Genomic DNA, 57,671 nt, shown 5'->3' with positions numbered 1-57,671 from the left:
GCATTCCAGATACTAAAACTAAAGAATGGGAATAATGAGGTTGGTGAAGTGCTCTATGTACAATTACAGAACATATTGCACCGCATCAGCATGAATCCGTTCATCGGACAAACAACAGAAGTAGAAAATATACGCTACATCATTCCTCACCCGGGATATACACTTTTCTATCGACATAGCCTCAAGAAGATAGAAGTTGTTGTACTATGGGACAACCGACTAAAGATGGGGGAACTGAAAGTAATCTCCAAAAAGGAATGAGATATAAAAAAGTAAATAAGTAGCAAATTATGATTGAACAAATTCCATAGCATGCCATGCATACCACTTTTGTGTGAATTCATCACCCAAGTTGTATTGACTGGCAACATTACGTACTGTCTCCAAATTCAAATTATCAGGTAAACGGAGAAGTGCGTTTGCAGCACAGAGTTTTTTGTATTCTTCATCAAGAATAATCCTTTTACGAAGAGACAGGTTATCATCTCCGATATAAGTCCTGTGACTTATCATGCGTTCTGACACCAGTCTGCCAATCATGACACCTTGCTCTGATATAAAATAATATGAATTATCAGGTTGCCTGACATAAAGAGTATTATTATTTTTCAAGCTAAAATACTCAAATGTATTATAATTACCAGTTTCCAGATTATAATATCTAAGGTAACGCTCTCTGTATCTCTGCATAAAATGTGAAGTATACTCAATAACAAGAGGATGTCTATAGCTCGACAATGCAATATATCCGTAAGTTTCCTGACCGGTTATCGGAGCGTAAATAAGAAGTGAAAAACTTTCATTGAGAGCAAGAAAGGCAATGGTCCAAGAATTATTCCGCTTTGTCGTGACTACCATTCTTTTAGTAAATCTTCCGATAAAGTGTTCTTGCCTGTAGCGCTTTCCACAACGATCCATAAATAAATCGATTTTGGTCTGCAATATTGAAAAATCTTTCATTGCTTCAGCATATAACTCTTCGGACGACATTGATGATACAAACATGTTTTTATCTTGTTTATGGTTAATGCGAACCAGAAATTGAATAAATGCCTTTCTTACAGGTTATGAATAAAGTGTGATAATGTGGTAGGGTGATAAAGTGATAGCGGGATAACGCTCTGTGATATATAGTGCAGCTACTTTATCACCTTATCACCCTACCACTTTATCACTCTTTTATTTTTATTCCTTGTTCGCAATATTAATGAATATGGGTACAAAGGTATAAAAAAAACAATCCAACATAGTTAGCAGAGGCCTTTTTTCATGTTATAATATTATCCTTGAGTAGCTGCTGATTTTTTGGATGGTCTGAATCCCTCGAACGCATCATATATTTCATGCAAACAGATGATGCGTTTGCCACAAGTAGATGGTGTGTTTCCCACAGTTGAATAAGACAAGTGCCACACTCTAACGGATAATTAGTGTGGCATTTACCCCGTTAGAGTGTGGCATTTCAGATGGGATAAAAAAGAGAGGAGAAGCAATGCCCCTCCTCTTATGCTAATTTAAACTTGAATCTGAGTTAAAATTACGGTTACAAATATACTATATTGAAACACCAAAGTCAAGCTTTCGGGTCTTTATTTCTTTCTGCTTAAAGAAATTCCGCTCCTTATAGCGACAACAGATAACTTTTAAAATCAGCAAATTCCTTTGTCATCGACAGACTTTGCTTTTCACCTTGCATAAAAGCTTTCAGTTTTGCAGGCATCTCTACGCTTTCGCCGATAATACCTTCCACGGTATCGAGGAATTTTGCCGGATGTGCCGTCTCCAGGAAAACGCCAGTTTCACCTGGTTTCAATCCTTCTTTCAGAGCACGGAAACCACAGGCACCATGCGGATCAAGCAGGTAATGACATTCCTTCCACGTCTCACGCATCGTTTCAGCAATCTGTTCATTAGTATAAGTAGTACCACTGATTTCAGCAGAAATGGCCGCATGACTGCCTCCATAAAGATCGAGCACACGCGCAAAGTTACTCGGATCGCCCACATCCATAGCATTAGCAATGGTAGCGATAGAAGGACGTGGAGTATAAACTCCGGTTTGCAAATATTGATAGAAGATATCGTTACGGTTGTTGGCAGCAATGAAACGCTTCACAGGCAATCCCATACGTTTACCAAACAATCCGGCAGTGATATTTCCAAAGTTACCGCTCGGAACACAGATAACGGCATCGTTCGCTTTGCCTAACTTCTTCAGTTGAGCATAAGCATAGAAGTAATAGAAAGCCTGCGGTAAGAAGCGTGCTACATTAATGGAATTGGCACTGGTAAGTTGCAGATGCTCATTCAGTTCCTTATCCATAAAAGCAGACTTCACCAACGCCTGGCAATCATCGAATGTACCGTCTATCTCAAGGGCTGTGATATTCTGTCCGAGAGTCGTAAATTGTTTCTCCTGTATTTCGCTGACTTTCCCTTTAGGATAAAGCACATATACATGAATACCCTCCACACCGAGGAAACCATTAGCTACCGCACTTCCCGTATCACCAGAGGTAGCAACCAACACATTGACTTGTTTCTTACCTTCTTTTCTGATGAAGTATCCTAAAAGACGGGCCATGAAACGTCCGCCCACATCTTTGAAAGCAAGCGTCGGGCCATGGAAAAGTTCGAGTGAATAAATATCTTCCGTCACCTTCACCAAAGGAACATCAAAATTCAATGTATCGTAAACGATTTGTTTCAATGTTTCGGCAGGTACATCTTCCCCAAAGAAAGCATCGGCTACGCGATAGGCAATCTCCTGAAAAGAAAGAGTATCAATACTATCATAAAAATCTTGTGGCAAAGGTTTAATGCTATATGGCATGAAAAGTCCTTTGTCGGCAGCAAGTCCCTTCACTACGGCTTCTTCTAGGCTGGCATCGGGAGCTTGTTTATTGGTAGAATAATATTTCATATTAAATTAAAAATTAAAGAATTAAAAATTAAAGGCTGCGCAAGGCTCTGATGAAATCCGCATTACTTTGCGGTGGGACTCATAAATTCATTGATAAATTCGTCTTCTTTCATCAAACCGTAACAGCCTTCGCAAACAGACGCTTCATCAAAGGTCTGTACACTATCCGGTTCGATACCCGGATACCAGATGAAGAAAGGGATCGGTTCATTGGTATGTGTGCGAAGCTCACATGGAGTAGGATGATCGGGCAATACGGCAATAGCTACCGGTTCTTCCCAATCTTTCACGGCTTCATATATAGGACCTACAGCACGGCTATCCAGATTCTCGATCGTCAGAAGTTTTAAATCCACATTCCCTTCATGTCCGGCCTCATCGCTGGCCTCGATATGTAGATAGACGAAATCATCCGTCTTCAGGGCTTCCAGTGCAGCAGCCACTTTATTTTCATAATTGGTATCATACAGGCCCGTTGCACCTTCCACTGTCAGGCGACGCAAGTCCGCATAATATCCGATACCATTGATCAGATCTACAGCAGAAATCACTGCCCCCCGTTTCACTTGTGGGAACTTATCAGACAAACGTTCCATCTTAGGACGATATCCGGGACTCCAGGGCCAAATACTGTTAGCCGGGTCTTTCCCTTCCGCCATCCGCTTCTGATTCAACGGATGATTTTCCAAAAGCTCCTGCGAACGCAGGATAAGATCATTAATCAAATCAGCGGTTTGTTGCGGAGTCAGTTCTGCACCGCCTTTGGGAACTGTTATATTCTCCGTACCCGGCATCGGTTTCACCAGTAACGGACGGAAAGGTTTCAACGGCACATCGTGCGGTGGCGTACAATCAATACGTTTATCTCCACCTTTGATCACCAATAAATGACGATATTGCACGCCTGTATAGAAACACACCCGCTCATTACCCAGATGTTCCTGCAAGTACTTCACCAATACATCGGCTTCTTCCGTTGTGATGTGTCCGGCAGAATGGTTTTTAATATGATCGCCTTCAATGCAAATGATGTTACAACGCATTGCCATCTCGCCCGGTTTCAAATCTACACCGATGCTGGCAGCTTCCAGAGGTCCTCGTCCTTCATAAACTTTCGGCAGGTCATAGCCCAGAACGGACATATTCGCTACCTCACTACCGGGATGAAAACCGTCGGCAACAGTCTTCAACCGTCCCGTACGCCCCATGCTCGCCAGTTTATCCATATAAGGCGTCTTGGCATATTGCATCAGCGTCTTACCGCCCAATGACTCCACAGGCCAATCCGCCATTCCATCGCCTAATATGATTATATGTTTCATTTTATTAAACATTTGCAATACTCATGATATCCGCAAATACACCTGCCGCCGTCACTCCGGCACCGGCACCGTATCCCTGTATCATCATCGGATATTCTTTATAACGTTCCGTAGTCAACAGAATAATATTGTTACTACCTTCCAGACCATAGAACGGATGATTTACACCCACTTCCTGCAGGCCGACCGATGCTTTGCCATTCTCCAGTTTAGCAACAAAACGCCAGTGCTTATTCTCAGCTTCCAGTACCTTGCGACGGGCTTCGAAGTCCGCATCCAGACTCGGCACTTTCTTCCAGAAATCATCCAGCGAACCTTCAAAGAAATCATCGGGCACAAACAGGTTCTTTTCTACATCCGACTGTTCCAGCCTGTAACCGGCTTCACGTGCCAAGATCACCAATTTACGGATAACATCCTTACCACTCAGGTCGATACGCGGATCCGGTTCGGAGTAACGCTCTTCCTGCGCCATCTTGATGGTCTTGCTGAAAGGAATATCCGCACTGATCTTATTAAAGATATAGTTCAGCGTGCCACTCAGCACTGCTTCAATCTTCAATATCTTGTCACCACTATGGATAAGGTCATTGATCGTATTGATAATCGGAAGTCCCGCACCCACATTCGTTTCAAAGAGGTACTTCACACCACGCTGACGGGCAATCTGTTTCAATTCACGGTAGTTCTCATATTCCGAGGAAGCGGCAATTTTATTGGCTGCCACTACGGAAACGTTGTGTAACAACAGGTCTTTGTACAAGGAAGCAACTGCCGCACTTGCCGTACAGTCTACAAATACCGAGTTGAAGATATTCATACCGATAATCTCATCACGCAAAGTTTCCAACGTACTCGGTTTGCCTTTTTCTGCCAATTCTGCACGGAAATCCGTCAGATCGAAGCCTTCACGGCTAAACATAGCCCGGTCAGCATCAGCGATACCTACAATATGCAGTTTCAATCCATTCTCCATCATAAGCTTCTGCTGTTGACAACGAATCTGTTCTACTAAGCTGCCACCTACCGTACCGATACCGCAAATAAAGAGGTTCAGTACCTGGTATTCCGACAGGAAGAATGAATCGTGGATAACGTTCAATGATTTACGCAATGATTTGGAATCCACTACAAATGAGATATTTGTTTCCGAAGCACCCTGAGCACAAGCTATCACATTGATACCGTTACGTCCCAACGTACCGAACAGCTTTCCGGCAATACCCGGCGTATGCTTCATATTTTCACCTACGATAGCTACCGTAGCCAGGTTCTTCTCCGCCTGTATCGGAGAAATCTCTCCCATTTCAATCTCTTTGGCAAACTCCTCGTTCAGTACTTCACATGCCAGATCGGCATCCGCATTACGCACACCGATAGACGTAGAGTTCTCCGAAGATGCCTGAGATACAAGGAACACACTGATGCCATTCTTTGCCAGTGCCTTAAAGATGCGGTAGTTCACACCAATCACACCTACCATACCCAGACCCTGCACAGTAATCAGACTGGTATCATTGATAGAAGAAATACCCTTAATCGCTTTCGTACGCGGATCAGATACTTCCTGTCTGATAATCGTTCCTTTTCCTTCGGGATTGAATGTATTCTTTATTAAAATAGGAATATTCTTGTGGCAAACCGGATAAATAGTCGGCGGATATACTACCTTGGCACCGAAATTACAAAGCTCCGTTGCCTCTACATAACTCAGTTCGTTAATGGTATAAGCGGTAGAAATCACACGCGGATCTGCAGTCATGAAACCATCCACATCCGTCCAGATTTCCAATTGATCGGCATCCAATGCCGCCGCAATAACCGAAGCTGTATAATCGGAACCACCACGTCCCAGATTCGTAACATCTCCTGTCGCCTTATCAGTAGAGATAAAACCCGGTACCAGCGCACGCTTCGGCAAAGTGCTGAATGTTTCACGAATCAATTGATTCGTCAACTCGGTATCCAGTACATACTTAGAGTGCTTCTTTTCTGTTTTGATAAACTTGCGTGAATCAAACCATTTGGCTCCTGTCAACTCTGCAACGATAATGGACGATAAACGCTCGCCATAGCTGACAATCGTATCGGAAGTCTTTTGTGAAAGGTCCTTTATCAGATAAATACCCTGGAAAATGTCTTTCAGTTCATTGAGCAGTTCACCAATCTGGCGTTGCAGTTCCACTTGCCCCTCACCTGCAGGAATCACTTCTTTAATCATTTCCACATGGCGGTAAACAATTTCGCGGAACTCATTTTCGTAAGCAGCATCACCGGCAGCCGCCATTTTCGACGTGTTTATCAGCTTATCTGTGATGCCCCCCAGTGCGGAAACCACCACAATTACCGGTTCTTCTACTGCTTCTACAATTCTCTTTACGCTCAAAATACTGTTCGCGGAACCTACGGACGTTCCGCCGAATTTTATTACTTTCATATCCTTTATTACTATTGATAAGGTTGATACAATGTGTCGGAAACAGGACGTATATGCCTGTATTGACTTGAATTAAATAAGAAAAACTGCTGAAAAATAGTGTAACACGTAGAAACACAAATACTATCCATTAACCCCTAAGGGTCATGGTCATGCACATGGATGTGACTGTATGTTGATAGTACTTGTTCATACTCTCTGTTTCTTTCATTATTGATAAGTGTCGCAAAAGTAATAATAAAAACATTCAATCTATCACATTTTGTGGTTTTTTTGTAATAAAAATATAGAAAGGCCTCAAAAGAGGCAGAAATATGCAAAAGTACGAAGTGTCATTTTCACACATTAACACACAAAAATCCAGTACCAATGGCACAGTTTTATAACATTTTGATATTAAATCCAAGATATATCATTATATTTGCACTAAATTATCGTAAGAGAATGCGTATGAGTCCAAATATAACTTCCATTTTGCTAATCTATACCGGTGGAACCATCGGAATGATAGAAAACCCCGAAACAGGCGCTTTAGAGAATTTCAATCTCGAGCAACTGAAAAAGCACGTACCGGAGCTGCAAAATTTCACATTCCATATCGATACTTATCAGTTCGATCCTCCGATGGACTCTTCGGATATGGACCCGGAAGCCTGGCGCAAACTGGTGCACATCATCAGTGACCATTACGATAGATACACAGGTTTTGTAATTCTGCACGGCACGGATACGATGGCATATACAGCATCCGCCCTTAGCTTTATGTTAGAAGGATTGAGTAAGCCTGTCATCCTCACCGGCTCACAACTCCCTATCGGAGTACTCCGCACGGACGGAAAAGAAAACCTTCTTACCAGTCTTGAAATAGCCAGTGCACGTGATGCAAAAGGCAATCCGCTTGTACCTGAGGTCTGCATCTTTTTTGAGAATCACCTGATGCGCGGCAATCGTACCATCAAGATGAACGCAGAGAACTTCAATGCATTCCGTTCATTCAACTATCCCGTATTGGCAGAAGCAGGTATTCATATTAAATATAATAATGTGCAAATCCGCTTTAAGGAAGTTGAACGGGAACTGAAGCCACATTATCTATTAGATACCAATGTCGCTGTCCTAAAACTCTTTCCGGGTATTCAGGAGAATGTAGTATCGAGTATACTGGGCATTGAGGGATTGAAGGCTGTCGTGCTCGAAACTTACGGTTCGGGAAATGCTCCCCGCAAAGAGTGGTTCATACGCCGCTTGCGGAATGCTTGCGAGCAAGGGATAGTCATCGTCAACGTCACCCAGTGCAGTGCCGGAACCGTAGAGATGGAACGTTATGAAACGGGCTATCAGCTAATGCAGGCGGGAGTAGTTTGCGGATATGACAGCACAACGGAGTCTGCCGTTACTAAACTGATGTTTCTACTGGGCCACGGTTATACGCCTGATGAGGTACGAAAAAGAATGCGCACTCCAATGGCGGGAGAAATTACTACCATTTAAAAAAGTAACCCATTAGTGGCAAACAAGGCTTTATCCTTGTGCCCGAAAGGGGGCAAGACCGTAGTTGAAACATAGCTGAACCGTAGCAACTCCGTACTATCTCCCTATAGAGGTACCCCTATGCGGGAAAGGTACGGAGCAACTAAGGGTTTGATAAGCCCTTAGTATGACCTAAATGCGGCAAGAATTCTTACCAATCCATATACATTACCTGAATAAATCCCTTCTAAATCGGACAAGCGAACAGCTAAAGTTGTATCTTTGACCAATCATTCAGCAAGTAAATTCCCTTATGGCAAAAGAAAAAACGGTTTATGTGTGTAATAACTGCGGGCAAGAGTCTCCGAAATGGGTAGGCAAATGTCCATCGTGTGGAGAATGGAACACGTATGTGGAAGAAGTGATACGAAAGGAAATCGTCAACAAACGTCCGGTCTCCGGAATAGAAACAGAAAAGCCAAAACCTATTGTTCTTAGTGAAATAGAGGCGGATGACGAACCACGTATCGACCTGCACGATGAAGAGCTAAACCGGGTATTAGGAGGTGGCCTAGTTCCGGGATCTCTGGTACTGATTGGCGGTGAACCGGGAATTGGTAAATCAACTTTGGTGCTACAAACTGTACTCCATATACCCGAAAAGCGCGTTCTCTACGTATCGGGTGAAGAAAGTGCCCGCCAATTAAAATTGCGTGCCGACCGGTTATCGCACAATTCCAGCGATTGCCTTATTGTTTGCGAAACATCATTAGAGCAGATATTCGTACATATCAAAAACACCCGTCCGGAACTGGTAATCATCGACTCTATACAGACTATCTCTACAGAGAGCATTGAATCATCGCCGGGAAGCATTGCACAAGTACGCGAATGCTCAGCAAGCATCCTGCGCTTTGCCAAAGAAACGCATACACCGGTATTGCTCATCGGACATATTAATAAGGAAGGCAGCATTGCCGGACCAAAAGTCCTGGAACATATAGTAGACACGGTATTACAGTTTGAGGGCGATCAGCATTATATGTATCGCATCCTGCGTAGTATCAAGAATCGTTTTGGCAGCACGGCCGAACTGGGTATTTATGAAATGCGACAGGATGGTTTACGCCAAGTCAGCAATCCGTCGGAATTATTATTAAGTCAGGATCACGAAGGTATGAGCGGTATAGCTATAGCTTCAGCCATAGAGGGGATACGTCCGTTCCTGATTGAAACTCAAGCATTAGTGAGCAGTGCGGTATATGGTAATCCGCAACGTTCGGCCACAGGATTCGATATCCGAAGAATGAATATGCTATTGGCAGTACTGGAAAAACGGGTAGGCTTCAAACTGGCTCAAAAGGATGTGTTCCTTAATATTGCCGGAGGATTGAAAGTTAATGATCCGGCGATAGACTTGGCTGTCATCAGTGCCATACTGTCCAGCAATATGGATACGGCTATCGAACCGGAAGTCTGTATGGCAGGGGAAATAGGTTTGTCCGGCGAAATCCGTCCGGTGAACCGAATTGAGCAAAGAATCGGTGAGGCGGAGAAGCTGGGATTCAGACGGTTTGTACTGCCGAAATACAATTTACAAGGAATTGATACGAAGAAACTCAAAATAGAACTAATACCGGTAAGAAAGGTAGAGGAAGCATTCAGAGCACTATTCGGATAAAGAGAAATAGAAACAATCAATAATACTACTATGAAAGAACAATTACATTATCTATCACTTTTAATCCTGCTGTCGCTCTGCAGCTGCGAGGTAACATTGCACGACAACTACGTGGAAACGGAACCGCTGCCACTGGAAACCCCTATAGAAATAAAGCTGGACGCAGAGCAAAACAGCAGTGGAGAACTTCTATTAATAGAAGGCCTTAAAGTAGGATTTCAGATAAACACACCGGAATCCCGGCTGATCTCTGCCTCTTTTTACATTGGTAATAATCTGGTCTGCGAAACGAACAGCCCACAAGGCAGTTTTGATGTCTACAATAATAACTTGACGGGAAACAATCAGGTGAAATGCGAGATTATCACAAAATCACTAAAGCAAGGCGAAAGCATACGTGATCAAGCCTATGGAGGACAAACATATATGGGTGAAATGAGTTGGCCGGCACGCTTCACCACTCCCCAATTAACAGTTTATCAAATTCCCGAAGAAAGTTCTTTGGAGAATGTTATCATTCATTGGACGTTCAACTTGGAGAACTTCTACTTTAAAGTTATAGACAAAGGAGAAGTTGTAGTTGCAAAGACTAAAGAAACCAGTATCACTTTGCCAGCTCCCAGCTTTGGTAAACAGAACTATATAGAAGTACGGATAGTAGATGAAGTCGGCAATGAACCTTTCCATTCCATAACAGGAGGATACACGTATTCGGGACCTGGCGTCTCATTAAAAGGAAGCCAGATGAGAAGTCTATACAATTCTTACTCTAATACATTATATGCCAGTTCATACAATGAGGTGACTTCTTATGCTATTCCGTCACTTACCACAATCAGTGAATATAAAAATGGCAAAGGCTATGGAACCCCTATTGCCGCAGCACTCAATTCAGACAAGATAGCGGTGGATTATTCTGACGAAATATGTATCTTCTCCGGAAAAGAATTAAAACTTATTGCCACAATAAACTATCCAGAAGTGACTTATGCTCCCAAAGATATACTATTTACATCAGATCATAAATTAGTACTATACTATAATCACCTCTCCAAGGTCTATATTTATAATACAGATAACGGACAACTTGAGAAGAGTATATTTCTGCCGGAAACCGATTTCCCAGAAGAACACTCTGCGGCAACCTGGTATTATCAGATAAGCGAGAACTACCTGTGCGAGCCTGTGCAACATTACGGTTTCTACCTTACCCCTTTGCAGAATTTTGAAAAAGGAAAAACTGTTTTCTACCCACATGGTTACAGCAACTACTTTTTCCACCCAACCCACCCGCATGAACTTATAATAGTAAGCACTGAGAACAACAAGGTTTCCATCCTTAATTGCCTAAGTGGAGAGATTGTTCGTACCATCTCAAAAGGGAAAGAATACGCTTTCTGCAACATTGATCCGGTAACCGGAAACTATTTGTTCCGGAATTCTTATTATGCTCTCATTACGGACGAGAATGGAGATGAACTGTTCCGGATGAGAAGTGAAGATACCAGTCCATATCTGGCAAACAATATTCTGACTTGCTGGGCAGGAGCAGCCATAAACGTAGAACCTTATCTAAAGAAACCATGAAAAAGATTATAATAGCATTAGCCTGCATATTACTGGGAATAACCGGTATGCAAGCACAGGAATTTACACTGGAATATAATATCGGGTATGGGTTATACAATATGTCCGAGATGAAAGATTTTCTGAGTAATGCAGCCGGCAGTAGCCTGAAAGGAGTAAAAACCACCGATAAGTTTCCGGGGAACTTTACACATAACTTTCGGGCTGGTGTACAGATACAGCAGCATCAGGTAGGTATCACTTTCAGCCACCAGAATACAAGCGGGCAGAATCATCTGGCCGATGCTACCGGAGAATACAGGCTAAAAGTAAAGAATAGTGGTAACCAGTTGGGAACATTCTACCGGTTCCACCTCCTGACAGAAAGATTCAGTCCATTCTTTGAATTATCTACAGGGCTCGTTTTCAATACTTGCAAGATGGAAGAATACGTACGTGTAGACTCACAGGTACAGGAAGAAAATGGAACTTTGACCGGTGTCAATGTCTTCTTACAACCTGCCATAGGAGTGCGCTATAAAATCACTACCTTTGCAGCCATTATCGCAAGCGTCGGTTACGAATGGGACCCCGTTGGTAATTTGCACCTGAAAGGAGATAGAAAACAAAAGAGTTCTTATGACGCAAACTGGAGCGGACTACGTGTCAGCGCAGGCATTGTCACTTATTTTAAAATGAAATGATACAAGAATACCAACTACGCGTGCTGCCCGAAGTAGCCGCCAATGAGCAACGATTGAAGGAGTACCTCGTACAGGAAAAAGGATTGAATGTACGGGACATCAACGCAACACGAATCCTGAAACGCAGCATTGACGCCCGGCAACGGACTATTTTCGTCAATTTGAATGTACGGGTATATCTGAACGAAATGCCCAAAGATAATGAATATCAACCTACTATATATAAGAATGTAGAAAGAAAGCCACAGGTCATCATCGTAGGTGCAGGTCCCGGTGGACTGTTCGCCGCGCTGAGACTGATAGAGCTGGGACTTCGCCCCATCATCGTAGAGCGCGGAAAAAATGTACGTGACCGGAAGAAAGACCTGGCTCAAATCAGCCGGGAGCACACAGTGAATCCGGAATCTAATTATAGTTTCGGTGAGGGAGGCGCAGGTGCTTATTCGGACGGGAAACTCTATACTCGCAGCAAGAAACGTGGAAATGTAGATAAGATATTAAACGTATTCTGTCAGCATGGTGCTTCTACAGCTATATTAGTAGACGCACATCCGCATATTGGAACGGATAAACTACCACGTGTAATAGAGAATATGCGGAATACGATTCTCGAATGTGGCGGAGAAGTGCACTTTGAGACGCGTATGGATGCTTTAATTATTGAGGAAGATGAAATAAAAGGTATCGAAACCCATACAGGACAAACGATTCTGGGTCCGGTGATCCTGGCAACAGGGCATTCGGCACGGGATGTGTACCGTTGGTTGGCCGCCAATCAAGTAGAGATTGAAGCTAAAGGTATTGCAGTCGGTGTACGTTTGGAACATCCTTCGGAATTGATCGACCAGATACAATATCATAACAGAAACGGACGGGGAAAGTATCTGCCTGCCGCCGAATACAGCTTTGTAAATCAGGTAGATGGACGAGGAGTATACAGTTTCTGTATGTGCCCGGGTGGTTTTATTGTACCCGCCGCCAGTGGTCCGCAACAGATTGTAGTCAACGGAATGAGTCCCAGCAACCGTGGATCGCGTTGGAGCAACTCAGGGATGGTAGTTGAATTGAGGCCGGAAGACTTATTGAGTGGAGAATTGAGAGTGGAGAGTGGAGAGTGGACTATGCAGCATGATAGCGCAGCTAACTCTCAACTCTCAACTCTCAACTCTCAACTCAATATGATGTACTTTCAAGAGACATTAGAATATAATTGCTGGCAACAAGGTAATATGCGTCAGACAGCTCCTGCGCAACGTATGCAGGATTTTACACGTAAGAAATTGAGCTATGATTTACCGGAGAGTTCCTATGCTCCGGGATTAATTTCTTCACCCCTACACTTTTGGATGCCACCGTTCATCACTGAACGACTCAGCAAAGGATTTCAGCAGTTCGGACAATACAGTCGTGGCTTCCTGACTAATGAAGCGGTAATGATTGGTGTGGAGACACGAACCTCTGCACCGGTACGGATCATAAGAGATAGGGAAACTTTGCAGCATGTAAGAATTAAAGGATTGTTTCCATGCGGAGAAGGAGCAGGATATGCAGGTGGCATTGTTTCTGCCGGCATTGATGGGGAACGATGTGCAGAAGCAGTAGCTAACTACTTCAAACTATAACAATTGTTTTCCTTTCACGGTAACACCGTTTACCCCAAATGGTAACTTCATTTACATGCCGGAGTAAAAGCCGTTACATGCCGAGGTAAAGAGCGTTACAATAAGGGGTAAAGGTCGTTACATCCTGCGGTAAATGCTTTTACATAAAGAGGTAACTTGTCGGTAAATACAGTTCGCTGATAGCTAACACATTAACAAAATATCATTAGCAAAGCAAATGATTTTCCAACAGTGCATAAAGTTATATAGATATTTATTGCTAACTTTGCTATACCTTTTTAATGTACATAATGAGAAGCACAACTGACATACCAATGAGCAATGCTATCGTAAGTTCTTTTAATGAGATCTATACTTCTTATTACAAGAAGTCATTCTTCTTTGCCAAATCATATGTTCATGATGATTTGGCAGCGGAAGATATTGCTTCCGACTCGTTGATTAAATTATGGGAGAAACTAAAAACAGAGAAAATAGATTATATAGAACCGCTCCTACTTACCATATTAAAGAATAAAGCTTTGGACTATCTGAAACATGAAGAAGTCAAACGCACAGCTTTTGAATCTATGGCCGATTGGCATCAACAAGAACTTTCTATTCGTATTTCAACTTTAGAGTCATGCGATCCCAATGAAATATTCTCGGATGAAGTAGAAAGTATCATCCGGGAAACATTGAAATTACTTCCTGAACAAACCCGACAGATATTTCTACTAAGCCGGTTCGAAAACAAGTCTAATAAAGAAATTGCCGAACAGATGGGAATTTCCATAAAAGGAGTGGAATATCATATATCAAAAGCATTAAAGGCATTACGGATAACCTTAAAAGATTATCTTCCTCTATTTTATTTCTTCTTCTATTATTAAATTCAGCCATGTATCTCTGCCTTTTTGAGAGCAGAAATCTTTTTTTTCATTTTTTCCAATTTTCTTTTAGGGTTGTTTTCACTTTAGTCGTTACTATATAAAACACAATAAAGAATGAATTCCGAATTACTTCAAATATATATATCCGGCAATGCCACTGAAACCGAAAAACAACGTGTTACCGAGTGGATGCAAGAAAGTCCGGAAAACATGCGCGAATATATGGCACAGCGCAAGCTACATGATATTGCCCTATGGCGCACAGAACCTGTGAAAACAGAAAATAAGCAGTTAAAAAAGCATTTCACATTGCGCACACTTTGGATAGAGACTGCAAAAATTGCAGCAATATTCGCAGTTGTTCTATTAGGTACATACTATTGGTCCGAAAAGCACCAGGCAGAACAAAGTGAATCACTCCAATCCATACATGTACCTGCCGGGCAGCGAGCCGAACTAATGTTGGCAGACGGTACTAAAGTATGGCTGAATTCGCTTAGTACGTTAACCTTTCCGGGACATTTCAATGGTGATATCCGGAATGTAAAGCTGGATGGTGAAGGCTACTTCGCAGTCACTAAAAATGAAAAACAGCCTTTTATTGTAGAAACCAATAAATGTAATGTCAAGGTATTGGGGACGGAATTCAATGTCATGGCTTATGCAGCGGACAGTATCTGGGAAACGGCCTTATTGGAAGGAGCAGTAGAAATCTTAAGTCCCGGTACTACAATGAACGGAATGAAGTTGGAACCCAATACAATGGCAAGTCTGAAAGGAAACAAACTGATAAAAGGACGAATTAAAGACCCTGAACACTTTTTGTGGCGTGAAGGCTTGATTTGCTTTAACAATGTATCCGTCAAAGATATGCTGGAAAAGCTAAAGTTATATTACGGAGTAGATATTATTGTAAATAATACCAAAATATTAAACAATCGTTATACCGGTAAATTCAGAACGGGAGATGGAGTAGAACATGTTTTGAGAGTCCTCAGACTGAATAATAAATTTACCTACAAGAAAGATGATGAGAAGAATGTAATCACTATTTATTAACCTTTTAAAATCGTTTTGCCTATGAAGTAACACACTCGAATAAAAAAATGGGACAGTGCTGCAACACCATCCCATAGACAGTCAATTATGCATTGACTTTTTTCTCTAAATAATCTTAAGTAAAAACCTAAAATTAGTAATGCAAATATATGAAAAATATTTTGTATCAGGAATCTATTGTAGAAATTAAACATTTATTCCATATTATGAAAATCACAACCTTAATCCTGTTCATATTTGCAGGAACAGCTTTTGCCACGGAAACTTATTCCCAAGTGATGAAAGTGACTGTCATGGCAGATAAAATATCGACAGGTAAAGTTATCAATGAAATAGAAAAGCAAACCGATTATTTGTTCGTATATAATGTGAACGAAGTTAATCTGAAACGCACTGTACAAGTGAATGCAGAGAACAAGTCCGTAGCTGAAGTTCTGAACAAGGTATTCGAGGGAACTGATATTTATTATGCCATGGAAGGCAAGAATATTATGTTAATGAGCAAAGCAAAAGAAAATAGTTCTGTACAGCAGACGGAAAACAAAATAAAAGGTGTCGTAAAGGACACAAATGGTGAGCCCATTATCGGCGCTAATATAACAGTTAAAGGTCAATCAATAGGTACAATTACAGATATAGACGGGCGATTCATATTAGAAGCCTCGACAAATGCTCTATTACAAGTAACATACATAGGTTATGTTTCTCAAGAGCTACAAGTAAACAATAGAAAAGAAATAACAATTATTTTACAAGAAGATGCCAAAGCTTTAGAAGAAGTGGTCGTAATTGGTTATGGCACAGCGAAAAAATCAGATTTGACAGGTTCTACAGCACAAATCAAACCGGAAGCATTAACTGCATCAGTCGTAGGAAATGCTTTGGAATCATTGCAAGGTAAGGCAGCCGGAGTAGCTGTTTTCAATGACAATAAGCCAGGTGCTTCACCTTCTATTCGTGTGCGTGGTAGTGGTTCTATTACTGCCAGCAACGAGCCCTTATATGTTGTTGACGGCTTTCCTTTAATGGATGGAAACATTAGTGATTTGAATCCTAGCGATATAGAGTCCATGGAGATATTAAAAGATGCCTCTTCAACAGCTATTTATGGTTCACGTGGTGCAAATGGCGTAGTCATGATTACCACCAAAAAAGGTAAAAGTGGTACAAAGAATCTTTCAGTCAATACTTCAGTTGGAGTCCAGATTCCGGGGCGTCTAGCCAATTTAATCTCCGGAGAAGATTTTATTAATTTCATGAATGCCGGTTACAAGAATCAAGGAAGTAATGTACCCTTTCCGAATAATCCTTCTACATATGCTACCGATACAAATTGGGAAAAAGAAATTTTAGAGAACTCATCTTTGCTTCAAGATTATAGTATTACTTTTGACGGAAGTAGCAATAAAACCAATTATATGCTGTCAACAGGTTTCTATAATCAAGAAGGTTTGTTAAAAGCGCAGAATTATCAGAAATATACTTTCCATGGAAATTTGCAACATAGTTTCAATAAGTGGTTAACAATAGGTGCCAACACCCAATTTACATATAGCATTCAAGATGTATTTGATAGTGCTCTAATTGATATTTATAGATATGGATGGCCTACCGAAAAAATAAAAGATGAAGATGGTGCATATAATATAGCTTCTATGCATAACACATATATGCTTTATCCGTGGAATCCAGTTTTAGATATGAATGAAACCACTACTCGATTTACCACAAACCGTTTCTTAGGAAGTTTGTTCGCAGAAATGCAATTAACGAAAGACCTTAAATACCGTTTGAGTTTAGGCATTGATTTGAAAAACACCCGTAAATATAACTATGTGAGTTCCGAATCGGCCATAAATAAGGCATCCGGACTGAAAGGAAATGGCTATAATAATTGGGATAAGCGGTTTAGTAAGGTAATGGAGAACATATTAACTTACAATCATACATGGAATAAGCATCGTTTAACTGCAACAGCCGTATATTCATGGCAAGATTTCACTTACGAAGACATCAATCTGTCCGGTTCCGGCTTCGAAAACGACCAAACAGGCGCATGGTCTATGGGGTTAGCAGATAAAAGTTCAGTTTCATGGGCAACAAATAAATATAGTAATAAGTTAATTTCATTTACAGGACGAGTATCTTATGTATACGACGACAAATATTTATTAACAGCTACAAGTCGTTGGGATGGTTCTTCTCGGTTTGGAGCTAATAGTAAATGGGGATATTTTCCATCCGTAGGTTTAGGCTGGCGCCTTTCACAAGAATCATTTTTAAAATCAAATAAAGTTATTACAAATTTAAAAATCCGCAGTAGTTTTGGTATTACCGGTAATCAGGAAATAGGTAATTACAAATCATTAGCACAATTGACAGGTTCCAATTATACGGATGGTAGTTCTGTTATTTATGGTTTCAAAGAATCTATTGGAAATGGCGATTTAAAATGGGAAAGGACTACTCAACTCGATTTAGGTTTTGATTTAGGTTTATGGAATCGTATGGACATTGCTTTTGATTATTATATCCGAAATACCAATGACCTGCTATATGATGTTCCTATTCCTTCTACGTCAGGTTATTCTAGAATTTTGAGTAATATTGGTAAGGTTACTAATAAAGGCTGGGAACTATCAGTAGGTGGAACTATCATACAAAATAAAGATTTTAATTTATATGCCTCAGCTAATATAACCTATAATCAAAATAAAATAAAAGAATTATATGGTGGTGTTGATGAGGTATCCGTCCGTTATGAAGCAGGTGGGCTAGCTCGTATTTTAAAAGTTGGAGAATCTGTGGATGCAGTTTATGCCCGCCATTCATTGGGAATCATTAAAACTCAAGAACAATTAGAAGAATATAAAAAGAAAGTTCCTAATACTGCTGCTAATGCGCAACTAGGAGATGAAATGTATGAAGATATTGATAAAGATGGCTCTATTAGTTCAGATGACTACATTTGTTTAGGTTCCGTTCAGCCTAAATATTTTTATGGATTAAATATTGGCATGGAATATAAAGGATTTGGTATCAGTATTTATGGTCAGGGTGGTCATAAATATGCTTCCATAACCGGGGCTGAAGATTATTATACGAACAATTCTGCCTGGGCCATGAGTTACGCCAATCTAACAAGCTATTTATTGTATGGCGAAAATCAGATATCAAATAACGTACATATTCCAACACAATATGCATATAAACATATGTGGAGTCCTGAAAATCCCGATGGTGATTATCCTACCGCTGGGGCACATGATGTCTATCTGTCAGATAGAACTAATTCCAACTGGAAGTATTTTATACTGAAAAACATTCAAGTCAATTACGATTTAGCTCCATTATTGAAAATTAAATCAGTAAAGTCATTGAAAGTAAACTTAAACTTCCAGAATTTTGTAACATTTGCAAATCATCGTGGCTACAATCCTATAAACGGTGATACAAGTAATCCTTGGGCAAAATCAATTATTTTAGGTATTAATGCAAAATTCTAATTTATAATATAGCATGTTATGAGACAATTAAAATATATTTTGAGAGGACTAGCCTTATTGTCACTCCTCATTTTTAACAGTTGTACGAATTTGGATGAAAAGCCTTATACATTTATTGATCCAGATAGTTTTTATAAAAATGAAGAACAGCTAAATGCAGGATTAACAAATGTATATAATCAGTTTCGTAGTATGATGAGTGATTATACATACATTATGCGCATTGAAGAATGTACTGATTTTGGACAGCCTTGCCAGACAAAAGAGAATGGGCACTATATAAATTGCTGGTATGATATAAATAATGCTAGCTCATCTACATTCTCAAAACTATGGGGAGCTGCTTATGTTACTATAAATAGTACTAATACTGTATTGGCACGCGGTGAAAAAATAGACATTAGCGATGAAGCAAAATCTTGCATTTATGCACAAGCTCGTTTTATGCGTGCATATACTTACTTTGTTTTGGTTCGTTTATTTGGGGGAGTTCCTATTCCTGAGACGTTCACTAATAGTTTAGAAGGTTTAGAAATTCCCCGTAAATCCATAGATGAAGTGTATGATTACATTTTGGAAGATCTAGACTATTGTGAAGCACATCTGCCTATTCGTGGGACTAATAAATACGATGTATGGAGAGTCTCAAAAGGAGCAGTTCAGGCTTTATTAAGTGAAGTTTATCTCACATTGGCCTCTATGGAAGGTAATAATGAATATTATCAGAAGTGCGTGGACAATTGTGAAAAAATCATCCAATCAGGAGTATATAGTTTGGTAAGCAACTATTCAGATTTATGGTATGCATTTAACATTAATGCAAAAAACAATCAAGAATCTATCTTTGAATTACAATTTTCAGCGGAAGCGAAACAAGCAAACTGGTGTCATCAAATGTTTGGTTTTGCCAATAGTTTTACTATTCCGGGATATGGATATATGTTCTATCATCGTTTTGGACCTTCTATTTATGCGTGGGAGAGCTATGATAAAAAAGATGCACGCAGAGACGCCTTTGTAACGGAGTTTTTTTATAATGGAACTAAATATGAGTTTCTTGCATCTGATAATGGTTTTTATCCAGGTAAAAAGAATTGGGTTTCTGCAACTCCAGGAAATGCTAAATTTTATGATTACCAAACAAGTGCAGACTTGAAATGCCCTAGTGCCAATATTTACATGTTACGGTATTCTGAAGTTCTGTTGAACTACGCGGAAGCAAAAAACAAGTTAGGCAGTTCGGACGAAGCTCTGGATAAACTGAACATGGTGCATCAGCGTGCAGGACTTCCAGCTTTGGACAATATGGGACAGGATAAACTAGATGAGGCTATATTTCAGGAAAGAGGATGGGAATTCATCGGCGAAGCAAAATTATATTATGATGAATTACGTACAGACCGCTTAGGGAAAAGGCTGAAAGAATTCATGAAGCGTGGAGTAGCTGAAGGCATGTACCTTTTCCAGGAATTACAGTTTGTACCCCAAAAAAGTTTCTTATGGAAGATTCCGCAAAGTGACGTAGACTCCAATCCTGCTCTGGAGCAAAATCCTGATAATTTATCAGGCCCGTTAAACTGATTATAATGTATACTGATAAATACCCTTGTTTTCTATGTACAAGGGTATTTATTAATCAATGACCAATTTATTTATATATACATATATGTTTTCAGAAAAGACAGTTTGTTTAATAATTTATATTACTCTATTCAGTTCACATTTATTAGCAACTCAAGTAGAAAAGGATATACCAGTGCCCGATAAAGTGGGAGCAGAAATCATGCCACAATTTATCGCCCCTTTTCATGATGTTCCTTTTAATATGCCTAAGTTACAATATCCTAAGTTTCCAGACTATTCTGTAAACATCAAGGATAATGGTGCCACTGTCGATAAACCAATAACCGAACTCGTCAACCGATTGATAATGGAAACTAGTCGGAAAGGTGGGGGAAAAGTAGTCATTCCTTCAGGTAAATGGAAGTCGGCCCGTATTATACTGAAAAGTAATGTCAACCTCTATCTGGAAAAAGGGGCGGAAATTGAATTTTCCGGTGAGCCGAAAGATTATTTGCCAAGTGTATACACTATGCACGAAGGTCGTCAGATTATGGGCTCCGGATCTTTTATTTATGCTTGTAATGAAGAAAACATTGCAATTACTGGGAAAGGCCATATTTATGGTCCTTCAATGGACTCGCCGATACGTAAAAACTCCAATAGTATTGCTTGGATAGAAAAGGATTTCCCTGAAAAAACAGAAGAACGTATCTTTGACGGTATGGAAGGACGTCATTTTTTCGCCCCAAAAGTTATTGCACCTATCCAGTGCAAAGGCGTATTTATTGAAGGTATGACCATAGAAAGATGCATGTTCTGGAATGTCAATCCGATATTATGTGAGGATGTAATCATACGTGGAGTCACGGTAAATTCCGTAGGGATTCCGAGTGGTGACGGTGTGGACATTACATGCAGCAAGAACGTATTGGTGGAATACTGTACCATGAATTGCGGAGACGACTGTTATGCTGTAAAAGGAGGTCGTGACGAAGAAGGTGCACGTATGGGTATCCCCACTGAAAATGTAATCATCCGCTATTGTTTTGCCAAAGCCGGTCATGGTGGTTTGACAACTGGTAGTGAAACAGGAGGTGGAATTAAAAACATATATGCTTATAATTGTGTATTTGACGGAACTGACATGCCACTGCGTTTTAAGACCCGTCGACCACGTACTGGAATTACAGAGAATATTTTCTATGAGAAATTGAGAATAAAAGACGCAAAAACTGTCCTCGTATGGGACTTGCTGGGAAGTTATAATTTTGTTGGCGAACTGGCTAACCGTTTACCACTGAGACCAGTAACTGCACTCACTCCCACTGTAAGAAATGTCCGTATCAAGAATTTCATTGTTGAGGCTGCCAATTGCTTTATTTCAGCACGTGGTATTCCGGAACTGCCCATCAATAACGTAAAAATAGAGGATGGCACAGTGCAATGTAATAATTTGATGCCCATCATGCATGACTTTGAAAATTTCACATTGCGAAATCTATCAATCAAATCAAAACAGAATAAGATTCATGTATTGAAAGGAAAAAATCTGCTGATGGAAAATATTGAGTTGTCCCTGCCCGAAAACAAACTTTATCTCAAAGTAGAGGGATCCAAAGACATCAATTTCAGAAATCTAAGTCCAGACATAAAGATTATTAAAAAATGAACCATTTAAGAATTATAGTATGAAACGACACTTGTTTATGCTAGTTGCAGAACTGCTGCTATGCTCAATATCATATGCTAAGACTTCTCCTCGCTTGTTTATATCTTTAGATAAGGAGTGGGGATATAAACCTATTACCAGTGCCGTCAGAAAGGCTCCATTAATTCCCGTCACCATCCCCCATACATGGAATGCGGAATATCTACCGGGGCAAATATCCTATAATCGGGAGATGATGGTTTATAAGAGAACTTTAACAATTTCTCCTGAGATGGAAGGAAAACGTTTATTTCTTTTTTTCGAAGGTATAAATTCTGTTGCCGATGTTTTTATCAATTACCAGACAGTCGCCCATCATTTAGGAGGTTATACTGCATTCTGCGCTGAAATTACTGATCAAGTTAAAAAGGGTAAAAATGATTTGGAGGTATGGGTGAGTAATGCTTATCGCACAGACGTACTACCCATCAATGGAGATTTCAATGTATATGGAGGTATTCATCGCCCTTGTCACCTGATAGTAACAGAAGAGAACTGTATATCTCCATTGTTTTTCGCTTCTTCCGGTGTGTTTGTACACCAAAAAAATATTTCGAAAAAAAAGGCTGAATTTGTAGTCGAAAGCAGACTTTCATTAAAAGGAATAAAGTCGAACTTAAAAATACGTACTACCATACTTGACGCAACTGGAAAGACGGTAAAAAGTCAGGAAACAGAGGTTACAGATGAGCAGCTAAACCAGCCCATGACTATCCAGAATCCCGTTTTATGGGATGCTAAACACAATCCTTATCTATACACTGTCAATGTAGAACTGTACGATGGAAATAGACTAGTGGATAAAGTTACTGAGCAAACAGGTTTCCGTTATTTCTCCATAGATCCTGATAAAGGTTTTTTCTTAAATGGAAAGCCTTATGATATTCACGGCTTTTGTCGCCATGAGGATGTAGAGGGCAAAGGAAGTGCCCTGTTACCAGAAGATTATGACAAAGATATAGAATTAATAAAAGAAGTAGGAGCTACAGGAATACGTCTGACACACTATCCGCATGCAAAAAGAATGCATGATCTATGTGACAGAAACGGCATCATACTTTGGGCTGAAATTCCGTTTGTCGGTCCCGGTGGATATGCCTATACCGGTTATGTTTCTAATCAAGGATTACATGACAATGCACGTCAGACTTTGAAAGAACTGGTTTATCAGAATTATAATCATCCCTCTATATGCTTTTGGGGAATATTCAATGAACTTCTAATTACAGATGAGAAAACATTTCAGGCTTATGACAACCCTGTCGTATTTGTTAAAGAATTGAACAGCCTTTATAAGCAATTGGATTCCTCCAGATTGACGACTTTCGCAACTTGTGTAAATCAGACAAATTATTTGGGGTGTGCAGATTTAATAGCATGGAATAAATATTTCAATTGGAATGACGGTCAGCAGATTGGTAGTTTTATGGATAAGGTAAAAGCTGATTCTCAAAACTATCCGGTAGGAGTGTCTGAATATGGTTTTGGAGGTAGTATTCATCAACATAGATGCCCTATAAATGAGAGTAAAGCTTCATTAGGAAGATTGCATCCAGAAGAATTTCAGGCAATCAGCCACGAAAAGAACTGGGAAGCACTAGCAGAACGTTCTTATTTATGGGCCAAATTTATATGGGTATTTGCTGATTTCCAGTCTGTCATCCGTAAAGAAGGAGATAGGGATGGAATGAATGATAAAGGACTTGTAACTTATGATCGACAAATAAAAAAAGATGCTTTCTATTTTTATAAAGCAAATTGGAATGCAGAACCTATGCTTCATTTGTGTGATAGCAGATTCACAGAACGCATTTACCCTATTACGTCTATAAAGGCATATACAAATTTAGAGGCTGCCACTCTTTACATGAATGGACAGAAAATAGAAAAAAAGAAACGGGATAAATATAACCGTATCATTTGGAACAATGTTATTTTACAACCAGGAAAAAACATAATTAAAATTGAAGTAAAAAACGGAAAGAAGATAATAAGTGAATCTTGCATTTGGACATTAAAACTATAATTATTATAAATAATGAGTTCAAAGAGACCGAACAGTTTATAGAAATGAAATAAAAAAAGAAACACATGAAAAGATTATTTATTCTTGCTAACTTCATATTCTTTACAATAGCATTATCTGCAGAAGTTAGATTGCCTTCCATTTTAGGAGATGGAATGGTATTACAACAAAAATCCAAAACCAATCTATGGGGATGGGCAACTCCACACAAGAAAATTACCATTGTTACGTCTTGGAATAATAAAACTTATACCGAACATTCTTCTTCTGACGGAAAATGGAATATAAAGATTGAAACACCAGAGGCAGGTGGTCCCTATACTATTACAATATCGGATGGGCAACCGATTGTACTATCTAATGTATTAATCGGAGAAGTATGGGTATGCGCAGGCCAGTCAAACGTACAAATGCCGGTCAAAGGATTTGTAGGGCAACCCATCATGGGTTCCTGTTATGCTATAGTAATGGCATCCCCTAGAGATAATATTCGTCTACTTACTGTCTTCCGAAATGAAAGTACAAACCCTATGGAAGATTGCCAGTCCACTTCATGGCTGGAAACTACTCCAGCCAATGTTAAGGAATTTAGTGCAATCGCTTATTTCTTTGCAAAATATCTCCAAAAGATTCTTCAAGTTCCCATCGGAATAATTTGTTCTGCAGCAGGTGGAACAAATATTGAAAGATGGATGGACCAAAATGACTACCTAACAACTTATCCTAATAAATCAATGGATGAAGTAAAAAGAGTGCATGCAGGAAAATTATACAATACCATGATCTATCCATTGCATCCATTCAACATAAAAGGAATCATTTGGTATCAAGGTGAAAGCAATGTATTAAATCCTCATGAATACAAACAACTTTTTACTAAAATGGTAGCATCCTGGAGAAATAAATGGGAACTCGGTGAATTTCCATTTTATTATGTCCAGATAGCCCCTTATCAATATTCTGATAAGCAAGCATCACCAACAGGAGCTGCAGAACTCCGCCAAGCACAGTTAGAAGCCATGACAATTATTCCTAATAGTGGTATGGCAGTTACTTCTGATGTTGGCGATGCTAAGCATATTCATCCTGCTGACAAAGCCAATGTCAGCAAACGGTTAGCCTTATGGGTACTAGCTAAAACATACAACATACCTGGTATCCCTTATTCTGGTCCCATTTATAAATCGGCCGAAATAAAAGGAAGTAAAGTCATACTATCTTTTGACTACACTGATATGGGAATGACAACTTACAACCAACCTCTCATTGGTTTTGAACTGGCAGGTAAAAATGGTATATTCTATCCTGCTAAAGCTGCATTTATTGGAAAAAAAGAAAAAATAGAGGTATACAGTGATAAAGTCACAGAACCGGTATATGTACAATTAGGGTTCAAAAATTATATGCCTCTTAATTTATATTCCACCTATGGATTGCCGGCATCTCCTTTTAGAATAAAGATTCTTCCTTCTCCATATTAGTTTGTATTAGATATATCTAAGGGAAGCTAAGTGAAAAGTATTTCTTAATATTACTATTTGAAATATTCTAAATATTAGTTATGTAATGAATAAAAAAGAAGTGTTTCTCACTTTATGCACAGCAATACAGGATTTTGAACTAAAATTCATTTCTAGGGTGTTTCACAATTCGAATCTTTGCATAATATATTGACAATATTTCAATGGGTTCTTTGGGATTATCGAACCAGATCTAGCCGGTTCTATGTTTAATTTTTAAAGTTTCGGTAAAATTTTACCGAAGTATTGATTATTAAGAGAGGGATTTATTTGTATAAAACTTAATCCCAAGAACAAAAGAGACAATTAACACTCTGAATGTACTGTTAAAGTAAAGATGAAAGATTAATAATTAATACGAAATCAAACTTCACACACTTTTACCTTTGTACAAAAATGCAGTTCTTTGAACTAAATTCCATTCCTTAATAGCCTCAAAGTCATGATATTTGCACGATATAAATATCAATCGAAACAATAATTAATCGAATTCAACCAACTTTATTCCTTAATAGATTATGCGTCTGATGAAAAGCCTTCTCATTACTTCACTTTTAGTAATTATTCCAAGTAGTGTAACCATGGCACAATACCAAAATGTGCAGGAAAAAGCCCTCATGAAAAACACACCTTTAGAAGGTTTTGTGTCGCAACAAAAAGCACTCTTCAATTTCGATTGGAAATTCCAATTAGTTACAAAAGAAAACAAGGGCACTAATTTCGCTGCTCCTGCATTGGATGATTCCTCTTGGCGTATTCTTGACCTTCCACATGATTTTCAGTTTGAGCAACCCTGGACGAAGGCAGGTGGCGGTGCACGCGGCTTCAAGCCAATGTGTGAGGGATGGTATCGTAAATCTTTCCAAGCAGATCCATTATGGAAAGGGAAACGGGTAGTGATGGATTTCGGGGGAATCATCTACTTAGGTGATGTCTACCTGAATGGACACAAGATAGCCTCTACGGATTATGGATATGTAGGCATTGAAGCAGACCTTACTCCTTATCTGCATTTTGACAAGGAAAATATAGTAGCTGTATATGCATCTACCGGTCCTAAAAAAGGTTCTCGTTGGTATACAGGTGGCGGATTGTTCCGCGATGTTTATCTGCAAGTTCAAAATCCTACCCATATAGCACGGCACGGGATTTACATTACTACCCCCGAAGTTGCATCGGATAAAGCAACAGTTGCCGTACAGGTGGAAGTAGACGGTTGGCAAAAACATGATGTATTGGTTCGTACTACAATTCGTAACCCGGAAGGAAAAGTAGTGGGTTCTGCCCATAACACCATGCCCAAACATACTCACCAAACTTGTACTGAGTTAAAGTTGCCTGCAATAATTTTGAAGAACCCACAACTCTGGTCGTGCAATACACCGCAACTGTATAGTGCAGATGTGGTTGTGGTAGCAGATGGTATGGTAGTAGACAGTATTACAGAACAATTCGGTATCCGCAAGTTAGAGTTTTCACCTGAATTTGGTTTCAAACTCAATGGAGAAAAGATATTTCTACAAGGCAATGCCAACCATCATGATCTCGGCGCATTAGGGGCTGCTTCTTACGATAGAGCTATTGAACGTATGATGTTACAGTTGAAAGCTTTCGGTTATAATACAATTCGTTGTTCGCACAATCCCTACAGTGACAGTTTCGCCCGAATTGCAGACCGCGTAGGTATGCTCATTGTAGATGAATTGACAGACAAATGGAGTGATAATGATTATTGGGGTGGACGCCGACCATTCACTCAGATTTGGTCTGACCTGATTATAGAGTGGATAAAACGTGACCGTAACCGTCCGTCAATCATTCTTTGGAGTTTAGGTAACGAATTGCAAATTCGTGAAGGATGGGCAGGTTTTAGAGGGATTAATGATTGGGGCATCACCACCTATCGCATCTTCAATCAATTAGTGAAACGTTTTGATGACAGCCACCTGACAACAGTTGCAATGTTCCCTGCACGTGCCGGTGCCATCACTCGCCACGACAAAGACTTCGACAGTTACCTTGTTCCGCCCGAACTGGCTTGCGCCACAGAAATTGCTTCATTCAATTATCAATCGGATAAGTACGCTGCTTATCTTCAGCATAAACCAGACCTCATACTGTTTCAAAGTGAAGCCGAGACCTACAAATTACTGGAGCCCTTCTATAACATGGATAAAAAGCGCACAGTAGGTATAGCCTATTGGGGTTCTGCCGAATACTGGGGAGAATCTAACCAATGGCCCAAAAAAGGATGGAATTATTCATTCTTTGACCACACCATGCATCCTTATCCCCAAGCTTATCTTATCAAATCCGCCTTCATGCCAGATGTTCCGGAAGTACATATCGGTGTAGTAGATGCAGCCGATGCCGAGAGTGTCAGTTGGAATGACGTGATAGTGGGGCGCATGACACTTAATGAACGTTGGAATTATGAACCGGGCAGCAAACAATCACTCTTCACCTACACCAATGCCCACTCAGTAGAACTATTGGTAAATGGTAAAAGTATAGGCACCCAGCTAAACGATACGACAAAGATCAATCTGCGTAATATGATCTATTGGAAAGATGTCCCATATGGCAATGGTGGCTCACTGGAGGCTATTGCCCGCGATAAAAATGGAAATGAAGTTGCTCGTCATCGCATTGAAAGTGCTGAAAAAGCTGTAGCACTCAAGATAGAAGCGGAAACACCAACCGACTGGAAAGCCGATGGTATGGACTTGCAATACATCAATGTCACAGCAGTTGATAAAAAAGGACACCCCGTGTGGACATACAACGAACCGCTTACCTTGCAAATAGAAGGTTCTGCCCGGTTAGTAGCATTGGATAACAGCGACCATTATACATCCGATCTTTTCAATGGCATCACTACCAAACGGATGCATCAAGGACGTATGCAAATTATCCTCCGCAGTAATCGGGAAGCAGGTGAAGTGAAACTAAAAGTTACTTCAGTGGGCTTAAAAGGAACTCTTCGCCTGAAAACAATCATCAATTAGAAGAAGTAACAATAGAAACACATTGAAAAATTAATAAACGATATCCATTAAAGACATGAATAAAAGACTAAAATTAATAGCAGGCATTTTTTGGGTAACCACCATTAACTGTTATGCGCAGATCAAAGAATTCGATCCTTTATTAGATTCTAAAGTCACAGTAATCCCAGCACCTTCCCAGGAAGAATGGAACAGTAATTATATGTGGTATCCGGGACAATTAGCCGCTTTCTATCAACAACAATCAGCCAAGATTTCCAAAGAACGCTGTGTGAACGTAGGATACCCGGGAAAGTTCTTTGCTAAAAACAACCGTGCTTATTTCAAAAGAGAAATAAAATTGCACAAGAAAAACAATCTTTGTTGGGAAGGCCCATCCGATATTATCCTTTACGTCAATGGAATAAAACAATCCACAACTAATAAGCAGATAACACTGCCCGCAGGTAAATCTTCCCTTTTATTTGAAGTGATAACGAACGATTCTTTGCCTTGCATTATACTGAAAGGCGAAGGTCTGGAAAATCCAAATGAATGGCAGGTCAGTATGGATAAAAACTACTGGACCATTCCTGAGAGTGCCTCCATGTATAATAAGCCCGCCACTCGCCCAGACGCTCCTCAGAACATAATCGCTCAAATCAAGCCACAAGAAATACTTCCAATGCGTAATGCCAAAACCATTGGAGCAGATGGAGTACAAATCGGCAAGAACGGCTATGCTTTAATAGACTTTTTCCATCTGGAAATCGGTACTCTCACTTTTCAGGTAAAGGGAAAAGGCACTGTAACCGTACGAGTAGGTGAAACTCCGGAAGAAGCTCTGGAAAGAGATGACAAGAAGCTGGAACAATACCCGTTGCCTCCCATCAAATTGTCAGAAACAGGCAGTGTCATCAGCATACCTGAACGTGCACTCAGATATGCTTCTCTTGAATGTGATGAAGGTGCTGAAATTACTTCCCTAAAATTTGATGCCTCCATGTGGCCGGTAGAATATCAGATGCAGTTTGAAACGGATGATGAGTACATCAACAATCTGTTCAAAATGAGTAGCGCTACACTTCACACCAGTATGCACCGCTTCTATCTGGATGGAGTGAAACGTGATTTCCTCCCCTGGTCGATGGATGCACTGGTCAGCACACTGGGAGGCGACTACCTGTTCGGTGACCAACAGGTTTCAAAAAACGGAATATCCATAGCACTGATGCCGCTTAATCCCAAACTATCCGATATAGGTATACCCGACTATCCGCTCCACGCGCTATTTGGGTTAAAGCAGAATTACCTGCGTTTCGGAGATTTAACAACCTCCCTCCAATACAAAGACCGGATTACCCAACTGCTTGACTTTTATGCTTCCATCGTTGATGAAGACGGATTTGTACATGGCAATTATGGTGACAGACAGTTCGGTTATACCCCGGGATGGTCTACCTACAATGGTCCTGCCCGAAAAGGCGTGGCTGCTTATGCACAGATAATGTTGTATTACAATTACATGACAGGTGCTTACTTTGCCAGCTTATGGAAAGAGAAAGCACTTGCAAGCAAATACAATAAGCTGGCACAAGATTTAAAGAGAAAGATATTCAAGCACTTCTGGGATGATGAAAGAAAAGCATTCATCAATGGCACGATGAATGACGGCACCACTATTGACAAGCGAATTTCACATCATGCACAATATTGGGCTATCTTGACAGACATATTTCCGAAAGAACACTATGACAACTTATTTGAGAATATCCTTCCCAATCTGCCCCATTATTATACCACTGTCAGCTATGAAAAAGGCTATGAATTCCTAGCATATACCAAGGCAGGACGGGTAAAGGAGTTATGGGATTTCATGTACCGTGTATTCGGCGATTGGATGGATCAAGGACATACCCGCTTTCCCGAAAACTTCCAGACAGAGGCTTCAAGAGCCAAACAACTGGAGTTTTACAGACGCCCTTACGGTTTAAGCCTTTGCCACGGTGCCAACGGAGTGCCTGCAGTAGTAGGCGCCTTAAACGGGCTTATTGGTTTCAGCCAATTGGCAGAAAAGCCCAATGAATATACCATTAAGCCTGAACTTTTACACCTCAAATGGATAAACTCAAGGATTCCCGTCAAAGAAGGCTTTATCAGTGTAAAACTGAATGCAACCGGCGAAAGTACAATCGAAATTCCCAATGGTTGCATAGTTAAGGTTATCACCAAAGGAGAAGGTAAGCCATTAACATTAAGGAAGCCAGGTACATACAAATTCAAATTAATTGATTAACTTTCGGACATAAAAGTAAAAATACTTATGAAAAGACATTTTATAACAGGAGCACTTCTTGCTCTTATACTTGCTGCAAGTTCCTGCACATCAACAAATGAAAAGATCACGCAGGAATCCTTCTCACCACCCCTGATGGGTTGGAGTTCCTGGAACACCTATCATGTGAATATCAACGAGGAATTGATAAAGAAACAAGCAGATGCTTTGGTTGCCCATGGTTTGAAAGATGCCGGTTATCTATATATTAATGTGGATGACGGATTTTTCGGCTGGCGAGATGAAACCGGAAAGATGCATGCACATCCCGAACGCTTTCCTAATGGAATGAGACCTATATCCGACTACATCCATTCATTAGGTCTGAAAGCAGGTATCTATTCGGATGCAGGCGACAACACCTGTGGTTCTATTTACGACGATGATGCCAATGGAGTTGGCTCCGGCCTCTACGGGCACGAGCAGCAGGATATGGACCTTTATCTGAAAGAATGGAACTATGACTTCATCAAGATAGACTATTGCGGTGGCAGAGAATTAGGGCTTGATGAAGAAAAGCGCTACACAACCATTTGCGAAGCAATCAAGAATACCGGACGCACCGATGTTTCCATTAATATTTGCCGATGGGCTTTCCCTGGTACTTGGGCGAAAAGCATGGCGCGTTCCTGGCGCATCAGTCCGGATATACGTCCCCGCTGGGAATCCGTGAAGAACATTATCCGAAAGAATCTCTATTTATCAGCTTATGCCGGTGAAGGACATTATAATGATATGGACATGCTGGAAGTTGGTCGCGGATTGAAGCAGGAAGAGGAAGAAGTACATTTTGGAATGTGGTGTATCATGAGTTCGCCCCTTCTTATTGGTTGCGATATGACAACCATTCCTGAAACTTCATTGGCTTTACTGAAAAACAAAGAATTGATAGCACTGAATCAGGATCCGTTAGGACTACAGGCCTACGTGGTACAGCATGAGAATGAAGAATATGTATTAGTGAAAGACCTTGAGCAAAAGCGGGGACTTGTGCGTGCCATAGCTCTGTATAATCCATCGGATACTGTATATAATTTCGATGTTCCTTTCGAAAAACTGGAGATGGGGGGAACAGTAAAAGTCCGCAATGTGATGCAATGCAAGGATTTGGGAAATATGACAGACAATATCCGGTTATCAGTTCCTCCACATAGCGTTGCAATATGGAGATTGGAAGCAGAAAAACGTCTTGAACCGACTCTTTATGAGGCAGAATGGGCCTATTTGCCTTGCTATGATGACTTGGGAAAGAACCCTAAACAGATATTCTATGCCGCATCTCCGGCTTGTTCCGGCAAGATGAAAGTATCAAATATCGGAGGCAGTGAAGAAAATATTGCGGAATGGAAAGAAGTGTACAGTGAGAAAGGGGGCGAATATGATATGACTATTTATTATAGCTGCGACAAAAACAGGAAACTGGAAGTATCTGTAAATGAAACCAAGACAGAAATAAAAGACCTGAATAGCGGCAACAAAGAAAAAGTAACATCCGTAACCATTCCTGTAACTTTAGTAGCCGGTAACAACGTAATCCGTATGGGAAACAACTTCGGATGGGCACCGGATATTGATTGCTTTAAGTTAAGTAAACGACAGTAATAAAGAATTTGTATGATAAGAGTAACCATAATAACAATAGCCTTATGCATAGCAGGAGCAGCAAAAGCCCAGACTTACGTTCCTCCCGTTTTTGGCGCAGACAGTCTGAACATCCATACAGATGAAATGACACGCCTATATGTACCTCCTCAAAAGGTTATGTGGATTAGCAATGGCTCTTTAGTCAGCAATGCGGAAATACTGCTTCTCCCTGGTACCGGACAAACAGAACTTGGTAGGAGGAACATGTGCTCCATGCATACCACAGAAAGTGATACCGCCTCTATCCTACTGGACTATGGACGGGAATTGCACGGAGGATTAAAACTCGTGTTAGGTTCTGCTAAACCCTGGAAGCCCACCTCTATACGTATTCGTTTCGGAGAGTCCGTAAGTGAAGCCTGTAGCCAGAATGATGGCGGCAAACGGAGAAAGGGGTATTCCACAAACGACCATGCTATGCGTGATATGATTATGCAGATCCCAAGTGACGGACAAATTGAAATAGGAAGTACCGGATTCCGTTTTATCCGTATCGATTGCCTGTCACCCAATACAACCATGTATCTGAAAGAAGCTCCCGCCATTTTCCGCTACCGGAATATCCCTTATCTGGGCTCATTCCGTTGCAATGACCAACGTCTGAATGATATATGGATGACCGGAGCATACACCGTCCATCTGAATATGCAGGAATACTTATGGGATGGCATAAAGCGCGACCGCCTGATATGGCTGGGTGACATGCACCCCGAAGTAGCAACCATTATGAGTGTATTCGGGCATAATGAAGTAGTAAACAAGAGCATAGATCTGGCTTGCGAGCAGTTCCCCCTGCCCCAATGGCTGAATGGAATCAGTACTTATTCAATGTGGTACCTGATTATCCAGCACGAATGGTATATGCATAATGGAGATATAGATTTCTTACGTCACCATCGTGCCTACATTACCGGAGTAATCGACCGCATAGATGAATGTGTAGACGAGAAAGGCAATGAGAATCTGGCAAAACAACGCTTTCTGGATTGGCCGTCAAGTCCTAATCAGCCGGGGGTTGAAGCAGGATGCAGAGCATTGCTTGGCTGGGCTTTGAAAAATGCAGAGGTATTATGCAATCTACTGGAAGAACAGGAACATGCAAAAAAATGCCGTGCCATATCCAAGCGACTGAAAAAGCAGATAAAACAACCTAACGGTTTGAAACAAGCAGCCGCACTAATGTCCATCGCAGGATTAATGAAGCCCGAACAAGCATGCAGCGAAGTTATCTCAGTAGGTGGTGCAAAGGACTTTTCCACTTTTTATGGCTACTACATGTTGCAGGCCCTTGCGCAAGCAGGCGAATATCAGCAAGCTGTAGACATTATCCGCCAGTATTGGGGTGGGATGTTAGATTTAGGAGCAACCACTTTCTGGGAAGATTTCAATCTGGACTGGACCCATAATGCCGCAAGACTGGATGATTTCGTTCCCGAGGGCAAAGATGATATTCATGGAGATTTCGGCGATTATTGTTATCCCAGTTTCCGACACAGCTTCTGCCACGGCTGGGCTTCCGGCCCTACCCCTTGGATGACACAGCATATTTTAGGTGTCAAGATAGTGGATGCAGGCTGTAAGACTCTTCGCATAACTCCCCATCTTGGTGATTTGGAATGGGCGGAAGGCACCTTCCCTACTCCATTGGGGGTAGTCTACATCAAGCATGTCAAAGGAGCTGATGGAAAAATAGTTTCTACAGTCAAAGCTCCTGATGGAATCAAAGTAATATAAAATAAGGGGCTCTCTAACGAGCCCCTCATATTATATCAAAATTCCTCTTTCAACTGTTCACACCAAGCTGCAATCCGTTCATCCGTCAGCTTCGACTGGTTCTCTATATCAATCACCAGTCCACACCATTTACCATCCCTCAAAGCTCTTGACCGGTTAAATGAATAACCTTCGGCAGACGTAAATCCGACAAGGATAGCCCCTGCCTTTTCAAAGGCATCAGCCAGTATTCCCAAGCCGTCAACAAAATTATCAGGATAACCGATTTGGTCACCAAGTCCGAAGAGAGCAACTTTCTTGTCTTTCAAATCGAGGCTTTCTATCTCCGGTATCATTTCGTCCCAATAGGTAGACAATTCACCGTCGAACCAGGTAGATGCACCTACTATCAGATTATCATAAGCCTGGAAATCATTCTGCCAAGCCTTTTCTATCATAATCATTTCCACTTCTTTGTGTCCGAGCTTCTCACGTATCTTCTCTGCGATATGAGAAGTCTTGGCAGCATTCATTGCATAAAATAATCCTATCTCTTTCATAATAACTTATTATTAAATTAATATTCCAACAGCTTCTTGGCTGCTTCATAAATTCTATCTGCACCCGGCAGAATGGCACGTTCCAGTATTGGATTAAAACCTACAGGAGTAAAGGTAGAGCCTACACGCTGTACCGGTGCATCCAGGTAACGGAACAAGTCTGTACCAATACTGGCTGCTATCTCGCCACCGAAGCCACCAAAGACTTTATCTTCATGAACAATCAGGGCTTTACTGGTCTTCTTCACAGACTCATAAATGGTTTCTTTATCCAACGGTATCAAAGAACGGATATCGATCACTTCCACACTCCAGCCACCTTCTTTTTCCAAACGTTCGGCAACATTCAGGCAGAAATGCGTTGTGTTACCATAGGTGATAATACTCAGGTCACTGCCCTCACGGCGAATACGCGCTTTCCCAAAAGGAACTTCAAAATCATCAGGAACAATGGTGGCTGCTTCTACGGAATTATACAATGCTTTCGGTTCAATAAACAACGTAAACCCACGGGAACGTATACTTGTACGAAGCAGTCCGGCAGCATCATCGGCAAAGGACGGGCAAACAATCCGTGCTCCGGGCAGAGTAGCCAAAGCGCCCTCCAGATTTTGCGAGTGATAGAGTCCGCCACCGATATAACCACCGGAAGCCAAACGCAAAGTTACATTAGGAACAAACTGTCCGTTGCTACGCCAATACTCATGGGTACATTCCACATATTGTTCTACGGCAGGCCAGAAATAGTCGGCAAACTCCGCACCTTCTATCACTACCCGGATTTTAGGATCAAAACGGCTCATACCATTTGCTGTACCGACAATATAATCTTCGGCGATAGGTGCACTGAATACACGAGCTTCGCCGAATTCCTGCTGCATTCCTTTGGTTACATTGAACACGCCCCCTTTATCCCGGTTGGCAACATCCTGCCCCCAGATGAAGGTATTAGGATTATGGCGGAACTCTGCTTTTAGCGTTTCATTGATGGCAGTTACAAAGAATTTCTTCTCTCCTTCTGTCTCGCGATGTGTTCCATCTTTATATTTTTCCGGTTCGTAAGGTTCCGGCAATACATAGTTGAAAATGCTTTTAGGATCAGGATCGGGAGCTGTCAGCGCCTTACGATTAGCAGCAGCCAGGTCTTTCTTTGCTTTCTCCTCTATTTCTTTCAGTTCTTCCTCCGTGAGACGCTTGTAACGCAACAGCATCCGGCGGAACTTCAGCAACGGATCAGCTTCTTTCACATAAGCCAGTTCATTTTCATCTCTGTACAAAGTATCTTTGTCTGAGTTGGAATGGGAACCGATACGGACACAATTGGCATGTACAATTACCGGATTCCGGTTCAGCAATGCATACTCACGGGCCTCAGTCATGGCATTCATGGAGTCGAACACATCTTTTCCATTACAATGGATAATCTTCAGATTCTTGAATCCGGAGAAGTTATCCGCCACTTTACGGGCTGCCGTCTGGTCTTTCTTCGGAACAGATATACCATATCCATTATCCTGCCATACAAAAATAACGGGCAGGCGTTCAAGGCTGGCACCATTGACAGCTTCGTAGACAAAGCCCTCGGATGAGGCAGATTCACCGTGTGAAGTAATAACGACTCCTTTATGGTCATAATATACCATTGCACGTGCCACACCGGCTGCATGAAGATCATGTGTACCTGTAGCCGAGGATATATTCTCGATATGCCATTCGGGTTTGGCAAAATGATTGGACATATGGCGTCCCCCACTTCCCGGATCAGTAGCTTTGGAGATACCGTTCAGTATAAGTTCTTCTGCCGTCATTCCGGCGGAAAGGGCAGTCAGCATATCACGGTAATAAGGGAAAAGGAAGTCTTCTCCCTTGGTAAATACCTGTCCGATGGCCAACTGTATCCCGTCATGTCCGGCATACGGAGCATGAAAGGACCAGCCAAGGGACTGCAACAGGTAAGCGGGCGCCTTTTCATCGAGCGCACGCCCCAGCGTCATCAGGTAATACCATTTCTTCAGCAGTTCCACATCTGTGGTTTTTATATTGTACTTTTTCATACTTATCAAGGTATTAAGTTATTCTTTCCAGTTTTCCAGATAATCTTTAATAAAATAGAGGAAGTTGCCACCTAATGAACCATCCACGACTCTATGATCATAAGAGAGGGACAGATACATCTTATGACGGATGGCAATCACATCCCCTTCCGGGGTCTCTATTACGGCAGGCTTCTTCTCAATGTATCCTACTCCCAGAATAGCCACCTGAGGCTGATTGATGATAGGTGTACCGAACAAAGACTTGAATGTACCAAAGTTCGTAATCGTAAAAGTGCCACCGGAAATATCATCGGGCATCAGCTTATTATCACGAGCCTTGAGTGCCAGTGAATCAATGGCTACGGCAAGTCCGTTCAGGTTCAGACGATCGGCATCACGAACCACCGGAACAATCAGATTGCCATCATTCAGAGAAACGGCAATACCGACATTGATATGTTTCTTGAACAGGATATTATATCCCTCTACCGATACATTCACTTGCGGGTAAGCAGCCAGCGCCTTCGCCACAGCTTCTGTGATGGCAGGCATATAAGTCAGTTTCACCCCCTCACGACGGAAGAAAGCATCTTTATTCTTATCACGCCACTTCACAAGTTTCGTTACATCCACTTCCACAACATTAGTTACGTGCGGGGAAGTATGTTTCGACATTACCATGTGGTCGGCTATCACCTTACGTACACGATCCATCTCTTTAACTTCAACACCTTCTGCTGAGAATGTGCCGGAAGCTGGTGTAATACGTTGTACTTCAGGAGTTGCAGCAGGTTTAGCAATCATTATACCGCCACTTTGTTTCCGGACAATGTAACTCTTGATGTCCTTTTTGCTCACCCGTCCCTGATATCCGGTGCCCGGAATAGTATCCAGTTCCTTAGGCTGAATGCCGGCCTCACGAGCCAACTGAAGAACTACAGGCGAATACCAACGCTCTTCTTCCGATTTTACAGCCTTGACTTGAGGAGTTTCCTCAGAGGCAGCCTTAGAAACAACCGCAACACTCTCATCAGTAGCAGAACTTTGGAGAGCCTCTACGCTATCCTCATCCTCGGAGTTCTCACCTCCTATATCGACAATAGCCACCACCGTACCCACAGCTACGGTATCTCCCTCCTTAAATAAAATTTCCACGACTTTACCTTCTACCGGAGATGGTATTTCGGCACTAACCTTAGCGGTATTTACTTCAAACAACACATCATCTTCTTTAATGATGTCTCCTACTTGTACCGACCATGAGATGATGGTACCTTCGGTTATACTTTCACCCAATTTGGGCATCTTTATTTCAAATCTTGACATATAGTTAAGTTTTAGGTTCTCGGTTTATTATTATACAACAAACAACTGAGTAGTAAGTTTTTAACTTAAGTAAAAGTTAATGCGGATTTATGATATATCCACTCTTTGCAGGCATACTTTTCCGCTTTCAACCGTTCGATGGCTTCCATATCTCCGGCAGAGAAGCGGTAAATCCGGTTATCGTCATCATCCACAAAGGAGTGAAAGAGCAAATGCATGAAACGTTTGATGTCCATAGGCTCAGACAAAAACTCTTTTATATTCGCAACTTCACTCCGTACGGAAGGTACTGCACGCATAGTACGAGAACCCGGTAAACGGCTTTCTACATCCGGATCGCCATTCAATGCCGCATTCAACGTATCCAGATCAGTGGAAAACAACAAAGTACAATGATACATCACACGGTCTTTGTGTATGCACTGCGCACTACCTGATATTTTCCGTTCGTCCACATAAATACCCAAACGCTGGTCAGCATAAGCTGAGATGCCTACCTTTTCGAGGAAATCGACGACCTGTTGCAGGTAATATCCAAAGTCCGGCTGTTTTACGGTTTCAATAAAACTCAGGTTAATATTTCCCCGGTCATGATATACAGCACCTCCACCGGAGAAACGGCGTGCCAGGGTTATTCCCTTTTCATCCAGAAACCTCTCGTCCGCTTCCGCCGCCACACTCTGATGTTTCCCAATCACTACAGATGGCTCCGACTGCCAAAGCATAAAGAAGTTACCTCGCTTCTGCTTCAACAAATACTCTTCTGCTGCCAGATTAAAATAAATATCCGTACAGCGATTATCAATACAAAACATTACGCAAACAAAGTTTCATGGAAGATTTCACCGACCGTCGGATGCGGAAAAACAGTCTTTTGAAACTCTTCCACCGTATATCCGTGCTGCACGGCAAATCCGGCAAGAACAATCAATTCGGAAACAGGGTTTCCCAGCATATGGCAACCTATCACCCGATCATCATCGTCCAATATCAACTTACAAAGCCCGTTCACCAATTCATTCTCGGCTACAAAACGACCGGAATAGGCCATCGGTAACTTCTGTACATGATAACTGATACCGGATGCTTTCAGTTCTTCCTCAGTCTTACCTACTCCCGCTACTTCGGGATTGGTATACACCACACCGGGTACACAATCGTAATTCATACGGTCTTCCACTCCCAAGATATGATTGACAGCAACTTCACTTTCACGAATGGCAGTATGTGCCAGCATAGAGTGTCCGGTAATATCACCACAGGCATAAACACGAGGATGGGAAGTCTGCATATGTTCATCTACTTTCACACCGTTGCGTAGCAGTTCAATGTTCAGTTTATCCAAACCGACCTGGGACAAATTAGCTTTCCTACCCACACTGACGAGTACCTTTTCGGCTTCGATAAGTGCAGTCTTACCTTCCTTTTCAATAGTGACACCCTCTTTGCCGACTTCAATTACTTTGGCATTCAAATGGAAATTAACCCCACGCTTCTGATATTCCGAACGCAGCATACCACTGGTTTCCTTATCCATAGCACCCAATACTTCGGGCATCATTTCAACAACATGCACCTGCACACCCATGCTATTGAAAAAAGAAGCGAATTCCATTCCGATAACGCCACCACCGATAATGACAAGTGAATAGGGCAAAGTTGTTATCTCCAATGCTTCCTTTGATGTCCAATAATCAATTTCAGATAACCCTTTAATGGGAGGGATCAATGTATCGGAACCTGTACATACCAACAGATAAGTCACTTCATATACTTCACCGGCAGCCGAAAGCTGAAAGCGTCCGTCCGCCTCACCCACAATAACGGCTTCTTGTGGCACAATAACAGCACCATACGAATTGACCGTCATCTTCACACCACCGGTCAGCTTTTTCACAATCTGATCTTTACGGTCGATAATCTTTTTCATATCGAACGCCGAACCGTCGGGCACTAAGATGCCATATTTGGACGCGCCTTTCATATTGTCCCACAACTTGGCGGAATAGAGCAGAGTTTTGGTAGGAATACACCCCTCATTGAGACAAACACCGCCAATAGCTTTCTTTTCAAACAAAACTGTTTGCAGCCCGTTTGCAGCCGCTCTTTCGGCTGCCGTATATCCGGCAGGACCACCGCCGATGATAGCTATATCATATTTCATAAATCAGTAGTATTAAGTAAATTATATACTTAACAACAAAAGAGAAAAGCACAAAGTTCTATGGAAACCTATTAAGGAAAGTTACTGTTTTTCAGCTACAATAGCCAACATCCTAAAATTTATCTGTACTTTTGCAGAAATTCAAGAAATACTATGGTAGCTCCCGAAATAGCAATTGTCGACTCCAACACCTTATCATGTATGGGATTGCAAAGCCTTCTGGAAGAAATTATCCCGATGGCCGTCATCCGTGTATTCAGTTCGTTCGAGGAACTGATGGACGATACTCCCGATATGTACGCGCATTATTTTGTTTCAGCACAGATATATTTTGAGCATACCGCTTTTTTCCTACCGCGCAAGCCCAAGACCATTGTTTTGGCAAACGGTGACAATCAGCCTCAACTGGCAGGAATACCGACCTTGAATATTTATCAGGATGAGAAAACACTGATCAGAAACATCCTGCAACTGCATCAGTTCGGACACAAAGGCGGACATCCTCATAGCCACCCCCACGGACATCCCCACGGTGCAACAGCGCATCCGTGCGGTAATCCTCATGCCGACAGCGAACATGATCTCTCTCCCCGCGAAATAGAAGTACTGGTACTGATAACCAAAGGACTTATCAATAAAGAAATAGCCGATAAACTGAATATCAGCCTGACTACCGTCATCTCCCACCGGAAGAATATTACGGAGAAGCTGGGCATTAAATCAGTAGCCGGACTAACGATTTATGCTGTAATGCACGGATATGTAGAAGCGGACCGCATCTAAATGCGAATTGATATTTAAGCGCGGATTTGAGCACCCTTTTTTTTACGCCACCCGTAACAGACCTATTACGCCGCCCGTAACAGTACCGTTACGACAAACATCCCTTTCCGCCCCCACAAATCCTAATAAATGAGGATTGCGGGAACGAAGAGAATCCTCTTTCTTTGCAGGCAAAATAATAAAAGACAAAGAATGAATAAGAGTAAATTGTTAGCCTTTGCCCTGGCACTCATGTCGATAGGGAACGTATGTGCAGAGGAAGTGGATACCCTGAAAATAGTGGACGTTGAAGAAGTCCTGATCATTGCAGCACCCAAAGAGAACCGTAAGTTGCGCGAGCTGCCCAATGCCGTCACCCTGCTTTCGCAACAAGACATGCAGGCTGCACAAGTGAACTCAATCAAAAACCTAACCGCACTTGTCCCCAATATATTTATTCCCGACTACGGTTCGCGCCTGACTTCCGCCGTTTATATCCGCGGTATCGGCTCGCGTATCAACACCCCGTCCGTAGGATTATACGTCGACAATATACCTTATATAGATAAATCCGCATTCGATTTCAATTATTCCGACATCGAGCGTATTGATGTGCTGCGCGGTCCGCAGGGTACACTGTACGGACGAAATGCGATGGGTGGACTTATTAAAGTACATACCAAATCTCCTTTCTCTTATCAAGGTACTGACTTCCGGATAGGGGCAGGTACACACAATCAATACAATACTTCCGTCACTCACTATCACCGGATGAATGAGCGCTTTGCATTCTCGGCTGGAGGATTTTATGAATACGAAGGCGGTTTCTTCCGCAATGCAGCGCTCAACAATAAAAAGGTAGATAAAGGGCAGTCTGCCGGTGGACGTATCCGCGCCATCTACTTGCCCAGCGATAATTGGAAGCTCGACTTTAATGTAAGTTATGAATATGGTGACCAGGGCGGTTACCCGTATGGACTCTACAATAAAGAAACCGGAGATGTAGCCAAGACGGCTTACAATGATGAAAGTAGCTATTACCGCAACCTGCTGAATGCCGGACTTAATGTAGAGTACCAGGCGCAGAATTTCACACTCAGTGCCGTAACCGGATATCAGCATCTAAAGGATCGTATGTTTCTGGATCAGGATTTCACAGCCTCAGATACGTATACACTGGAACAGAAACAACGCATCAATACCATCAGTGAAGAAATTGTGATGAAGAGCAAGGAAAACCGCCGCTGGCAATGGGCAACGGGCATCTTCGGCTTCTATCAATGGCTGAATACTACTGCCCCCGTCACATTCAAGGAAGACGGTATGGCGATGATGGATCAGATGTTGGGCAGCGTGATTCCATCGAAGATAGAAGTGCCGATGGGTCCGACATCGAGCATGAACATCATGCCGTCATTAAAGATAACCAGCACCCGCCTGCCCATCAACGGAGATTTCGAGACACCGCTTCTGAACGGAGCCTTGTTTCACCAATCCACCTTCCGGGACGTATTCGGACTTGGCGGACTCTCTTTCACCGCCGGGCTTCGACTGGACTATGAGAAGATGAAGATGGACTATAACTCCGGCACAGCCATGGACTACACCGTAGGCATCACAGGCCAGATGGTACAGAACGGACAAGTTATCAGAGACATCCCGATGATGCCGGAAACCGCATTGACTGTTGAATCAAGATATGAAGGTTCCATCAGCAAAGATTATCTGCAATTGTTGCCGAAATTTGCCTTGCAATATGATTTCAAGAAAAACACCGGTAACGTCTATGTGACTGTCAGCAAAGGGTACCGTTCGGGCGGCTACAACATCCAAATGTTCTCCGACCTGCTGCAATCCAGCCTGCGCAATGATATGATGAAACAATCTAAAGAAGAAATCATGCCGCATGTTCCCGATGCTTATAAGGCATTGGTAGAAGGACATTTTCCTGACGCCGGAGTAAACCCGGATGCCAAAGCCGCCACCGTCTACAAACCTGAACAGACCTGGAACTATGAAGCAGGCACCCACCTGAATCTTTTCCAGAACCGTCTGCGTGCCGATGCCGCCCTCTTCTGGCTCGAAACGCGCGACCAACAAATATCACGCTTTGCCCAAAGCGGCCTCGGACGTGAAACGGTAAATGCAGGAAAGAGTCGCAGCCTCGGAGCTGAAATATCTCTGGCGGGCGCAGTTACTACCAACTTCACGCTGACTGCAAATTATGGCTACACATACGCCACATTCAAAGAGTATGTGACGAATGCGAAAAGCGCAGATAATAAAGTGATTGAAATAAGTTACAATGGCAATTACGTCCCCTTCGTCCCCAAGCACACCCTGAGCCTGGGCGGACAATACATTTTCCGCATCAACCCGGGACATTGGCTGGACCGTATTCAACTTAATGCCAACTACACCGGTGCAGGACGTATCTATTGGACCGAGCAGAATGATGTCAGCCAAGCCTTCTACGGCACATTGAACGGACGCCTCAGCCTGCAAAAAGGCAACGGACAGATTGACTTCTGGGTTCGCAATGCACTGGATAAAGACTACGCTGCTTTCTACTTTGAAAGCATGGGCAACGGATTCATGCAGAAAGGCCGCCCCATACAGGCGGGAATCGAACTACGTTGCAGGTTCTGATAGAGATCATTACTTCCGTCCCCATACATCTCCCTAACCCGTTATGCAAAAGATGGCATCTTTTGTCGCAAAAGGTGGCATCTCTAACATCAAAAGATGGCATCTTTCGCAGCAAAAGATGCCATCTTTTACATTACATCTAAGCAGGAAAGAGGGGAAAAGTAAGTATCATAAGCATGAAAGGGTTAAGAGAACTTGCTACACCCTATTATTCATTGATAGCACCACAGCTTGGGCAAGCCCCCTTTTCTTTTAATTTCTGTCCGCAGCGCCCGCAACGATAGCGGTAAATGACAAGTGTAGTACACATTCGCTTTAGGAAAAGTCCAAAGAAAACAACAAGGAAAATATAGCCGATATAGATTTGTGTAGTCAGTATAAAGAAGAAATAACAGAAGATACAACAAGAAGCCAATCCCAACAGATAGAATACGGCAGCGGCAGGAGTCAACTGACGGAACAAGTCATCGAGTACTGCCAGCAGTACAATGATAAACAACCAGATGCTCAGTAAAAAGACTGAGAGAATAAACGGCACCTTGAAAGGTGAAAGCGTAGGATTAAAATAGAAATGTTCCCACGTTTCGGGCACAAAGACTTGCATCGTCTCATACACCGTAGCACTGAATGCCATCAACAGGCAGAGTAAAAGCGGATATACACTATCAATATCATTGAAATAAACAATCTTCAACTGCTTCCGACGGAACAGACGGAACACCCAGGCACCGATAAACAAGGCGAAAATAATCACGAAGTAAGAAGCATGTGTATCACTGAACAAGTAAATGAATTGTGAGATACTGTCCGTAGGTACAAAAGCTTGCATCATTTCCCGCTCCCCGATCCAGCCCTGTATCTCCTGGGAATGAGCCAGTTTTACCCAAACACTGTCCACACTATCAGCAGAATGAATGGCAAATTCGGCCACTACTACACGGTCTCCTCTATACAGAGTATTGTAGCAATCCTTCACCGGCAGACAGGCAAGCACCACGGAATCCTGCACCACTTCCAGATTCGTATTCAACGTATAATGCCGGTCGTAAAGGTAGGTCAGAGAGTCGCGGATTTTATCACTGATACCTTCATCATCCAGACTGGGACGGGAGTAACGGCAGGAAACCAGACTGATAATAATCGCTATCACCACAGAGTAGCACAGAGTTGCACGGAGTCTTTTTTGATATTTAAGAAACTCTGTGTTACTCTGTGCCGCTCTGTGGTGATAACGAATATGTTCTCTCTTATTCTGCATATACTTTCATCTGACAATTCTTACAATCAAACTCCAAGCGGAAGCGCTTACCATCAGTTCCTTGCAAACAATAAGGCTCCCGATAGGGTGAACGTCCCTTCTGATAAGTAGGGCACCAACCCATACTATAACGCAAACAATGCTTGCAGAACATTAAAACAGCACCCGGTACAGATTGTTTCTCATAAGCCGGAGCTACGGTAGCAATGCCGTGATCGGCATAGAAAGAGGCGGCACGGGTATTCATTACATTACCGAGGTAGGTTAATGAAGTAGCGGAAGTTGTTGTCTTAGAAGAAGTTCCCGGCAAAGGGAAAGCATGAGTTGTAGGTTTCCAGACTACCACTTCCTGCCGATAATTAATACGGCGAACGGTAACCAGCTTGTCTACGGCTTGGCGACGCCAGTCGGCTACTACGGAAGCGGGAAGGAACCAATTATCAGAAAAACGGATTTCTATGGCGGAATTTGTTTCGGACGAACGATTATCCGCTAATATTCCAGCTTCAAAAGGAGTATTTCCCAATTTACTGAGTTGGGTACGCAGGTTATCTGCCTGTGGGGTACGGGCAAGTTCTTTCTGATAAGGGAAAGAAAGTGTAACGCTATTATCATCCTCATCCGTGATAGTCAGAGCAAAGCCGAAGGCGGTATCTGCCAAAAGCAAGGATACGGAAATCTTTCGTTCGGAAGACTTACGTGCCAGCAACTTCTCAAATTCCTGATCGTAGTTACGGTAAAGCACAGTACGCGGACGGATACGGGGCATCTCACCTGCCGGATAGAGTTTATTCCCGTCCACACGGTTGATACGGAATCCTTGCAGACGTCCTTGCTCATCGATATAACAAACACCATCACCGTTATTGAATGATTTCAATCCGGCTATTGTGAGGTAGTTTCCGCGTTGTTCCTTCATGGTTCCCATCTCTTCGCCGAGGGATTTCGGAGTATCGAAAGAGAAAATATCTTCACTACGTCCGTGCAGGAAGTAATGCGTAAATCCACGACTAAAACTTTTATCTAACTGGGGACGGAATGTATAATTACAAGTACCGGAAGAAGCCTGGGCGTATTCTTTACGGCGTGTAAAGATAGCATCCAGCTTTTGGCGGTAAGCAGCCGTAACATTCTTTACGTAAGAAACATCTTTCAGACGACCTTCTATCTTGAGCGAAGTGGCACCTGCATCAAGTAACTCTTCCAAGATATCATTCTGATTCAAATCTTTAAGGGATAGCAAATGCTTATCACGTACAATTACTTTTCCGTCGGCATCCACCAGACTGAAAGGCAAACGACAGAATTGTGCACATTCTCCCCGGTTAGCGCTACGTCCGAAACAAGCCTGGCTGACATAACATTGCCCGCTATAACTGACGCAAAGTGCCCCATGCACAAACACTTCCAACGCCACTTCCGGACAAGCTTTATGAATATGGCTGATTTCCTGAAGGGAAAGCTCACGTGCCAATACTACTTGCCGGAAACCGGCTTCTGCAAGGAAACGTACTTTCTCCGGTGTACGGTTATCCATTTGGGTACTGGCGTGCAAGGGAATAGGCGGTAGGTTTAAGCGAGTGATTCCCATGTCTTGCACAATGAGGGCATCTACTCCCGCACGATACAAGTCCCAAATCATTTTCTCCGTCTCGGCCAGTTCTTCTTCTTTTAAGATGGTATTGACAGTCACATAAATCCGGGCATTATATAAATGGGCATGAGCCACCAAAGCAGCTATATCTTCCAACGAATTGCCGGCTGCTGCACGTGCGCCAAACTTAGGCGCACCGATATACACTGCATCCGCACCGTGGTTAATAGCTTCAATGCCACATTCCATGTTCTTGGCAGGGGCCAGTAACTCTATCTTCCGTTGCTTTATCATATCGTTTTAGTTACAAGTTACAGGCTACAAGCTACGAGTGCTACACTATATACCGCAAGGTCTTGTCACTCACAGCTCGTAGCTTGTAGCTACTTTATATCATTAATATTGTACGGAGTTTCCTGATAAACGAAATAGTTCAACCAATTAGAGAACAGCAGATTGGCATGGGCACGCCAACGTACCATCACACCTTTGTCCGGATCATTATCCACATAATAATTACGAGGTATTTCAATAGGTAGACCTTTATCCACATCCCTGCGGTATTCCGTATCCAGTGTTAGTGGAGAGTATTCCGAATGTCCGGTGACAAAGAACTCACGTCCACCACGTGCTACCACCAGGTGTACGCCTGCATCTTCCGATTCCGAAAGTAAAGTAAGTTCCGGCACTTTCAAGATATCTTCTTTCCGTACTTCCGTATGGCGGCTATGGGGTACATAGAACATATCATCGAAACCACGGAAAATAGCGTGCAGCGGATCTAAAGGACGATGCTCGAATATGCCGAACATCTTCTTGTCCAACGCGTACTTGGGCACTCCATAATGATGATAGAGTCCGGCCTGTGCAGCCCAACAGATATAAAGGGTGGATGTGACATGCGTACGCGCCCAATCGAATATTTCCATTATTTCATCCCAGTAAGTCACTTCTTCGAAATCCAGTTGTTCTACAGGGGCACCGGTGATAATCATACCGTCGTACTTCTCACCACGCATCTTTTCAAAGTCAGTATAGAACGTCTGCATATGTTCTACAGGCGTATTCTTGGATGTATGACTCTTGATTTTCATGAACGAGATTTCCACCTGAAGCGGTGTATTGGAGAGCAAACGCACAAGATCTGTCTCCGTGGTAATCTTCAAAGGCATCAAGTTCAGGATAACGATGCGCAACGGGCGGATGTCCTGTTGCGTGGCGCGGGAGTTGTCAATAACAAATATGTTCTCTTCTTTCAGCAACTCTATCGCCGGCAGCTTATCAGGTAAATTTAATGGCATAAGTTATCAGATTATCTTTAATTTAGAGTACAAAGGTACGTGATAATTTTGAAATCTCCCGCGAAAGAATGAAAATGTAGAGCTATTTCAAGTTATTTATCTTCTTCATACAAAGCATTATAGATAAAATTATCAACAAAAAAGCATCTTTCCTTTCATGTATTTAAAATATTATCCTACCTTTGCCGCCTGTAAAGTTAATGAACATTGAAAAACATTAAGATGGAACAGAACCGGAGTTCAAGCGTGAATTCACTTAATTAGCATCCCAAAGCCACTGACTTTTCTATACCAATTATGGTCCTTACCCACCCCAGATATTCCGATGTTTTAATTAACACATTAATTTGAAATGCGACAGTCGTGTTTCACAAAAAACATACTATTATGAACAAAACAACTATCAAAAACAACAGACTGACTTTATTCTCATTCTGTATTATTTTCTTATTTAGTTCTTGTGTCAATGAATTAGACTCAGAAACTTCTCCCGATGCTGTTCCCGGTACTATCCCCATCAATTTCACAACAAAAGTCAGCAAAGCTGATACACGCGTGACTAATACTGCCTTTGAAAAAGGAGATAAAGTAGGTTTATATGCAATGCTTCCATCTACTCCAATTACAGAAAAGCGCTACATTGACAATTTACAACTGGAATGTGGGGAAAAGAATGCATTCATCCCTGAAAAGACAGTTTTCTATCCGGCAGGAGATGCCACACTCAATTTTATCAGTTATTACCCCTATCAGTCAACCGGAATAAAAACAGGCCAATCTACCATTCCTGTATCTGTACAAACCGACCAAAGCAGCGCAAAAGCTCTCTCCATATCCGATTTCATGATAGCCTCCGAAAAAAATGTAGAAAGCAGCGAAGATGCCGTCGTACTTCATTACAAGCATAAGTTGACCAAGATAAAAATCACAATCACAGCCGGTACTGGAGAAGATATAACAAAGATATATAAAGCGAATCCTCAAATTATCGCAGTAGGCTTCAAGACCAAAGCAGAATATAATACTGATACGGACAAGTTTATAAAGCTGACAGAGGAAGCAGATATCATCCCATATGGTGAATGGAACATAGTAAAAGGGACTTTAACAGGAAAAGAATTCATCATCATACCACAAGATGCTGATGCTAACGCTCAATCTTTTATAATGGAATGGAACGGGAAAGTATATACCTGCCCAATGCCAAAACTGAATATGACAGGAAGTACACAATGCCAAATCGATATCGAGGCTATGCAGACAACCAGCCATTCTCTTACCGGAATAACCAGTACAGTTGAAGACTGGCTGCCCGGAGATAGTAAAGATACTAATAACAGTGGCGGCATTACAGCTATTCATTTGGCGGCACTCACTTTCTCTCAATCGAACATATACAGAATCTACCATGACGGCAAGCCAATGGCAGAAGTTTGTAAAGAGTATCTAAAATCTGATCAAATAACTTCAAGAGCAATTGTTGCATACCCGGTGAAAGAAGATGAAACGAGCAATCTGAGCAAAGGCGTTGTTCTGAAACTACTGGATGATGAAAGAGCGATAAGCGGAGGAAGCATAAACTGGAATACAGACGATAGTTCCTTTGCTTATACAGGAGGGAATCTCCAGTCTGTTGACAAATTCTATCTTAATGAAAAGGGGGAAATCCTACTGGAAGAAACAGAAGATCCAATCAGCATAGATATTGTCAGCTATACCATCAGGGATATACGAAAGGGAAATACTTATGAGTATCCAATCGTAAAAATAGGCACTCAATATTGGATGAGAGAAGATTTATGTGCGACGGGGTACAGGAATGGAACTACATTGAATAAAAAAACTCAGTTGGGAGAAGGTCCTGGCTATTTCAGACCTCAGAGTACAGAAACATATTTTTATAATGGAGAAGCTGTACTTGAAGGAGAGTTGGCACCTGCAGGATGGAAAATTCCAGATAGTGATGATTGGCAAGCCTTAAAAGAATACACCAAAGACAGTGCTTCGATATTAAAAGCCGGAGAATGGGAAGTCTTAAAAGAGGGTGACACGATTGATTCTGGCTCTAATCTAACCGGTTTCTCAGCATATCCCGTAGGGATTTGGGGAGCAGGAAAAAATATATCTCAAAAACAATTAGTATGCTACTGGACACTAAATGAGACAGAAAATAGCATACCAGAACAATCAATAAGTTTCACCGGAAGCAGCACCAAGTTTTCTGTCGCCGCAACTCATGTTAAAAATGAAACTTACTATAAGGCCTTTTCTATACGTTGTATAAAAGAATAGCCCAACAAATAAAAGCATATCTCATTTCTTTTTCGTATTTTTGTTCCCAATGTACAAATAAGTTTTGTTCACCGAACAAAGACAACGAAAAAGAAATGAGAATTATCGACCTGATACACAGCAATGAGAAGACAGCTTTCTCTTTTGAAATACTGCCACCGCTGAAAGGCACAGGCATCGAAAAGCTGTACGAAACCATAGATACTTTACGGGAGTTTGACCCGAAATACATCAATATCACCACACATCGCAGCGAATATGTGTACAAAGATCTGGGAAACGGTTTGTTTCAGCGCAATCGCTTACGCCGCCGTCCGGGAACTGTTGCCGTAGCTGCCGCCATCCAAAACAGATATAATATCACTGTAGTTCCGCATCTTCTTTGTAGTGGTTTCACCCGCGAAGAGACAGAATATGTACTGCTCGATCTGCAATTCCTGGGTATTACCGACTTACTGGTGTTACGTGGAGATAAAGCAAAACATGAGTCCGTCTTCACTCCCGAAGGTGATGGCTACCACCATGCCACTGAACTGCAAGAACAAATCAATAACTTCAATAAAGGCATCTTCGTAGATGGCTCGGAAATGAAAGTGACCAATACACCATTTTCCTATGGCGTGGCGTGTTATCCCGAAAAACACGAAGAAGCTCCCAATATTGACACTGATATCTACTGGCTGAAAAAGAAAATGGAAGCCGGTGCAGAATATGCTGTTACACAGCTTTTCTATGATAACCAGAAATACTTCGACTTTGTAGAACGTGCCCGGACAGCCGGAGTTACCATTCCCATCATTCCAGGTATCAAACCGTTCAAGAAGATATCTCAAATCAGCATGATACCCAAGACGTTCAAAGTGGACTTGCCCGAAGAACTGACATGCGAAGCGATGAAATGCAAAACGGATGAAGAAGCCAAACAAGTAGGCATCGAATGGTGTGCTAAGCAATGTAAGGAATTAGTGGAACATGGAGTACCCAGCATTCACTTCTACTCCATCGGTGCAGTGGACAGTATAAAAGAAGTTGCAAAGCTGGTATACTAAGACCGAAATCAAGTAACATTAGTTGTAAATTATAAAACCATATATAATATCGTGTTTTTCAAAGAGGTAATAGGACAAGAAGCAGCCAAACAGCGGCTCCGGCAGGAAGTGCAAGAGGGGCGTATTCCTCATGCTCAGCTCTTCTGCGGTCCATCGGGAGTGGGAAAACTTCCGTTGGCAATGGCTTATGCCCGTTACATCTGTTGCCCGAACCGTACAGATACAGATGCCTGTGGCACTTGTCCCTCCTGCGTAAAGTGGAATAAGCTGGTACATCCGGATGTACACTTCGTCTTTCCCATCGTAAAAAAAGGGAAGAAAGAAGTGTGCGACGATTACATAGCTGACTGGCGCCATCTGGTGCTGAACAGTCCTTATTTCAGTCTCAACCACTGGCTAAATGAGATGGATGCTGAAAACGGACAAGCCATCATCTATGCAAAGGAGAGTGACGAGATAGTACGTAAGCTCAGTCTGAAATCGAGCGAAGGTGGCTACAAGGTTACTATTGTCTGGCTACCGGAGAAAATGCACGTAGTTTGTGCCAATAAGTTATTGAAACTGCTGGAAGAGCCTCCCGAAAAGACAGTATTCCTATTGATATCCGAAACTCCGGATATGATACTGCCGACAATCCTGAGCCGTACGCAACGTTTCAACATCCGCAAAATAGAAGAAACGGATATTGCCAACGCTTTGCAACAGAAATACGGTGTACGCCCTAATGATAGTTTCACTCTGGCGCATCTTGCCAACGGTGACTTTATCAAAGCATTGGAAACCATTCACCTGAACGAAGAAAACGAACTGTTCTTTGAACTCTTTGTCAGCCTCATGCGTCTTTCCTATCAACGGAAGATACGTGAAATGAAGCAATGGAGTGAGCAACTGGCAGGCATGGGACGCGAACGACAGAAGAACTTCCTAACATACGCCCAGCGTATGATACGCGAGAATTTCATCTATAACCTGCATTGCAAAGAGATGAGTTACATGACTTTGCCCGAACAAAACTTTGCCACCCGCTTCGCCCCTTTTATCAACGAACGGAATGTAATGGGAATGATGGATGAATTGAGCGAGGCGCAGATACATATTGAACAAAATGTAAATGCAAGGATGGTCTTTTTTGATTTTTCATTGAAAATGATAGTTCTATTGAAACAGTAGAAATCAGATATATAGTAGTAATCTCAATCATAAATAAAAAAATGGATTTTAAACTACATAACGGAAGCGGAAGTCTCTGCTGCAAAAGTTGCGGCAGGCAAGACAAGCAACTGAACACCTACGACTGGCTGGCCGACATTCCCGGAAACGGAGAAGAAAGCGACTTGGTAGAAGTTCAGTTCAAGAATACCCGCAAAGGATATTTCCGCAATAGCAACCATATACCTCTTGAAAAGGGCGACATCGTGGCCGTAGAAGCAACGCCTGGACATGACATCGGTGTAGTGACCCTAACCGGACGCCTTGTTCCGCTGCAAATGCGAAAAGCTAACATCAAGTCTGAGGCTGATATCAAGCGCATCTATCGCAAAGCCAAGCAGGTAGATATGGACAAATATAATGAAGCCAAGGGACGCGAGCATGACACCATGATACGTGCCCGGCAGATTGCCCTCAACCTGAATCTCAACATGAAAATCGGTGATGTGGAATATCAGGGAGACGGCAACAAAGCTATTTTCTATTATATTGCCGACGAACGTGTAGACTTCCGCCAGCTGATCAAGGTATTAGCAGATGCTTTCCATGTCCGTATTGAAATGAAGCAGATTGGTGCACGCCAGGAGGCCGGACGAATCGGTGGCATCGGTCCTTGTGGACGCGAGCTCTGCTGTGCCACCTGGATGACTTCCTTCGTGTCAGTATCCACAAGCGCCGCCCGTTATCAGGATATTTCTCTCAATCCGCAAAAACTGGCAGGACAATGTGCCAAACTGAAATGCTGTCTCAACTATGAAGTGGACTGCTATGTGGAAGCTCAGAAGCGTCTTCCTTCCAGGGAGATCGAGTTGGAAACCAAAGACGGTACTTTCTATTTCTTTAAGGCAGATATTCTGAGCAATCAGATAACCTACTCTACCGACAAGAACATTCCTGCCAATCTGGTAACAATCAGTGGTAAGCGTGCTTTTGAAATCATCGGTATGAACAAACGGGGTACTAAGCCAGAAAGTCTTATAGAAGAAGCACGCCAAGTGGAACCCAAGAAGCCGATAGATTTGTTGGAACAGGAAAGCTTAACCCGCTTTGACCGTAGCCGTAAAGGTAAAAACGGCGGAGAAAATAACGGTGTTGGAAATGGAAATGGCGGTAATAACAACCGCAAGAAAAAGAAAAAAGGAAATCCGAATCAACCCGGAGATCAACAATCCAGACCACGTCCACAAGGTGAACCGAGACCGCAAGGTGATAAGCCCAAACCACAAGGCGATCAGCGACGGGGAGAACAGCCCAGGCGCAACAAACCCAAACGCCCCAACAATCCACCCAGACCACAAGGAGAGAAACCTGTCGGAAATGAAAAACCTGCTCAAGAATAAAACATCTCTCCTGAAGAGTTTAATACTGCTGTTCATCGCAGGCTTCCACACAGCCTGCGATGAACAGACTGTATATCATTCTTTTCAATCCCTGCCAACGGAAGGCTGGCAGCGGAATGACACACTATTCTTCAATGTTTCGGTTGCAGACTCCGCTACACTCTACAATGTATCCGTAGAAGTAAGAAACCGGAATAATTATCCGTATCAGAATCTACCTTTACTCGTCTACTACGACAGTCCGGAAGCCCCAAATATCAAGCGGGATACATTGGAACTGCGACTTGCTGACAATGCAGGTATTTGGTTAGGAGATGGCTGGGGTGGGTTATATCAATCAACCCTTCCAGCAGGCTTCGTCCGTATTGGAAAAGCCGGGGAATACCGCTTCAAAATCATACACCTTCTACCGGACGAAGTTCTTCCCGGTATCAACGATGTAGGAATCAAATTAAAACGCTGACAGTCTCTTTTTACGTCCTGCATCAATCCGCAGGAAGATGAACAGCAAGATAGTGAATCCCCAAAGCGAAGAACCGCCATAACTAAAGAATGGCAGCGGAATACCAATCACAGGTGTCAATCCCAGCACCATACCTACATTAATAAATAGGTGGAACAGGAATATACTAACGACCGAGTACCCATAGACTCGACCAAAAGTAGACGGTTGCCGCTCCGCCACAGCAATCAGACGGAGTATTAATATAAGGAATAAGAGTAGCACGGCAGTAGAACCTATAAATCCTTCTTCTTCACCTACCGTACAGAAAATGAAATCTGTATCTTGTTCGGGTACATATTTCAACTTAGTCTGAGTACCGTTCAGGAATCCTTTCCCTGTCAAACCACCGGAACCGATAGCTATCTTCGACTGGTTGACATTGTATCCGGCACCAGCCAAATCTTCTTCCATGCCTAATACCACCTTGATACGTATCTGCTGGTGAGGCTCCAGTACTTTATTAAAGAAGTAATCACTGGAATATAAGAAACCGATAGAGCCAATAGCAAACATACCTATCAGGAAATAACTAAGATGACGCTCACTTAACGAAAGGAAAATAAGGTATCCAACTACCAGCACACACAGTCCCCATTGCACCCAAACCAAATTAAACGGAGTCACATATTCCGATATAAAATAAGCGATTAACAACACTCCAATGGTAACTAACAATATATTGCGTACTGGTTCCCATTTCTTCTTATAAACCCACACCATTCCTGCCGCAGACAGCAAGACCATCGAGAGCACAGCAAACTCCCCTATCGGCGTCGGCGTATCGGCAATAAATACCTGATCAAAACGAATACCTACCACAAAGTAAACTACCGCACACAACCCGGAAAACAGAACTACACCCGGCATCCCCTCCCGATACAGAACCAAAAAGAAAGCAGTATATACCAACGCTGAACCCGTCTCCCGCTGCAAGATAATAAGTATCATCGGGAACAGAATAAGAAAAACCATCATCAGGATATTCTTCCAGTTCTTCATGGTGAACGAATAGGAATTCATATACTTGGCCAACGCCAGTGCCGTAGCAAACTTGGCAAACTCCGCCGGCTGCAAACTTACCGGCCCCATGACCAACCACGACCTCGATCCCTTCGTATCAGGGGCTATAAAGATAGTAACCACAAGTAATATGGCAAGTGCTATATAGATCAGATAGGCAAACATATCATAAATATCATCTTCAAGCATCAACAGTACAAACCCTAATCCGAAAGAGCAGATGATCCAAACCAATTGCTTACCTGCACGAGTGGAGAAATCCCAGAAGTCACGGTCGCCATAATCATAGCTTGCCCCGCAAACGCTGAACCAACCGAATGCAATCAGAATCAAGTAAACACAGATCGTTACCCAATCCAGTGATTTCCATATACTATCTCTCCTCGTCACCATACATTATCACACGATTACTCATTTCTTCCGCTCTTTCCTCACTGGCAGGCGAAAGTTTTCCATTCAAATACTGTTCCATCATTAAAGCACCATAAGGTACTCCATAGGTTGCACCCCAACCACCATTCTCCACATAAACGGCAATAGCGATCTTCGGCTTGTCCATCGGGGCAAAACCTATAAATGCAGAATGGTCATGTCCGCGATTCTGTGCAGTACCTGTCTTTCCACAGACTTCTACACCCGGCAGGATCGCCCCGGCTATACGGCAAGTAGCACTTCCGGTAACTCCCGTAACGGCAGCCCGCATACCTTCTACAATTTCTTCATAATAAGAGCGGTCAATAGAAGTGTAACGACGTTCCCGGTAGGTACTATCCAATTCTGCATCCTGAATATCCTTCACAATATGCGGAGTCACAAAATAACCACGATTGGCGATGGTAGCCGCTAAGTTTGCCATTTGCAAAGGGGTACTTAAAACTTCACCTTGACCGATACCAATACTAATTACTGTCAATCCATTCCAAGAACCTCGGTATGCATTGTCATAAAATTCCGAATTCGGAATAAATCCGCGTTTTTCGCCGGGAAGATCAGTTCCTAATCTGTAACCAAATCCCTGAGAAACCATATGGTCTTTCCACACCGTAAGTGCACTCTTTGGTGAACCATACTTTTTGTCACTAAGCATACGATAGAGTCCCCAACAAAAATAGGCATTACATGAGGTAGCAATAGCTGGTATCAATGGAAGTGGCGCTGCATGTCCATGACAGCCTACGCGTAAACCACCATAAATAAACCCATGGGAACAAGGAAAAGACGTGGACGGTTGAATGATTCCTTCTTGCAGAAACGCCAGTGCCTGTGCCGTTTTAAAAGTAGATCCCGGTGGATAAGACCCCATAATAGCACGATTCAGCAGAGGCTTCTGTTTATCTCGCTGTAGCATATTATGGTTTTTACCACGTTGACGACCGATCATCAAGTGTGGATCAAAGTTTGGAGCAGATACCAGACATAGGATCTCTCCTGTTTCTGGTTCAATAGCTACTATAGCACCAATCTTATTTTTCATCAAACGCTCGCCCAGCATTTGCAATTCAATATCCATTCCTAAAGTTAAGTTCTTGCCCGGTATAGATGGCCGATCCAGTTTACCATCCATATAATGCCCCTGAATACGCCCGTGCGCATCACGAAGCAAAACCTCTACCCCCTTTTCACCACGCAGGTATTTCTCATAAGACTTCTCTATACCTTGCTTACCTACATAATCACCACGGATATAATAATCATCAGCCTCAATATCTCTCATTGAAACTTCACCGATATCCCCCAAAGCATGCCCGGCAGCATTATAGGTATATTGCCGGATAGTACGCCTCTGAATATAAAAACCCGGAAATTTGAAAAGCTTTTCCTGGAATACACCGCACTCTTCCGCTGAGAGTTGCGTCATAAACACTTGATGCGTATATCTGGAATAACCGGGATTCATCCAACGGTTCTTCACATCTTTCATTCGCTTCAGCAACTGCTCTTTCGTAAT

The 57,671-nt window shown here is 42.2% G+C and carries 38 protein-coding genes (2 of these 38 cut by a window edge); 24 read left to right on the top strand and 14 right to left on the bottom strand.

Annotation, left to right across the window (positions count from 1 at the left end; genetic code table 11):
* Positions 1 to 261, top strand: the 3' portion of a protein-coding gene (locus BWI44_RS16065) for a type II toxin-antitoxin system RelE/ParE family toxin (RefSeq protein ID WP_044534146.1). 51 nt of this gene lie to the left of the window's left edge; the window shows 261 of its 312 coding nt (coding positions 52-312); the start codon falls outside the window, past its left edge; the stop codon is at positions 259 to 261.
* Between the two features lie 27 nt (positions 262 to 288).
* Here BWI44_RS16065 and BWI44_RS16060 read toward each other — a convergent pair whose 3' ends face one another.
* The 4 genes from BWI44_RS16060 to thrA form a co-directional block, all read right to left on the bottom strand.
* The gene (locus tag BWI44_RS16060; protein WP_138292775.1) at positions 289 to 1,005 is read right to left on the bottom strand and encodes a hypothetical protein; all 717 of its coding nucleotides are present in this window, start codon (positions 1,003 to 1,005) and stop codon (positions 289 to 291) included.
* Positions 1,006 to 1,621: 616 nt separating this feature from the next.
* Complete coding sequence (thrC, locus tag BWI44_RS16055) at positions 1,622 to 2,923, bottom strand: threonine synthase (protein ID WP_007667488.1); 1,302 nt, start codon at positions 2,921 to 2,923, stop codon at positions 1,622 to 1,624.
* A gap of 62 nt (positions 2,924 to 2,985) precedes the next feature.
* Positions 2,986 to 4,245 carry a cofactor-independent phosphoglycerate mutase gene (locus BWI44_RS16050; RefSeq protein ID WP_286814989.1) on the bottom strand — a complete coding sequence of 420 codons (1,260 nt, stop codon included), beginning with the start codon at positions 4,243 to 4,245 and terminating at the stop codon, positions 2,986 to 2,988.
* A 4-nt stretch (positions 4,246 to 4,249) separates the two neighbouring features.
* Positions 4,250 to 6,682: a bifunctional aspartate kinase/homoserine dehydrogenase I gene (thrA, locus tag BWI44_RS16045; protein ID WP_195209506.1), complete on the bottom strand. Its 2,433-nt coding sequence runs from the start codon at positions 6,680 to 6,682 to the stop codon at positions 4,250 to 4,252.
* 450 nt (positions 6,683 to 7,132) lie between these two features.
* On the opposite strand from thrA, the gene BWI44_RS16040 reads away from it, so the two are divergent.
* The 16 genes from BWI44_RS16040 (at position 7,133) to BWI44_RS15965 (ending at position 34,679) form a co-directional block, all read left to right on the top strand.
* Complete coding sequence (locus BWI44_RS16040; RefSeq protein ID WP_118222940.1) at positions 7,133 to 8,173, top strand: asparaginase; 1,041 nt, start codon at positions 7,133 to 7,135, stop codon at positions 8,171 to 8,173.
* 292 nt (positions 8,174 to 8,465) lie between these two features.
* Positions 8,466 to 9,833, top strand: coding sequence for a DNA repair protein RadA (gene radA, locus BWI44_RS16035; RefSeq protein WP_195209507.1), 1,368 nt, complete (start codon positions 8,466 to 8,468; stop codon positions 9,831 to 9,833).
* A gap of 30 nt (positions 9,834 to 9,863) precedes the next feature.
* Positions 9,864 to 11,420: a hypothetical protein gene (locus BWI44_RS16030; protein WP_195209508.1), complete on the top strand. Its 1,557-nt coding sequence runs from the start codon at positions 9,864 to 9,866 to the stop codon at positions 11,418 to 11,420.
* The gene (locus BWI44_RS16025; protein WP_195209509.1) at positions 11,417 to 12,103 is read left to right on the top strand and encodes a hypothetical protein; all 687 of its coding nucleotides are present in this window, start codon (positions 11,417 to 11,419) and stop codon (positions 12,101 to 12,103) included. The genes BWI44_RS16030 and BWI44_RS16025 overlap by 4 nt, the downstream gene beginning before the upstream one ends.
* Positions 12,100 to 13,725: an NAD(P)/FAD-dependent oxidoreductase gene (locus BWI44_RS16020; protein ID WP_195209510.1), complete on the top strand. Its 1,626-nt coding sequence runs from the start codon at positions 12,100 to 12,102 to the stop codon at positions 13,723 to 13,725. The genes BWI44_RS16025 and BWI44_RS16020 overlap by 4 nt, the downstream gene beginning before the upstream one ends.
* A gap of 290 nt (positions 13,726 to 14,015) precedes the next feature.
* A complete protein-coding gene (locus tag BWI44_RS16015) occupies positions 14,016 to 14,597 on the top strand; it encodes an RNA polymerase sigma-70 factor (RefSeq protein WP_082074169.1) in 582 nt (193 codons plus the stop codon).
* Between the two features lie 114 nt (positions 14,598 to 14,711).
* Complete coding sequence (locus tag BWI44_RS16010) at positions 14,712 to 15,656, top strand: FecR family protein (RefSeq protein ID WP_044533555.1); 945 nt, start codon at positions 14,712 to 14,714, stop codon at positions 15,654 to 15,656.
* Between the two features lie 149 nt (positions 15,657 to 15,805).
* The gene (locus BWI44_RS16005; protein WP_117694142.1) at positions 15,806 to 19,162 is read left to right on the top strand and encodes a TonB-dependent receptor; all 3,357 of its coding nucleotides are present in this window, start codon (positions 15,806 to 15,808) and stop codon (positions 19,160 to 19,162) included.
* Between the two features lie 18 nt (positions 19,163 to 19,180).
* On the top strand, positions 19,181 to 20,743 hold the full coding sequence (locus tag BWI44_RS16000) for a RagB/SusD family nutrient uptake outer membrane protein (RefSeq protein WP_117694138.1): 1,563 nt from the start codon (positions 19,181 to 19,183) through the stop codon (positions 20,741 to 20,743).
* A gap of 85 nt (positions 20,744 to 20,828) precedes the next feature.
* Positions 20,829 to 22,394, top strand: a complete 1,566-nt coding sequence (locus BWI44_RS15995) for a glycoside hydrolase family 28 protein (protein WP_117694151.1) — start codon at positions 20,829 to 20,831, stop codon at positions 22,392 to 22,394.
* A gap of 19 nt (positions 22,395 to 22,413) precedes the next feature.
* A complete protein-coding gene (locus BWI44_RS15990; RefSeq protein WP_195209511.1) occupies positions 22,414 to 24,459 on the top strand; it encodes a glycoside hydrolase family 2 protein in 2,046 nt (681 codons plus the stop codon).
* A gap of 65 nt (positions 24,460 to 24,524) precedes the next feature.
* Complete coding sequence (locus tag BWI44_RS15985) at positions 24,525 to 25,940, top strand: sialate O-acetylesterase (RefSeq protein WP_195209512.1); 1,416 nt, start codon at positions 24,525 to 24,527, stop codon at positions 25,938 to 25,940.
* A gap of 566 nt (positions 25,941 to 26,506) precedes the next feature.
* Positions 26,507 to 28,987: a glycoside hydrolase family 2 TIM barrel-domain containing protein gene (locus tag BWI44_RS15980; protein ID WP_195209543.1), complete on the top strand. Its 2,481-nt coding sequence runs from the start codon at positions 26,507 to 26,509 to the stop codon at positions 28,985 to 28,987.
* Positions 28,988 to 29,042: 55 nt separating this feature from the next.
* Positions 29,043 to 31,262: an alpha-L-rhamnosidase-related protein gene (locus BWI44_RS15975; RefSeq protein ID WP_195209513.1), complete on the top strand. Its 2,220-nt coding sequence runs from the start codon at positions 29,043 to 29,045 to the stop codon at positions 31,260 to 31,262.
* A gap of 27 nt (positions 31,263 to 31,289) precedes the next feature.
* Positions 31,290 to 32,903: an alpha-galactosidase D gene (locus BWI44_RS15970; protein WP_118448363.1), complete on the top strand. Its 1,614-nt coding sequence runs from the start codon at positions 31,290 to 31,292 to the stop codon at positions 32,901 to 32,903.
* A 12-nt stretch (positions 32,904 to 32,915) separates the two neighbouring features.
* Positions 32,916 to 34,679, top strand: coding sequence for an alpha-L-rhamnosidase-related protein (locus tag BWI44_RS15965; RefSeq protein ID WP_195209514.1), 1,764 nt, complete (start codon positions 32,916 to 32,918; stop codon positions 34,677 to 34,679).
* A gap of 35 nt (positions 34,680 to 34,714) precedes the next feature.
* On the opposite strand, the gene BWI44_RS15960 is transcribed toward BWI44_RS15965, so the two are convergent.
* From BWI44_RS15960 to lpdA, 5 genes are all read right to left on the bottom strand, one after another.
* Entirely contained in the window at positions 34,715 to 35,218 is a 504-nt protein-coding gene (locus tag BWI44_RS15960) for a flavodoxin (protein ID WP_195209515.1), read from the bottom strand.
* 17 nt (positions 35,219 to 35,235) lie between these two features.
* Positions 35,236 to 37,272: an alpha-ketoacid dehydrogenase subunit alpha/beta gene (locus BWI44_RS15955; RefSeq protein WP_044533536.1), complete on the bottom strand. Its 2,037-nt coding sequence runs from the start codon at positions 37,270 to 37,272 to the stop codon at positions 35,236 to 35,238.
* An 18-nt stretch (positions 37,273 to 37,290) separates the two neighbouring features.
* Complete coding sequence (locus BWI44_RS15950) at positions 37,291 to 38,580, bottom strand: dihydrolipoamide acetyltransferase family protein (protein WP_195209516.1); 1,290 nt, start codon at positions 38,578 to 38,580, stop codon at positions 37,291 to 37,293.
* A gap of 65 nt (positions 38,581 to 38,645) precedes the next feature.
* Positions 38,646 to 39,395 carry a lipoate--protein ligase family protein gene (locus BWI44_RS15945; protein WP_044533538.1) on the bottom strand — a complete coding sequence of 250 codons (750 nt, stop codon included), beginning with the start codon at positions 39,393 to 39,395 and terminating at the stop codon, positions 38,646 to 38,648.
* Positions 39,395 to 40,744, bottom strand: a complete 1,350-nt coding sequence (gene lpdA / locus BWI44_RS15940) for a dihydrolipoyl dehydrogenase (RefSeq protein ID WP_195209517.1) — start codon at positions 40,742 to 40,744, stop codon at positions 39,395 to 39,397. Before lpdA ends, BWI44_RS15945 begins: the two co-directional genes overlap by 1 nt.
* A gap of 153 nt (positions 40,745 to 40,897) precedes the next feature.
* Here lpdA and BWI44_RS15935 point away from each other — a divergent pair, with 153 nt between their 5' ends.
* Together BWI44_RS15935 and BWI44_RS15930 are read left to right on the top strand one after the other, a co-directional pair.
* Entirely contained in the window at positions 40,898 to 41,527 is a 630-nt protein-coding gene (locus BWI44_RS15935; protein WP_007667544.1) for a helix-turn-helix transcriptional regulator, read from the top strand.
* Between the two features lie 192 nt (positions 41,528 to 41,719).
* A complete protein-coding gene (locus BWI44_RS15930) occupies positions 41,720 to 44,155 on the top strand; it encodes a TonB-dependent receptor (protein ID WP_044532001.1) in 2,436 nt (811 codons plus the stop codon).
* A gap of 208 nt (positions 44,156 to 44,363) precedes the next feature.
* On the opposite strand, the gene BWI44_RS15925 is transcribed toward BWI44_RS15930, so the two are convergent.
* The 3 genes from BWI44_RS15925 to metA all read right to left on the bottom strand — a co-directional run bounded on the left by BWI44_RS15925 (position 44,364) and on the right by metA (position 48,308).
* Positions 44,364 to 45,413 carry a hypothetical protein gene (locus BWI44_RS15925; protein WP_286814982.1) on the bottom strand — a complete coding sequence of 350 codons (1,050 nt, stop codon included), beginning with the start codon at positions 45,411 to 45,413 and terminating at the stop codon, positions 44,364 to 44,366.
* Positions 45,403 to 47,301 (bottom strand): peptidase U32 family protein, encoded by a 1,899-nt coding sequence (locus tag BWI44_RS15920; RefSeq protein WP_195209518.1) that lies wholly within the window; start codon positions 47,299 to 47,301, stop codon positions 45,403 to 45,405. The genes BWI44_RS15925 and BWI44_RS15920 overlap by 11 nt, the downstream gene beginning before the upstream one ends.
* Before the next feature lie 89 nt (positions 47,302 to 47,390).
* Positions 47,391 to 48,308, bottom strand: coding sequence for a homoserine O-acetyltransferase MetA (gene metA, locus BWI44_RS15915; protein ID WP_007209648.1), 918 nt, complete (start codon positions 48,306 to 48,308; stop codon positions 47,391 to 47,393).
* Positions 48,309 to 48,695: 387 nt separating this feature from the next.
* Here metA and BWI44_RS15910 point away from each other — a divergent pair, with 387 nt between their 5' ends.
* The 5 genes from BWI44_RS15910 (at position 48,696) to BWI44_RS15890 (ending at position 54,661) form a co-directional block, all read left to right on the top strand.
* On the top strand, positions 48,696 to 50,600 hold the full coding sequence (locus tag BWI44_RS15910; RefSeq protein WP_044533152.1) for a fimbrillin family protein: 1,905 nt from the start codon (positions 48,696 to 48,698) through the stop codon (positions 50,598 to 50,600).
* Between the two features lie 95 nt (positions 50,601 to 50,695).
* Positions 50,696 to 51,649: a methylenetetrahydrofolate reductase [NAD(P)H] gene (gene metF / locus BWI44_RS15905; RefSeq protein WP_195209519.1), complete on the top strand. Its 954-nt coding sequence runs from the start codon at positions 50,696 to 50,698 to the stop codon at positions 51,647 to 51,649.
* A 51-nt stretch (positions 51,650 to 51,700) separates the two neighbouring features.
* Entirely contained in the window at positions 51,701 to 52,819 is a 1,119-nt protein-coding gene (locus BWI44_RS15900; protein WP_007667553.1) for a DNA polymerase III subunit, read from the top strand.
* 41 nt (positions 52,820 to 52,860) lie between these two features.
* Positions 52,861 to 54,198, top strand: a complete 1,338-nt coding sequence (locus BWI44_RS15895) for a PSP1 domain-containing protein (protein WP_044534688.1) — start codon at positions 52,861 to 52,863, stop codon at positions 54,196 to 54,198.
* Positions 54,176 to 54,661: a gliding motility lipoprotein GldH gene (locus tag BWI44_RS15890; protein WP_007667559.1), complete on the top strand. Its 486-nt coding sequence runs from the start codon at positions 54,176 to 54,178 to the stop codon at positions 54,659 to 54,661. The genes BWI44_RS15895 and BWI44_RS15890 overlap by 23 nt, the downstream gene beginning before the upstream one ends.
* Here the strand turns inward: BWI44_RS15890 and rodA are convergent.
* Together rodA and mrdA are read right to left on the bottom strand one after the other, a co-directional pair.
* A complete protein-coding gene (rodA, locus tag BWI44_RS15885) occupies positions 54,650 to 56,116 on the bottom strand; it encodes a rod shape-determining protein RodA (RefSeq protein WP_195209521.1) in 1,467 nt (488 codons plus the stop codon). The two genes, BWI44_RS15890 and rodA, sit on opposite strands and share 12 nt — an antisense overlap.
* On the bottom strand, positions 56,097 to 57,671 hold the 3' portion of the coding sequence (mrdA, locus tag BWI44_RS15880; RefSeq protein WP_195209522.1) for a penicillin-binding protein 2. Its footprint extends 291 nt past the window's final position; only the last 1,575 of its 1,866 coding nucleotides appear in the window; its start codon lies off the right edge, out of view; it ends in the stop codon at positions 56,097 to 56,099. Before mrdA ends, rodA begins: the two co-directional genes overlap by 20 nt.

It is taken from the genome of Bacteroides sp. Phil13 (genome assembly GCF_001940965.1).
Classification (GTDB): Bacteria; Bacteroidota; Bacteroidia; order Bacteroidales; family Bacteroidaceae; genus Bacteroides; species Bacteroides intestinalis.
Note: the sequence above shows the minus strand (reverse complement) of the source record. Positions and strands in the feature narration are given on the sequence as shown.

Coding starts and splice junctions, on each gene's coding strand:
- BWI44_RS16060 (WP_138292775.1), bottom strand. CDS start 1,005: ATGTTTGTATCATCAATGTCGTCCGAAGAGTTATATGCTGAAGCAATG.
- thrC (WP_007667488.1), bottom strand. CDS start 2,923: ATGAAATATTATTCTACCAATAAACAAGCTCCCGATGCCAGCCTAGAA.
- BWI44_RS16050 (WP_286814989.1), bottom strand. CDS start 4,245: ATGAAACATATAATCATATTAGGCGATGGAATGGCGGATTGGCCTGTG.
- thrA (WP_195209506.1), bottom strand. CDS start 6,682: ATGAAAGTAATAAAATTCGGCGGAACGTCCGTAGGTTCCGCGAACAGT.
- BWI44_RS16040 (WP_118222940.1), top strand. CDS start 7,133: ATGAGTCCAAATATAACTTCCATTTTGCTAATCTATACCGGTGGAACC.
- radA (WP_195209507.1), top strand. CDS start 8,466: ATGGCAAAAGAAAAAACGGTTTATGTGTGTAATAACTGCGGGCAAGAG.
- BWI44_RS16030 (WP_195209508.1), top strand. CDS start 9,864: ATGAAAGAACAATTACATTATCTATCACTTTTAATCCTGCTGTCGCTC.
- BWI44_RS16025 (WP_195209509.1), top strand. CDS start 11,417: ATGAAAAAGATTATAATAGCATTAGCCTGCATATTACTGGGAATAACC.
- BWI44_RS16020 (WP_195209510.1), top strand. CDS start 12,100: ATGATACAAGAATACCAACTACGCGTGCTGCCCGAAGTAGCCGCCAAT.
- BWI44_RS16015 (WP_082074169.1), top strand. CDS start 14,016: ATGAGAAGCACAACTGACATACCAATGAGCAATGCTATCGTAAGTTCT.
- BWI44_RS16010 (WP_044533555.1), top strand. CDS start 14,712: ATGAATTCCGAATTACTTCAAATATATATATCCGGCAATGCCACTGAA.
- BWI44_RS16005 (WP_117694142.1), top strand. CDS start 15,806: ATGAAAAATATTTTGTATCAGGAATCTATTGTAGAAATTAAACATTTA.
- BWI44_RS16000 (WP_117694138.1), top strand. CDS start 19,181: ATGAGACAATTAAAATATATTTTGAGAGGACTAGCCTTATTGTCACTC.
- BWI44_RS15995 (WP_117694151.1), top strand. CDS start 20,829: ATGTTTTCAGAAAAGACAGTTTGTTTAATAATTTATATTACTCTATTC.
- BWI44_RS15990 (WP_195209511.1), top strand. CDS start 22,414: ATGAAACGACACTTGTTTATGCTAGTTGCAGAACTGCTGCTATGCTCA.
- BWI44_RS15985 (WP_195209512.1), top strand. CDS start 24,525: ATGAAAAGATTATTTATTCTTGCTAACTTCATATTCTTTACAATAGCA.
- BWI44_RS15980 (WP_195209543.1), top strand. CDS start 26,507: ATGAAAAGCCTTCTCATTACTTCACTTTTAGTAATTATTCCAAGTAGT.
- BWI44_RS15975 (WP_195209513.1), top strand. CDS start 29,043: ATGAATAAAAGACTAAAATTAATAGCAGGCATTTTTTGGGTAACCACC.
- BWI44_RS15970 (WP_118448363.1), top strand. CDS start 31,290: ATGAAAAGACATTTTATAACAGGAGCACTTCTTGCTCTTATACTTGCT.
- BWI44_RS15965 (WP_195209514.1), top strand. CDS start 32,916: ATGATAAGAGTAACCATAATAACAATAGCCTTATGCATAGCAGGAGCA.
- BWI44_RS15960 (WP_195209515.1), bottom strand. CDS start 35,218: ATGAAAGAGATAGGATTATTTTATGCAATGAATGCTGCCAAGACTTCT.
- BWI44_RS15955 (WP_044533536.1), bottom strand. CDS start 37,272: ATGAAAAAGTACAATATAAAAACCACAGATGTGGAACTGCTGAAGAAA.
- BWI44_RS15950 (WP_195209516.1), bottom strand. CDS start 38,580: ATGTCAAGATTTGAAATAAAGATGCCCAAATTGGGTGAAAGTATAACC.
- BWI44_RS15945 (WP_044533538.1), bottom strand. CDS start 39,395: ATGTTTTGTATTGATAATCGCTGTACGGATATTTATTTTAATCTGGCA.
- lpdA (WP_195209517.1), bottom strand. CDS start 40,744: ATGAAATATGATATAGCTATCATCGGCGGTGGTCCTGCCGGATATACG.
- BWI44_RS15935 (WP_007667544.1), top strand. CDS start 40,898: ATGGTAGCTCCCGAAATAGCAATTGTCGACTCCAACACCTTATCATGT.
- BWI44_RS15930 (WP_044532001.1), top strand. CDS start 41,720: ATGAATAAGAGTAAATTGTTAGCCTTTGCCCTGGCACTCATGTCGATA.
- BWI44_RS15925 (WP_286814982.1), bottom strand. CDS start 45,413: ATGCAGAATAAGAGAGAACATATTCGTTATCACCACAGAGCGGCACAG.
- BWI44_RS15920 (WP_195209518.1), bottom strand. CDS start 47,301: ATGATAAAGCAACGGAAGATAGAGTTACTGGCCCCTGCCAAGAACATG.
- metA (WP_007209648.1), bottom strand. CDS start 48,308: ATGCCATTAAATTTACCTGATAAGCTGCCGGCGATAGAGTTGCTGAAA.
- BWI44_RS15910 (WP_044533152.1), top strand. CDS start 48,696: ATGAACAAAACAACTATCAAAAACAACAGACTGACTTTATTCTCATTC.
- metF (WP_195209519.1), top strand. CDS start 50,696: ATGAGAATTATCGACCTGATACACAGCAATGAGAAGACAGCTTTCTCT.
- BWI44_RS15895 (WP_044534688.1), top strand. CDS start 52,861: ATGGATTTTAAACTACATAACGGAAGCGGAAGTCTCTGCTGCAAAAGT.
- BWI44_RS15890 (WP_007667559.1), top strand. CDS start 54,176: ATGAAAAACCTGCTCAAGAATAAAACATCTCTCCTGAAGAGTTTAATA.
- rodA (WP_195209521.1), bottom strand. CDS start 56,116: ATGGTGACGAGGAGAGATAGTATATGGAAATCACTGGATTGGGTAACG.